46 protein-coding genes (2 of these 46 only partly in view) are annotated in these 56,944 nt (G+C 71.8%); 24 read left to right on the top strand and 22 right to left on the bottom strand.

Going from position 1 to position 56,944, the window contains the following annotated elements:
* Nucleotides 1–1,221 carry the 5' portion of an alkaline phosphatase D family protein gene (locus ACH35V_RS34565; protein ID WP_395979069.1) on the bottom strand. 372 nt of this gene lie to the left of the window's left edge, so 1,221 of the gene's 1,593 nt are visible here — the first part of the coding sequence; it begins with the start codon at nucleotides 1,219–1,221; the stop codon falls past the left edge of the window.
* Between the two features lie 216 nt (nucleotides 1,222–1,437).
* Here ACH35V_RS34565 and ACH35V_RS34560 point away from each other — a divergent pair, with 216 nt between their 5' ends.
* The 3 genes from ACH35V_RS34560 to ACH35V_RS34550 all read left to right on the top strand — a co-directional run bounded on the left by ACH35V_RS34560 (nucleotide 1,438) and on the right by ACH35V_RS34550 (nucleotide 5,088).
* Nucleotides 1,438–2,424 (top strand): LysR family transcriptional regulator, encoded by a 987-nt coding sequence (locus ACH35V_RS34560; protein ID WP_395979068.1) that lies wholly within the window; start codon nucleotides 1,438–1,440, stop codon nucleotides 2,422–2,424.
* Between the two features lie 77 nt (nucleotides 2,425–2,501).
* On the top strand, nucleotides 2,502–3,710 hold the full coding sequence (locus tag ACH35V_RS34555) for a S8 family peptidase (RefSeq protein WP_395979067.1): 1,209 nt from the start codon (nucleotides 2,502–2,504) through the stop codon (nucleotides 3,708–3,710).
* Between the two features lie 118 nt (nucleotides 3,711–3,828).
* Nucleotides 3,829–5,088, top strand: a complete 1,260-nt coding sequence (locus tag ACH35V_RS34550; protein ID WP_395979066.1) for a trypsin-like serine peptidase — start codon at nucleotides 3,829–3,831, stop codon at nucleotides 5,086–5,088.
* Nucleotides 5,089–5,123: 35 nt separating this feature from the next.
* Here the strand turns inward: ACH35V_RS34550 and ACH35V_RS34545 are convergent, their stop codons facing one another.
* The 8 genes from ACH35V_RS34545 to ACH35V_RS34510 form a co-directional block, all read right to left on the bottom strand.
* Complete coding sequence (locus ACH35V_RS34545; protein ID WP_395979065.1) at nucleotides 5,124–8,018, bottom strand: family 20 glycosylhydrolase; 2,895 nt, start codon at nucleotides 8,016–8,018, stop codon at nucleotides 5,124–5,126.
* A 95-nt stretch (nucleotides 8,019–8,113) separates the two neighbouring features.
* Nucleotides 8,114–8,962, bottom strand: coding sequence for a hypothetical protein (locus ACH35V_RS34540; RefSeq protein WP_395979064.1), 849 nt, complete (start codon nucleotides 8,960–8,962; stop codon nucleotides 8,114–8,116).
* A 67-nt stretch (nucleotides 8,963–9,029) separates the two neighbouring features.
* Nucleotides 9,030–11,936 (bottom strand): AAA family ATPase, encoded by a 2,907-nt coding sequence (locus ACH35V_RS34535; RefSeq protein ID WP_395979063.1) that lies wholly within the window; start codon nucleotides 11,934–11,936, stop codon nucleotides 9,030–9,032.
* Nucleotides 11,937–12,153: 217 nt separating this feature from the next.
* Nucleotides 12,154–12,780, bottom strand: coding sequence for a hypothetical protein (locus tag ACH35V_RS34530; RefSeq protein ID WP_395979062.1), 627 nt, complete (start codon nucleotides 12,778–12,780; stop codon nucleotides 12,154–12,156).
* Between the two features lie 165 nt (nucleotides 12,781–12,945).
* The gene (locus ACH35V_RS34525; RefSeq protein WP_395979061.1) at nucleotides 12,946–13,893 is read right to left on the bottom strand and encodes a SpoIID/LytB domain-containing protein; all 948 of its coding nucleotides are present in this window, start codon (nucleotides 13,891–13,893) and stop codon (nucleotides 12,946–12,948) included.
* A gap of 35 nt (nucleotides 13,894–13,928) precedes the next feature.
* Complete coding sequence (locus tag ACH35V_RS34520; protein ID WP_395979060.1) at nucleotides 13,929–14,816, bottom strand: peptidase inhibitor family I36 protein; 888 nt, start codon at nucleotides 14,814–14,816, stop codon at nucleotides 13,929–13,931.
* Between the two features lie 61 nt (nucleotides 14,817–14,877).
* Nucleotides 14,878–15,726, bottom strand: a complete 849-nt coding sequence (locus ACH35V_RS34515; RefSeq protein WP_395979059.1) for a peptidoglycan-binding protein — start codon at nucleotides 15,724–15,726, stop codon at nucleotides 14,878–14,880.
* Between the two features lie 249 nt (nucleotides 15,727–15,975).
* On the bottom strand, nucleotides 15,976–16,890 hold the full coding sequence (locus ACH35V_RS34510) for an NBR1-Ig-like domain-containing protein (RefSeq protein ID WP_395979058.1): 915 nt from the start codon (nucleotides 16,888–16,890) through the stop codon (nucleotides 15,976–15,978).
* A gap of 335 nt (nucleotides 16,891–17,225) precedes the next feature.
* Here ACH35V_RS34510 and ACH35V_RS34505 point away from each other — a divergent pair, with 335 nt between their 5' ends.
* Entirely contained in the window at nucleotides 17,226–18,455 is a 1,230-nt protein-coding gene (locus tag ACH35V_RS34505) for a cytochrome P450 (protein ID WP_395979057.1), read from the top strand.
* Between the two features lie 36 nt (nucleotides 18,456–18,491).
* On the opposite strand, the gene ACH35V_RS34500 is transcribed toward ACH35V_RS34505, so the two are convergent.
* Nucleotides 18,492–19,466, bottom strand: a complete 975-nt coding sequence (locus tag ACH35V_RS34500) for a hypothetical protein (RefSeq protein WP_395979056.1) — start codon at nucleotides 19,464–19,466, stop codon at nucleotides 18,492–18,494.
* Between the two features lie 218 nt (nucleotides 19,467–19,684).
* Between ACH35V_RS34500 and ACH35V_RS34495 the strand changes: the two genes are divergently transcribed.
* On the top strand, nucleotides 19,685–22,843 hold the full coding sequence (locus tag ACH35V_RS34495; protein WP_395979055.1) for an ATP-binding protein: 3,159 nt from the start codon (nucleotides 19,685–19,687) through the stop codon (nucleotides 22,841–22,843).
* Nucleotides 22,844–22,867: 24 nt separating this feature from the next.
* On the opposite strand, the gene ACH35V_RS34490 is transcribed toward ACH35V_RS34495, so the two are convergent.
* From ACH35V_RS34490 to ACH35V_RS34465, 6 genes are all read right to left on the bottom strand, one after another.
* On the bottom strand, nucleotides 22,868–23,716 hold the full coding sequence (locus tag ACH35V_RS34490) for an ABC transporter permease (RefSeq protein WP_395979054.1): 849 nt from the start codon (nucleotides 23,714–23,716) through the stop codon (nucleotides 22,868–22,870).
* Nucleotides 23,713–24,711 (bottom strand): ATP-binding cassette domain-containing protein, encoded by a 999-nt coding sequence (locus ACH35V_RS34485; protein ID WP_395979053.1) that lies wholly within the window; start codon nucleotides 24,709–24,711, stop codon nucleotides 23,713–23,715. Before ACH35V_RS34485 ends, ACH35V_RS34490 begins: the two co-directional genes overlap by 4 nt.
* A 22-nt stretch (nucleotides 24,712–24,733) precedes the next feature.
* Nucleotides 24,734–25,312 (bottom strand): NADPH-dependent FMN reductase, encoded by a 579-nt coding sequence (locus tag ACH35V_RS34480; protein WP_395979052.1) that lies wholly within the window; start codon nucleotides 25,310–25,312, stop codon nucleotides 24,734–24,736.
* A 266-nt stretch (nucleotides 25,313–25,578) separates the two neighbouring features.
* A complete protein-coding gene (locus ACH35V_RS34475; RefSeq protein ID WP_395979051.1) occupies nucleotides 25,579–26,727 on the bottom strand; it encodes an alkaline phosphatase PhoX in 1,149 nt (382 codons plus the stop codon).
* Between the two features lie 247 nt (nucleotides 26,728–26,974).
* A complete protein-coding gene (locus ACH35V_RS34470; RefSeq protein ID WP_395979050.1) occupies nucleotides 26,975–27,598 on the bottom strand; it encodes an NAD(P)H-dependent oxidoreductase in 624 nt (207 codons plus the stop codon).
* On the bottom strand, nucleotides 27,595–28,656 hold the full coding sequence (locus ACH35V_RS34465) for an LLM class flavin-dependent oxidoreductase (RefSeq protein ID WP_395979049.1): 1,062 nt from the start codon (nucleotides 28,654–28,656) through the stop codon (nucleotides 27,595–27,597). The genes ACH35V_RS34470 and ACH35V_RS34465 overlap by 4 nt, the downstream gene beginning before the upstream one ends.
* A gap of 161 nt (nucleotides 28,657–28,817) precedes the next feature.
* Here ACH35V_RS34465 and ACH35V_RS34460 point away from each other — a divergent pair, with 161 nt between their 5' ends.
* A complete protein-coding gene (locus ACH35V_RS34460; protein WP_395979048.1) occupies nucleotides 28,818–29,306 on the top strand; it encodes a MarR family winged helix-turn-helix transcriptional regulator in 489 nt (162 codons plus the stop codon).
* Between the two features lie 9 nt (nucleotides 29,307–29,315).
* Here the strand turns inward: ACH35V_RS34460 and ACH35V_RS34455 are convergent, their stop codons facing one another.
* Entirely contained in the window at nucleotides 29,316–30,083 is a 768-nt protein-coding gene (locus ACH35V_RS34455) for an aldo/keto reductase (RefSeq protein ID WP_395979047.1), read from the bottom strand.
* A gap of 233 nt (nucleotides 30,084–30,316) precedes the next feature.
* Between ACH35V_RS34455 and ACH35V_RS34450 the strand changes: the two genes are divergently transcribed.
* On the top strand, nucleotides 30,317–30,889 hold the full coding sequence (locus ACH35V_RS34450) for a TetR/AcrR family transcriptional regulator (protein WP_395979046.1): 573 nt from the start codon (nucleotides 30,317–30,319) through the stop codon (nucleotides 30,887–30,889).
* Nucleotides 30,890–30,991: 102 nt separating this feature from the next.
* On the opposite strand, the gene ACH35V_RS34445 is transcribed toward ACH35V_RS34450, so the two are convergent.
* A complete protein-coding gene (locus ACH35V_RS34445; RefSeq protein WP_395979045.1) occupies nucleotides 30,992–32,416 on the bottom strand; it encodes an MFS transporter in 1,425 nt (474 codons plus the stop codon).
* 534 nt (nucleotides 32,417–32,950) lie between these two features.
* On the opposite strand from ACH35V_RS34445, the gene ACH35V_RS34440 reads away from it, so the two are divergent.
* Nucleotides 32,951–33,781: an LLM class F420-dependent oxidoreductase gene (locus tag ACH35V_RS34440; RefSeq protein ID WP_395979044.1), complete on the top strand. Its 831-nt coding sequence runs from the start codon at nucleotides 32,951–32,953 to the stop codon at nucleotides 33,779–33,781.
* Between the two features lie 152 nt (nucleotides 33,782–33,933).
* Here the strand turns inward: ACH35V_RS34440 and ACH35V_RS34435 are convergent, their stop codons facing one another.
* On the bottom strand, nucleotides 33,934–35,367 hold the full coding sequence (locus ACH35V_RS34435; protein WP_395979043.1) for an amidase: 1,434 nt from the start codon (nucleotides 35,365–35,367) through the stop codon (nucleotides 33,934–33,936).
* 426 nt (nucleotides 35,368–35,793) lie between these two features.
* Here ACH35V_RS34435 and ACH35V_RS34430 point away from each other — a divergent pair, with 426 nt between their 5' ends.
* The 9 genes from ACH35V_RS34430 to ACH35V_RS34390 are packed head-to-tail and all read left to right on the top strand — an operon-like array spanning nucleotide 35,794 to nucleotide 44,143.
* The gene (locus tag ACH35V_RS34430; RefSeq protein WP_395979042.1) at nucleotides 35,794–36,939 is read left to right on the top strand and encodes an acyl-CoA dehydrogenase family protein; all 1,146 of its coding nucleotides are present in this window, start codon (nucleotides 35,794–35,796) and stop codon (nucleotides 36,937–36,939) included.
* Between the two features lie 15 nt (nucleotides 36,940–36,954).
* Complete coding sequence (locus ACH35V_RS34425; protein WP_395979041.1) at nucleotides 36,955–38,526, top strand: AMP-binding protein; 1,572 nt, start codon at nucleotides 36,955–36,957, stop codon at nucleotides 38,524–38,526.
* Nucleotides 38,523–39,035, top strand: a complete 513-nt coding sequence (locus ACH35V_RS34420; RefSeq protein ID WP_395979040.1) for a MaoC family dehydratase N-terminal domain-containing protein — start codon at nucleotides 38,523–38,525, stop codon at nucleotides 39,033–39,035. Before ACH35V_RS34425 ends, ACH35V_RS34420 begins: the two co-directional genes overlap by 4 nt.
* Nucleotides 39,032–39,472, top strand: a complete 441-nt coding sequence (locus tag ACH35V_RS34415) for a MaoC family dehydratase N-terminal domain-containing protein (RefSeq protein WP_395979039.1) — start codon at nucleotides 39,032–39,034, stop codon at nucleotides 39,470–39,472. Before ACH35V_RS34420 ends, ACH35V_RS34415 begins: the two co-directional genes overlap by 4 nt.
* Nucleotides 39,469–40,467: a thiamine pyrophosphate-dependent dehydrogenase E1 component subunit alpha gene (locus tag ACH35V_RS34410; protein ID WP_395979038.1), complete on the top strand. Its 999-nt coding sequence runs from the start codon at nucleotides 39,469–39,471 to the stop codon at nucleotides 40,465–40,467. Before ACH35V_RS34415 ends, ACH35V_RS34410 begins: the two co-directional genes overlap by 4 nt.
* Entirely contained in the window at nucleotides 40,464–41,453 is a 990-nt protein-coding gene (locus ACH35V_RS34405; protein WP_395979037.1) for an alpha-ketoacid dehydrogenase subunit beta, read from the top strand. Before ACH35V_RS34410 ends, ACH35V_RS34405 begins: the two co-directional genes overlap by 4 nt.
* Nucleotides 41,450–41,704, top strand: a complete 255-nt coding sequence (locus tag ACH35V_RS34400) for a biotin/lipoyl-containing protein (protein WP_395979036.1) — start codon at nucleotides 41,450–41,452, stop codon at nucleotides 41,702–41,704. Before ACH35V_RS34405 ends, ACH35V_RS34400 begins: the two co-directional genes overlap by 4 nt.
* Nucleotides 41,701–43,101, top strand: coding sequence for an MmgE/PrpD family protein (locus ACH35V_RS34395; protein WP_395979035.1), 1,401 nt, complete (start codon nucleotides 41,701–41,703; stop codon nucleotides 43,099–43,101). Before ACH35V_RS34400 ends, ACH35V_RS34395 begins: the two co-directional genes overlap by 4 nt.
* A gap of 7 nt (nucleotides 43,102–43,108) precedes the next feature.
* A complete protein-coding gene (locus ACH35V_RS34390) occupies nucleotides 43,109–44,143 on the top strand; it encodes a zinc-binding dehydrogenase (protein WP_395979034.1) in 1,035 nt (344 codons plus the stop codon).
* A 30-nt stretch (nucleotides 44,144–44,173) separates the two neighbouring features.
* Here ACH35V_RS34390 and ACH35V_RS34385 read toward each other — a convergent pair whose 3' ends face one another.
* Nucleotides 44,174–44,596, bottom strand: coding sequence for a DUF3592 domain-containing protein (locus ACH35V_RS34385; protein WP_395979033.1), 423 nt, complete (start codon nucleotides 44,594–44,596; stop codon nucleotides 44,174–44,176).
* Nucleotides 44,597–44,608: 12 nt separating this feature from the next.
* Nucleotides 44,609–46,174, bottom strand: a complete 1,566-nt coding sequence (locus ACH35V_RS34380; protein ID WP_395979032.1) for a carboxylesterase/lipase family protein — start codon at nucleotides 46,172–46,174, stop codon at nucleotides 44,609–44,611.
* Between the two features lie 171 nt (nucleotides 46,175–46,345).
* Between ACH35V_RS34380 and ACH35V_RS34375 the strand changes: the two genes are divergently transcribed.
* The 6 genes from ACH35V_RS34375 (at nucleotide 46,346) to ACH35V_RS34350 (ending at nucleotide 53,727) form a co-directional block, all read left to right on the top strand.
* On the top strand, nucleotides 46,346–47,515 hold the full coding sequence (locus tag ACH35V_RS34375; protein ID WP_395979031.1) for a sensor histidine kinase: 1,170 nt from the start codon (nucleotides 46,346–46,348) through the stop codon (nucleotides 47,513–47,515).
* Nucleotides 47,512–48,192 carry a response regulator gene (locus ACH35V_RS34370; RefSeq protein WP_395979030.1) on the top strand — a complete coding sequence of 227 codons (681 nt, stop codon included), beginning with the start codon at nucleotides 47,512–47,514 and terminating at the stop codon, nucleotides 48,190–48,192. The genes ACH35V_RS34375 and ACH35V_RS34370 overlap by 4 nt, the downstream gene beginning before the upstream one ends.
* 125 nt (nucleotides 48,193–48,317) lie before the next feature.
* Complete coding sequence (locus tag ACH35V_RS34365) at nucleotides 48,318–49,256, top strand: ATP-binding cassette domain-containing protein (RefSeq protein WP_395979029.1); 939 nt, start codon at nucleotides 48,318–48,320, stop codon at nucleotides 49,254–49,256.
* Complete coding sequence (locus ACH35V_RS34360) at nucleotides 49,253–50,098, top strand: hypothetical protein (RefSeq protein WP_395979028.1); 846 nt, start codon at nucleotides 49,253–49,255, stop codon at nucleotides 50,096–50,098. The genes ACH35V_RS34365 and ACH35V_RS34360 overlap by 4 nt, the downstream gene beginning before the upstream one ends.
* A 157-nt stretch (nucleotides 50,099–50,255) precedes the next feature.
* The gene (locus ACH35V_RS34355) at nucleotides 50,256–52,877 is read left to right on the top strand and encodes a M14 family zinc carboxypeptidase (protein WP_395979027.1); all 2,622 of its coding nucleotides are present in this window, start codon (nucleotides 50,256–50,258) and stop codon (nucleotides 52,875–52,877) included.
* Between the two features lie 190 nt (nucleotides 52,878–53,067).
* Nucleotides 53,068–53,727, top strand: a complete 660-nt coding sequence (locus tag ACH35V_RS34350; RefSeq protein ID WP_395979026.1) for a three-helix bundle dimerization domain-containing protein — start codon at nucleotides 53,068–53,070, stop codon at nucleotides 53,725–53,727.
* 17 nt (nucleotides 53,728–53,744) lie between these two features.
* Here the strand turns inward: ACH35V_RS34350 and ACH35V_RS34345 are convergent, their stop codons facing one another.
* Nucleotides 53,745–54,506, bottom strand: a complete 762-nt coding sequence (locus tag ACH35V_RS34345) for a phosphotransferase (protein ID WP_395979025.1) — start codon at nucleotides 54,504–54,506, stop codon at nucleotides 53,745–53,747.
* A 203-nt stretch (nucleotides 54,507–54,709) separates the two neighbouring features.
* On the opposite strand from ACH35V_RS34345, the gene lanKC reads away from it, so the two are divergent.
* On the top strand, nucleotides 54,710–56,944 hold the 5' portion of the coding sequence (lanKC, locus tag ACH35V_RS34340) for a class III lanthionine synthetase LanKC (RefSeq protein ID WP_395979024.1). The gene runs 351 nt beyond the window's last position; 2,235 of the gene's 2,586 nt are visible here — the first part of the coding sequence; its start codon is at nucleotides 54,710–54,712; its stop codon lies off the right edge, out of view.

The raw sequence follows: 56,944 nt of genomic DNA, 5'->3' as shown, positions 1-56,944 counted from the left end.
CACCCCGTCGAAGAGCCGCCGGCGGGACGCGGCGTAGGCGTCCCAGAGGTCGGTGGAGAACCGCTCCGCCGGGCCGGCCGTGTGGTCGAGCTCCATTGCCACGACCTGGTTGCCGAGCGCCTTCCACCGCTGGCGGGAGGCGGTCAAACCGCTGAGCAGCCACTTCTCCTGTTCGGGGCCGAGGATCGTCCGGTCCGGGTCCCAGCGGCGGTCGTCGGCGACCGGCGGGTGTGGGCGCCGGAAGCGGCGGGTGTCGAGCATGTTCAGCTGGAGCATGTCGCCGAAGGTGAGGCGGCGGAAGATCTGCATCTCCGGGCCCCGCGGCCTCGACGAGCGCCGGAACGGGAGGTTCTCGTAGTAGGCCCGGTACGCCGCGGCCCGCCGCTGCCGGAAGACGGCCGGGTCCTGGTCGGGTTCGGTGTCCGGCTGGGAATGGTCGCCGCCCCAGTTGTTCTCCACCTCGTGGTCGTCGGGCGCGGTCGCCCACGGGGCCGACGCGTGGGCGGCCTGGAGCGCCGGGTCGCTCTTGTACTGGCCGTACCGGACCCGGTAGTCGGCGAGGGAGAAGATCTCCGCGTCCGGGAGGTGGCCGCGGCCGATCGGGTTCGTCCCCCGCTCCTCGTAGATGTAGTCGCCGAGATGTAGGACGAGGTCGAGGTCCTCGGCCGCAAGGTGGTCGTAGGCGGTGAAGTGGCCCTGGTAGTAGTTCTGGCAGCTGACGAAGGCGAAGGACAGCGCGGAGAGCTTCGCGCCCGGGGACGGCGCCGTCCGGGTCCGGCCCACCGGGCTGATCTGCCTGCCGGCGCGGAAGCGGTAGAAGTAGACCCGGTCGGGCGCGAGGCCCTTCACCTCGGCGTGCACCGAGTGGCCCCAGTCCGGCGAGGCGACCGCGGTCCCCCTCCGGACGCCGTGGCGGAAGCGGGGGTCCTTCGCGACCTCCCAGGTGACCTCGAACTCGGCGGGCGGCATGCCGCCGAGCCCGTCGGAAGCGACCGGGTCCGGCGCGAGCCGGGTCCACAGGACGACGCCGTTCGGCAGCGGTTCACCGGACGCGACGCCCAGGGTGAAAACGTCCGAAGGGAGCGGTTCGGTTGGACGGCGCCCGGCGGCGCCGGCGGGCGTCCAGAGACCGCTGGAAAGCGCACCGGCGGTGCCGAGGGCGAGGGTCGCCCCGCCCGCGAGGAAACCGCGACGACCGAGCGGGGGTTGTGCCGAAGCCATGTGATATCTCCGTTGAAGGCGACAAAGGCACCCCCATCCAGTCAGCGGCAGCTGATCAGCAGCGGACCGGCCGGTGACCGGCCACGTCCGGTGAGATGAAGATCGCCACCACCATTCCGGCCGCCGCCTCCCGCGGCAATTAGCCGGACGCGCGTGGCGCGTTTGCGGGATTGTGCGTTATCTGCCGGTGATAGACGGTGCTTAACGTGTCCGGTCATGGAGCTGGAGTTGCGTCACTTCAGGCTGGTCCGCGCGGTCGCGCGCGAAGGCAGCATCACGAAGGCCGCCGCGGCTCTCGGGCTTCCGCAGCCGGCCGTCGCGGCGCAGCTGCGCCGGATCGAACGCACGCTGGGCGGGTCCCTGTTCGAGCGTGACCGGCGGGGCAGCAGGCCGACGGCGCTGGGCGAGCTGGTGCTGGCCCGCGCGCAGGTGCTGCTGTCCACCGCGTCTGGGCTGCGGGAGGACGTGAAGCTCGCCAACGCCCGTGCCGGACGAGGCGTGCCGGGCCGGCTGCGCCTGGGCGGCGCCACCGGGCGAGTCATCGGCGGCCTGGTGCACCAGCTCGCCACCGAATATCCGGACCTCCAGGTCACCACGCACGTCTCCTGGTCGATCGAGGAACTGGCGCGGCTGACCGTCGAGGGCCGGATCGACTTCAGCGTGGTCGGGGTGTGCGGTGACCAGCGGCCGCCCGCCGTCCCCGGCATGATCTGGTGCCCGCTGTCCCGCGAGCCGGTGTGGATACTGCTGGCCGCCGGGCATCCGCTCGCCGGCCGCGACGCGGTCGGCCTCGCCGAGCTCGCCGCCGAGCGCTGGGCCGGGCCGCCCGGCGACGGCTGCCTCGCCGACTGCCTGGTCGCGGCGTGCAGCCGTGCCGGGTTCGCGCCGCTGAGCATCATCGAGACGGACGTGGTGAGCCTGATCGACCTGGTCGAGGCCGGCGACGTGGTGGTGGTCTCCCAGCCGCTCGTCCGGGACGTCCCCGGCGTCGTGCCGGTGGCGCTGGAGGGCAATCCGCTGAGCTGGCGCACGCTGGTCGGCTGGGACGCGCACGGCCCCGCGGCGGACTTCGCCGAGCGCGTGGTCGCGCTGGCACGGGCCGCCTACCTGGAGCTGGTGGCCGGACGGCCGAGGTACGAGCGGTTCCTCGCCGAGAACCCGAGCTTCGGCGCGGCGCCCCCGGACGCCGGTGTTATGCACTGAATGACATGTACCCGGCCGATGCCGGGCCGTGGTTCGATCCATCCCGCGCTCCCCCCACGCCTGCCGATGGAGAGACCATGCAGCTCAGCTTCCGCGCGTGCGCCACAGGGTTGGCGTTGACCGCGGTCATCGTCGGAATCGTCCGGCCCCCCGCCTCCGCCGCGTCCGCCACGGGCGCGGTTCTCGGCGCCGGAGGGCCCGCGGCGGTCGCCGGTTCGTACATCGTCGCGCTGCGGGGGCAGGCGGCGGCCGCCCCGGCCGAGCACGCGCGGACGCTCGCGGCGCGGTACGGCGGCAGCGTCACGCACGTCTACCGGCACGCCCTCAGCGGCTTCTCGGCGAAGCTCACGGACCGGGCCGCCCGCCGCCTCGCCGCCGATCCCGGGGTGCGCTACGTGGAGCAGGACCGGACGGTCCGCATCGCCCAGGCCGCCCCGGCGTCCTGGGGGCTGGACCGGATCGACCAGCGGGCGCTGCCGCTCGACGCGTCCTACAACCCGGCGTCCCGCGGCAAGGGCGTCACGATGTACATCCTCGACACGGGAATCCGCTTCGGTCACCAGGACTTCGGCGGCCGCGCGGTGTCCGGGCCGGACAAGGTCGACGACGACAGCGACTCGACGGACTGCAACGGGCACGGCACGTTCGTCGCGGGCGTGGCGGGCGGGAACGCCCACGGCGTGGCGAACGCCGCGTCGCTGGTCGGCGTCCGGGTGCTCAACTGCTACGGTTCGGGCCGCTGGGCGAAGGTGGTGGAGGCCGTCGACTGGATGATCGCCGACCACGAGACCGGTGAGCCCGCCGTGGCGAACATGAGCCTCGCCAGCGGGAAGGTGCAGTCCGCCAACGACGCCGTGGCCGCGGCCGTGAACGACGGCATCGTGATGGCCGTCGCCGCCGGCAACAACAACGGCCAGGACGCGTGCCGGATGTCGCCCGCGAGCACCCCCGAAGCGATCAGCGTCGGCGCCACCACCCGCAAGGACGCGCGGTCACCGTTCTCCAACGTCGGGCCCTGCCTCGATCTCTTCGCGCCGGGCAGCGCGATCGTCTCCGCGTGGCACACCGCCGACGACGCCAGGACCGGCGGCAGCGGCACCTCGTACGCCTCGCCGCACGTGGCGGGCGCCGCCGCGCTGGTGCTGTCCGGGCGCCCGGAGTCCACGCCCCAGGAGGTGCGGGACGAGATCGTGAACGCCGCGACGCAGGGTGTGATCACCGACGCCGGCGCGGGCTCGCCGAACCGCCTCCTGTACGTGGCGCCCGCGCCGCAGCCGGGTTCCTAAGCGCGCCACTCCGGCACTTATCTGCTCGCCCCCCGCCTCTCTGCTCGCCCCCCGCCTCTCCGCTCGTCGCCACCGATCCGGTCGTCGCCACCGATCCGCCCCCCGCCAAGGAGCGTCCATGTCCCGTATCCGCCGATGCCTCCCCGCTGCGCTGGCCATGCTGTGCGTGGTCGCCTGCGTCCTGCCCGGGCCCGTCCGGGAGGCGACCGCCGCGTCCCCCGGCCGGACCGCGTCCCCCGGCCGGACGTCGCCGCATCAGGTCGGCCGCGAGCAGGCGCTCGACCGGACGCTTCGCTACGGCACGACCGGACGCACCTGGCGAACCGTGATCCGCTCGGACGGCGCACCGTACATCAAGGTGCACTTCGCTTCATTGCGGCTGGTCCCCGGCGACTACGTCACCGTCGCGGACCCGGCAGGCCGGGAGGTGCACGCCTACCACGGCGACCCGACCCGCGCCGGACGTCGCTCCCCCGGTGACGCCGGATTCACGCGTCACGGCACGCCGGGGTTCGCGGCGATGTCGGTCGACAGCGACACGGCCGTCGTCACGCTGCACGCCGCCGCGCCCCGTCCCGGCGCGGCGGCACTGTCCCGGCAGGGGTTCGGGGTGCGGATCGACCGGTACTTCCGGGGAATGACGCAGCCGGAACTCGCCGACGCCGGGCTTCTGAGCGTGTGCGGCAGCACCGACGCGCGCCGGGACGCGGTCTGCTACCGAGACTCCCATCCGGTCCCCTACCAGCGGTCCCGCGCGGTGGCCCGAGCCCGGATCAACGGCATGTTCGTCTGCACCGCGTGGCGGGTCGGCGACACCAACCGGGTGCTGACCAACAACCACTGCATCGCGAGCGCCGCCGACCTGGCGGCGAGCGAGTTCACCTTCGGCTGGGCGTGCGCGACCTGCGGCGGCAAGGACCCGGCCACCGGCGTGAAGGTCGGCGGAGGGGAATTCCTCAAGACGAGCCCGCGCGCGGGCGGCATGGACTACACGCTGGTGACCGTGAAGGACTTCGACCGTGTCGAGCGGTTCGGCACGCTCTACCTCGACCCGCGGGAGCCTGAACTCGGCGAGCGGATCTACATCGCCGGGCACGGCACGGCCCTGCCCAACCGGCTGTCGATCTACCAGGAGGCCCAGGGCGGCGCGGTGTGCCAGGTCGACGAGCCGACCGTCAGGGGCGACGACATGGGCTACAACTGCGACACCACGCCCGGCAGCTCCGGATCACCGGTCCTCGCCGCCGGGTCCGACCGGGTGATCGTGCTGCACCACAGCGGCGGCTGCCCGGACTATCCGAACTCCGGCACCCGGATCTCCCTGGTGTACGACGAGATCCGCGACCTCGTCGACAACCAGCCGCCCGCCCAGCGGTAGACCCGGGTGCCGGTCGCCTCATCCCACGGAGACCCTCATCCCACGGAGACGTCGAAGACGTGCAGTGCCGGGGCGCCTCGCACTGCGGACTTGGACACCGCCGGAACCGTCAGGGCGGTCACGGTCTTGCCGGGGTCGATCGGGATCCGCTGGTAGAAGAGCTGGGTGCGCCGATCGGTGCGTCCCGTGGCGGCATTGTTCCGGTAGTCCATGGCGGCCAGAACTGTCGAGCCGGGCGGCGGGGCGCTGCTCCAATCGGGTGTGGAAAGCCGCACCTTCGTGGACGTTCCGTCGGAATACCAGACGGTCCAGTCGCCCGTCGCCGGTCCATAGGACGCTGCGGAAAGCACGCCTATGGTGTCGCCGGTTCCGTTCAGCGTGATGCTCTGGCCGTTCGCGACCAGGTTGTTCGCCGTCGCGACGGGCACGTCCGGCCAACGCACGGTGACCTTGCCGACGGGGAATGCTGTTCCCGGAGCCACCCCCGCCTGAGCGAGCGCCCCGGCCGAATAGGACGACCCGGCCCCGTCGAAACCGTCGCCCAAGCCCGGCGGGTTCACATTTTCGTCGGTGGTGACACTGACGTTGTTGAATGCGTCGGACAGCTTGCCGTACGGCACCGTGACCACGAGGTCGGCCCCGGTCAGGCGCACCGATTCTCCTAGCGAGCGTGCCGTTACCGACAATGGCACCGTCGCGTTCCCCGGCTCATTGACACCGCTCACGCTCAGCGCAGCCGTGGCTTGGCCGCCGGCGGGCACACGCAGTGTTCCCGATTCCGGTTTCACAGTTACTCCGGCAGGGGGCGACGCCGTCCATTTCACGTCCGTCGCCTTGGCCGAGGCGTTGGTGACGGTCAGCGTGCTGGACGCGGTCGCGCCCGGCTGCTGCAGGACGATCGCAGGATCCACCGAAGCGCCGAACTGCGCCGGGACCAGCGCACCCCGCGCGTACGCCTGGACCTCGCGCAGCGAGTAGCCGAACTGGGTGCCGCGCTCGGTCATCGCGACCCGCAGGTACCGGCCGCGGCCGGAGACGGGCAGGACGTCGAGCCCGCCGTCGCCCGCGGCCGTCGAGTGGAGCGTCCGCCAGGAGCGCAGGTCGTCGGACGCGTCGACCGAGAACCCGCTCGCGAACGCGGTCTCCCATTTCAGGGCCACGGTGCCGAGATCGACCGGACGGCCCAGATCGATGACGACGGACTGCGGTCCGGTCTTCGGGCCGCACCAGCGGGTTCGCTCGTCGCCGTCCACCAGCATCGCCTCGTGGCAGTCGGGCCGCTCCCGCGCCGACGACCAGGCGAGCGCGCCCTGCGCCAGGTTCTGGGTGGATCCGTCCAGCAGCTTCCACTGCGGTTCCTTGCCCACGGCGAAGGCCCTGGCCGCCAGGGCGTCCCAGCCTCCGGTGAGCGGCGACTCCCACAGTTTCTGGCTCATCGCCCGCAGCGGCATGTCGAGTCGTCCGGCCTCCTGCTCTTCGGTCGCCGCGGACGGGCTGTCGTTCCACACGTGCAACTGGCCGCCCAGGACGCCCTTGGCATGCGGCTGCGTGGTGTTCGGGCCGATCCAGTCGTGGTACCGGGTCATGTCCCAGGTGTCGAAGATCTTCCGCGGGTCCAGGTTGTTCCAGGTCGGGGTCGCGCCCGGGACGTCGTAGAGGACGTCGCGGTTCGCGTTGACGATCCGGAATCCCTGGTCGAGGAATTCCTGCGCGAGCACGCCGCCGTGCTGGCTGGACCAGTACTCCAGGACGATGTTCCGGTTGGCCCGCACCTTGGCGCCGCCCTGGCCGCCGTCGTTCCAGATCCGCATGGTCTTGCCGTGCGAGGTGATGATCGAGTCGAGGAAGTTGGTGAAGTCCAGCACCGCGTCCTGGGAGTTGGCGTCCGGGCCGTATTTCTCCTGGGCCCATTTGGTCAGCACCGGGTATCTGGTCCAGTCGCTGGTGTACTCGTCGCCGCCGGTGTGGAAATAGCGGCCGGGGAACAGCGGGACCAGCTCGTCCAGGATCTCCTTGGCGAAGGTGCGGGCCGCCGGATCAGTGGGGTCAAGGTTGTTGGCGTTCCGGTTGCCGTCGGCGTCCACGATCTGCAGTTCCGGGTGAGTGCGCAGCGCGTACTGCATGTGCCCGGGCATGTCGATTTCCGGGATCACCTCGATGTGGTACTTCTTCGCGTACGCCAGCAGGTCGCGCACTTCCCGCTTGGTCCAGTGCTCCGGCGAGACCACCTCGGGGTGGGAGTCGCTCTGGATGCGGAATCCCGCGTTGTCGGCGATGTGCCAGCGGAACTGGTTGTACTTCAGATAGCTCAGTTCCCGGATCTCCCGCCTGGCCCAGGCCGGGGTGAAGTATTTGCGGCCGTTGTCGACCATGAGGCTTCGCTCGGCATAGCCCGGCCAGTCGTCCGCGACGCCGCCCGGGATGCGGTCTCCCTGCCGCAGCATCTGCAGGACGCTCCGGGTCCCGGAGAACACCCCGGCGCTGGTCGGACCGGAGATGGTGACGTCGCCGTCCACCGCGATCCGGCTGGTCTCGGGGCCGCGCCCGCTAAGGGAACGGTCCAATGTCATCCGCAGGACGCCGGGGCCCTCCCCGGGGCGCGGCGGCGTCACCCGCACGACGACCTCGCGCCCGCTCAGAGACTCCAGGTCTTCGGCGAAGGTCCGCGCGTCATCCGCGAGCTGGCCCGCATGGCGCGGATCCACCTGCACCTGGACGGCGCCGCGCTTGAGCACGAAGTCGCGACCGCCGGGACGCCACTCCTGCAGCGCCGGAACCGTGACGGGCGCCGCGGACGGACCCGACGGCGTGGGCGGAGTCGGCGGCGTCGGCTCGGCCTGATCGGCGGCGACGCTCGGCGCGGCGAGGAGCAGACCGGAAGCGCCGAACGCCAGCACGGCGAGCGTCGTCCGCGAGAAATGACTGAACACGACCGATCCCCGCCAAAAAATAGGCACAACCGGGCAGACAGCCGGAAATGTAACCGAGGCAAAGGATCTTGGCAATAGGCTCGCGCGGGCCCGGTTCAGGGTTCCGTCAGCTGGTACGCGCGCAGGTTGGACAGCAGCATGTGGCAGTCCTGCAGCGATCCGGACGAGTCTCCGAGCGAGCGGTAGACGCCCCACTTCGGACGGACGCGATCGGCGAGAAAGGTGTCCACGCCGGTCTTCCCGGCGTCGATGACGGTCTCCCCGCCGTTCTGAATCACCCAGCGCACCGAGCCGGACGACCCGTCGCCGATCGCCAGCTGGAAGTCGACGTCGATCCACCGGTCCTGGAGCGGCTCCAGCTCGGTGCGTCCGACGAGGATGTTCGGCTCGAACACCTTGAGCTCGATCGTCTGCGCGCCGCCGTACCGGCGCAGCGACTGGACGATGATCGGCAAGGTCCCGGTGCCCGGCTGCTTCATCTGCATGACGTGGGTGAAGGTGCTCGTCGCCTTCAGCGAGCCCGGAATGTACATCGAGTACGTCACCCGCCAGGTCTCCCCGGACTTCCATTCCAGGTGGGGCCCGCCGGCTGGGTCCCGCATACCGGTGACCTCCTGGCGCTGCCGGTCGGTGCTGGTGTCGCGGTCGGCCATGTGCATGTCGAACCGGTACGCGTCACCGTCCACGCGGATGTGCGGCTGCCCGGCCGGATGGGAGTCGGCCCGGTCGTCCTCGATGGTCTCGAAGGCGCGCAGGCCGTCGACGGCGGGTGACGGCGACCAGCGCAGTTGCCAGGACGCGGCCGCCGCGCGAGCGGCGCCGCCGGGCAACGCCGCGCCGGGCAACGCTGAGCCGGGCAACGCTGCGGCCGCGATCCCGCCGGCGGCGGCCCCGAGGACCGCGCGGCGCGACGGGCCGCCCGGGGTGCGGGGGTGGGAGCTCATCGGTCACCTCTCGTAGATGGGGCATCATGGCGGGCGCCGGTGCTCGCGTGGTCTGCCGCTCGTGGCGTCACATCCAGGTGACCTGGGCGCGCGACCTCACGTTGAGCTTGCGCAGCACCTTCGCGACGTGCTGCTCGACGGTCCGCGTGGACAGGACCAGCGCGTCGGCGATCTGCCGGTTGGTGTGGCCGAGCGCCACCAGCCGCGCCACCTCGCACTCCCGGGGCGAGAGCTGGTCGCCGTACCCGCGGCGGCCTCGGCGCGTGGGCAGGACGACGCCGTGCCCGCGCAGCACCCGGCGGCAGCGCGCCGCGTCCCTGGACGCGCCGAGCGCCTCGAACTCCTCCACGAGCACGGCCAGTTCCCGGGTGCCGCCGCCCGTCGCCATCCGGCATCGGGCCGCCGCTTCCGCGGCGAGCGCGGCGTGGTACGGCTGCGGCAGGGCCGCGTAGGCCGCATGTGCTGCGGTGAACGCATCGACCGCGTCCGCGACGCGTCCGCGTCCCATGGCGAGGATGCCCTGGCAGGCCGGGAACGCGGCGGCGGCCATCGGGGCGTCCCGGCCCGCGATGCCCTCGGCGAACTCCTCGGTCACCTGATCGGCCTCCTCCGGGCATCCGCCGCGGGCCAGCGCGAGGACGGCCATCGGCACGAGGTCGCCGGCCCACACCCAGATGCCCTTGGCGCGTATCCGGGCGATGCCCCGCCGCGCCTCGGCCACGCCCTCGTCGAACTCGCCGCGCGTGGCGTGCAGCCGCGCCATCGCACCGGAAGCGGTGGCCAGGACCGTCGCGGGCGCGTTCGCGGGGTCGGCGAGCCCTGCCGCGTCAAGCTCGTTGGCGGCGGTGCGCCAGTTGCCGAGCGCGGAGGCCAGCAGGCCGAGGACGAGGTGGGCGTCCGCCGCGATGCAGGACACGCCCTGGACGATCTCCAGCGTCTGCCGCGCCCGCTCGGCGAGGCCGTCCCAGCGCCCGGCGTACCAGTCGAGGCGCAGCGCCGTGCCCTCCATCATGCCCTCGACGAACGCGGCGCCGCATTCGGCGGCGAGCCGCCCGCCCTCGGCGCGGTACCGCCGCGCTCGCGCGTAGTGCCCGAGCCAGGCGGCGGCGTCGGCGAAGTTCCCGCAGGCGCGGGCGGTCTGGCGGCGGTCGGCGTCGCCGCCCGCGCCGCCGATGAGCGCCTCGGCACGTTCCCACACGGCGGGATCGCCCGCGAACATCAGCAGCGCCAGATGATTGCCGCGCACCGCCGTCCGGACGGCGGGATCGGGCTCCACGGCCACCAGTTCCTCGGCGCGCTCGATCCATCGCTGGTAGACGCGGAACGGATGGTCGTCCCAGCTCGGCATCGCCAGCGCCGCCATGCCCCGGGCCGCGAGCGCCGGACGCTCCCGCAGTTCCCCGACGGCGGTCTCGGTGCTGGTCCGGCCCGCCTCGTAGTCGCCCATCTGGTTGTACAGCAGCAGCCCCAGGTTCAGCCTGATCTCCCCGCGCAGGCCGTCCGGGATGTGCTCGTCCCGGACGACGGTTCTCAGCAGCTCGACGGCGCGGCGGTTGGTGAGCCCGAGCACGGCGTCCCGGCTGAACTCGACCGCGATCCTGGCGCATTCCTCCCGTCCGAGACGGGAGTCGGACAGCAATTCCTCAAGGATCTCCACGGCGACCGCCAGATCGCCCATCTCGCGCGCGGAGGCCGCCGCGGCCTCCGCGTAGTGCTGCCACTCCGCGACCATCCCCGCCTCTCGCGCGTGATAGGCGAGCTGGACGAGCGGCCGCGGCTCCTCGTCCGCCAGCGCCCGGACCGCCTGCCGGTGCAACCGGCACCGGTCCGGGCCGGGAAGCGCGGAGTAGACGGCCTGCTGGGCCAGCGCGTGCCGGAACCCGTAGCTGTTCTTGCCGAACTCGTACAGCACGCCGGCGAGCAGCGCCTCCCGGATGGCGCACGAGCAGTCCACAGCCGACGGGCGTCCTGCTCGCACGTCGCTCATGACCGCTCCGATCAGCGCCTCGCCCGCCGGGAGGCGAAGCACCGAGGCGGCCCGCACGGCGTCGGCCGCCGCGGGCGAGAGCAGTTTCATCCGGTCGGCGATGGCCTCCTGGAGCGGCGTGGGCACCTCCAGCCCGTCGAGGACGCCGGCGTCGCCGCTCGTCTCGTCCCGCGCTGAAGCGGGCAGGGCCCGGACGACCTCCTCCACCACGAACGGAATGCCCGCGCTGCGCCGGTGCAATTCCTCAGCGAGATCCATCGCCACTTCGGGAGCGCCCGCACCCTCGGCGGCACCCGTGACCGCGGCACCCGTGACCGCGGCGAACAACCCGCGGACGCCCTGCACGTCGAGCGGACGAAGCGGAAGGAGCAGGGCGGTCGTGCCGGGAGGGTGCCGGAAGGCGCGTCCGAGAGGCAGCCGGTCACCCGACAGATCCTCCGGGCGGTAGCTGAGCACCGCGGACAACCCGGCGGGCGGATCGTCCACCAGGAACCGCAGTAAGTCCCGGGTGCCGTCGTCGGCCCAGTGCAGGTCCTCCACGACCATCACGGTCTCGCCCAGCGCGTCGAGCAGCGCATGGACGGCCCGGAACACCCGGTGCTCGCGGGCCCGCACATCGTGCAGCGGCTCGAGCGCGGGCGGCAGCCGGTCGGCCAGCTCGGGCAGATAGGGGCGCAGCGCACCGCAGACCGGGCTGAGCCCGGCGGCCCGGTCCAAGTCCAAGGGCAGGTGACGCAGCAGTTCGAAGACGGGCCCGTACGGGAACGGCTCGCGCAGCGGATGGCACCGGCCGAGCAGGATCACGCGGTCCCGGAGCGACGGATGGCGGAGGGCCTCGTGGATCAGGCGGGTCTTGCCGATCCCGGCCTCGCCCTCCACGAGCGCGACGGCCGGGGGGCGAGCCACGGTTTCGAGCAGGGAGTTCAGCTCGCCCGTACGGCCGATCAGAACGGGCGCGGCCGGGGTGCGAGGGAGCGGGGGGTTCATGGACGACTCCGGCGGTCAGTCCGCGGCAGCCACTGTGGCGGGGGGATCAGCAGCCGGTCACCGCGGTGACACAGAAGTTAAGTCTTGTTCCGGTCCACGACAACCCCACAATTCGAAATAAACGGCGTGTGCCCTCGTCAGCGAGTTGACGAGAACACACGCCGTGGGGAGGTGGGGCGCTCGACGCGAACGCCGCCTCTCGAATGTGCGGTAAGGGTCAGTCGATCGGGAGCAGCGTCTTCTTCCCCTGGATACCACCGCACAAGGACGGGGCCATGACCTCGGAGGGACTGCCCCAGCCGGCGCACTGGTAGCTGCTGTGCCCGTACCAGTCGTGGCCGAACTCGTGCGCGGCGAGCAGAGCGCCGTCCCTGACGCCACCCATGTACAGCGCTATGCGCTGGCCCTGGCCCCAGTTGCAGCCGACGATCCTCCCGCCTCCGCCGCAGTCGCTGATGTAGGTGTTACGGCACTCCACCGGGGTCCCGCCACCCTGGGTGAACCCCTTCCACGCGGCGGCGCCCTTGGCGATCGTCGCCGCGTACGCCTGGCACGAGGCCTGGAGGTAGTAGCTGCGGCGGCTCGGGACGTCCCAGCCGCCCGGCGGGGGTTCCATGAGCTTGGAGCCGGCCGCTTCGAGCTCCTCCGCGGTGATGCCGTGCGCCTCGGTGGTCTGCGCCTTGGCGCCGTGTGCCTTGGCGGCGTGCTTCTCGGTGGTCTTACGCGCCCCGGCGTCGCCGCGGTCGCTCGGGGTGAGATCGGCGAACGCGGGGGCGCCGGTCGCTACCACGACGGCGGCCGTCAGCGCGGCCAGTCCGGATGTCCTCAGCCGTGTGCTCGGCATGAGCCTCTCCTCCATGGGGGTGGCGGGGGGTTACCTCCCGGCGGCTGGCAGCCGCCGGGAACCACACGGTCGACGTGGTGAGAAGGAGAAGCAATCCCGGAATCGAAAGATGGGTCTACGTATTTAATGGCCGCCCTGGTCGGGGCGCACAGTTCCGTCTCCCTGTCAGGATTGGAGGGCGATCGACCTGTAGTAGTGCTTCAGGATCCTGGAGTACGTCCAGCCGTCACCGGCCCTGTCGCGAGAGCCGTACTGCGACATCCAGTCACCGTCGACCCATCCGCCGCACGCCGTCGTGGTGGCGCAGTAGTGGGCTTCGAGGATCTTCCCCCCGCGGGTCATGCGGGTGCCCCACGTCGCGTCCACCGCCGCGCTCGTCGGCGCCTTCGCGGAGCCGGGCCTGTACACCTGGCTCGACGTGGTGTCGTAGACGTCGAAGCACTCGCCCCACGACGTCTTGCGCGTCGAGTGCAGCGCCCAGTACCAGCCGAAGTTCTTGACGGCCATCGCCCCGGCCCGGAGCGACTCCTTCGGCCAGGTCGACACCCACTCGTTGGGCAGGACGTTCTTGACGTAGGTCTTGAACGACACCCGGTCCACCTGCCCGAGGGACACCCAGTACACGAGGATCGTCGTGGGCAGTTTGGTGTGCGTGCCGTCGGTCTTGCATTCGGTCGGCCCGGAACCCAGGAACTTGTGCGAGGCGTTCTGGTTCTTCAGGGTCGAGTTCAGATTGCCCTTGGCACCCGTCTTGAAGTCCTGGTACGCGCCGCCGTAGTTGCTGTTGAAGTACACCCGGACGGTCTTGCCACTGCGATTCCAGACCGAGGCAGCGGCGTTCTTGACGCACTTACCTTTGCCGTTGCCCGCGCCCTTGAAGTCGTAACACGAGGGCTGCCCGGTGCCGTAGTCGGAGACCGAGCCAGTGAAGTCCGAGATCGAACCCTTGTTGCCGCTGTTGAAGTAGTAGCAGAACTCGCCGCCGTCGCACTTGCCGTCGCGGGCAGCCGCCGAAGCGGGCGACGCGATGGCCGCCAACGCCGTCGCGCCGAGCACCGCCGCGACGGCCGTCGCGGCGAGCCGCGAGACCAGCCGTGCAGTTCGTGTTGACACGGTCGTCCTTCTCTCGTGGTGGAAGCGGCGCCGCGCTATCGGACGCTGTAGCCCTGCGAGCGCCAGAACGAGGTCGGGTTCGGGTTGTCCAGGTGCGGGTCGTTGACGCTCTTGGCCGCGTGCGTCTGCCGTCCGAGGCGCATCTCGACGTGGGTGTGCGCGGCCGAGCTGGACGACACCCCGCGCCACGACTCGTCCGCGATGATCTGGCCGCGGCTGACCGACTGGCCCACGCTCAGGGACGACCGCGGCGCCGAGTGCAGGTAGATCACCGTCTTGTTCGCGGCGGAGTTGTAGATCGAGATGGTGGAGAGCCCCGACCCGCCGGTGTGGCCGCGCGCGATGTAGATGACCTTGCCGCTCACCAGGGCGCGGACGTCCGAGCCGACGCCGCGGGCGATGTCGATGCCCTCATGCCGGCCGGGGGTGGACGTGTAGCCGTCGAAGCCGCAGGTGATCCGGCCGCCGCTGGCCTTGTACAGGCCGTAGGACATGTTCGTCCGGGACGACGGCGAGAACTGGTGCGAGGCGTTCTGGTTCTTCAGGGTCGAGTTCAGGTTGCCCTTGGCGCCCGCCTTGAAGTCCTGGTACGCGCCGCCGTAGTTGCTGTTGAAGTACACCCGGACGGTCTTGCCACTGCGATTCCAGACCGACGCGGCGGCGTTCTTGACGCACTTGCCTTTGCCGTTGCCCGCGCCCTTGAAGTCGTAGCACGAGGGCTGCTTGGTGCCGTAGTCGGAGACCGAACCGGTGAAGTCCGAGATCGAACCCTTGTTGCCGCTGTTGAAGTAGTAGCAGAACTCGCCGTTGTCGCATTTGCCGTCGCGGGCCGCCGCCGAAGCGGGCGACGCGAGGGCGAGCACCGTGCCGCCGATCGCCGCCGCGGCGGTCGCCGTGGTGAGGACCTTGTCGAGCGTTCCCATGCCGTTCTCCTCTTCTCTGACTTTTCTCAGCGGGGCCTGGATTTCCGGATTTCTGGATCGGTCAGCGGCGCTGGTACTCCTCCCAGGTGCGGATGGCCACCTTCGGGCCGTCGTCCGGGCCGCGGTCGGCGAGCCCGTTCCGGCCGAGGTAGTAGTCACCGGTCTGGTGCTGGGCCGGGGCGGAGAGGTCGGTGTCGCTGATGGCGGCGGCGTGGATGTGCCACGGCCAGTCGCCCTGCCGCGGGCTGCGCACCCACGCCGCGAAGCCGACGCGGCGCAGCGCGCGGGCGGCCGCTTCGCGGGCGGACGCGTCCATCCCCTTCACCGAGATGTCCACGACGCCGCCGCCGTCGTGGGTGCCCGCGGACGTGGGGTCGCCGCCGGGGTTGTAGGAGCCCTGCTCCAGCACGAGGTCGCGGCCGAGCAGCCGCTCCGCCTCGGTCAGCATGCTCCGCGTCCGGGTGTTGACGACGAGACCGCCGCCCGCGGACACCCGGCTCCCCGGCGCGATGACGTGAGTGACCGTGAACCGGCCGGCTCCGAGCTTGGCGAGCGACGTCCTGCCCGGCATGCCGTTGGCGTCCAGGCCGGTGTAGCCGAGCGACTTCTGGTACCTCGCGTAGGCGGTGATCGTTTTGGTGCCGCAGGACCCGTCCACCCACTTCTCGTCGAGCAGCTTCCGGTCGCGCAGCGCCTTCTCGACGAGGAGCACGCTCGCCTTGGCGCCCGGGGTCGGCGTGCCCTCCGGCCGCCGCGGGTCGATCTGGGCGGCCTTGACGAGGGCCTCCATGTTCACGCTCGGCAGGGCCCGGACGCCGGCCGCCTGTGCCGCCGGCGTCCCGGACGAAGCGGTCAGCGAAGCGAGCAGGGCGGCCGCCACGAGGGCAGCGGCGCATGCGGGCAGCTTCATCGGATCTCCTGGTTCTCGTGGTTGCGAGCGCCGGGCGCCGGGCGGACGGCCACGGCGGAGCCGGCCGTCACGGATCGCCCACATGTCGGCGGGAAAGGTCGGCGCTGTCGGCGGGGATTGCTTGCGGGCAATGACCACATTGCCGAGGGCCGGACGTGTCAGGTACCCCTTGTGACAGGTTCTGACATGCTCTTACACGGCGGGGCTACTACCTGACGGCCTCTGACGGATCTGACGGCTGCAGGGCGTCTACCGGGCGACGTTCACCACGAAGTAGACGGGACGCGCGCCGGGCAGGAGCTGTTTCCCCGCGCCGTCGACCATCTTCCAGCCCACCCAGCACGACCCGGGAGTGGCGGGCGCGGTGACGCGAACACTCACCCGAACATGGGCGCCCGGTTCGGTGTCGGGAATCGGGACCTTTCCTGGAGTGGAACAGGTGCCGTTGTCGGCGGGCAGCGTCGCGCGGGCCAGAAAACGTCCGTGCCATGGCACGGAGCCCGCGTTGGCGAGTTCCCAGGTCTTGACGAATTGCTGCCCGGTCTTCACCACCGTGCCGTCGGGAATCGTCACGTCGGCGACGAAGACGCTCCTGTCGCCGGTGACCACCGGGGCGCCCGCCACCGCCGGCCGGGCGACCTCGGCGCCGCCCTCGTCCTCCGGCCGGTCGCCGTCGCGGGCCAGCATGGACACGCCGAAGGCCACGCCGCCCAGCGTCCCGCAGCCCACGACGATCGCGACGACGCGGCGACGACGCCTCGGCCTGGGGACGGGCACGGGAACCAATTCGGTCACCGTTGCCGGCTCGACCTCGCCGTCTCCTCCGGGGACCAGGGCGAGCGAGGCGGGGGCGCCGTGCTCGCCTTGCTCGCCTTGCTCGCCTTGCTCGCCGCCGTCCGAGCCGAGCGCGGCGCACCAGAGCTGCCGCCACTCCTCGACGTCACCGCCGCACGCTTCGACGAACGCCTGCGTCGTCGTCCAGCTCGGGAACCGCGTTCCCTTCGCCGCCTCATGCAGGGTCGCGTGGCTGACCGACCGCGACTTGGCCGCCATGACCCGGAACGAGGGGTTCCCCGCCTCGACGCGTAACCGCCGAAGACGCTCGGCGAAACGGTCGCGCCCTTCCTGGCCTCCGGCGGACGACAGCACACCAGACTCACTCATGGTCCACCCACCAACCCGTCGTCAGCGGCCGGCCGGAATGGCCGCCGGCTCCGCGGCGGCCCCCGTCTTCACTCGCATACTGACACAATGCGCTCCCGCGAGCACTCGCCGCCACGTCGGCGATCGCGGCCGAAACCCGCCGGACCGGCGGCGCCGCCAATGCGAACCCGATCGAATCGGCACAACCTCGGACCAACCTCGCAGAAATGGGCGCTCCATTTCACATACGGACGAACTTGATAGGTAACGTGAATACATGATTCAAGTGGAACCCAGGGTGACCAAAGGTGCGGGCCCAATGAACTCTTTTCAACCAGCGCCGCGAGGAGGGCCCGGTGGAGTCTGCGCAGCCGTGGGTGTTCAACCGGCTTGAGCCGCCCTTCCTGGACGACCCGTACCCGCTGTACGCACGCGCCCGCCGCGAGGCGCCGGTGTTCCACAGCCCGGAGTTCGGGCTCTGGTTCGTCACCCGCTACGACGACGCGTGGGCGGTGCTGAAGGACTCGGCGCGCTTCTCGTCGCGCTTCCTGATGCGCACGCCCGCCGACGCGCCGCCGGCCGTCCGCGAGGTGTTGCGGGAGGCGTACCCCGAGCTGCCGATGCTGGTCAACGACGACCCGCCGAGCCACACGCGGACGCGCGGCCTGGTCGATCACGCGTTCGCGCCACGGCTGGCGGCGGCGCTGGAACCGAGCGTCCGGGCGATCGTGACGCGGCTGGTGGACGGCTTCGCCCCCGGCGGCGGCGCCGACCTGATCGCCGAGCTTGCCTATCCGGTCCCGATCGAGATCATCTGCACCCTGATCGGCCTTCCCGTCGAGGCGCGTGGCCGGCTCAAACGCTGGACCGACGACCTGGTGGAGCTCGGGGCGCCCGGCACCGGCGGCGAGCGGCAGCTGGAATGCGCGCGCAGCTCGGTCGCCTTCCAGCACTACCTGGAAGAGCGGATAGAGGCGCGGCGGAGCGAGCCGCGGGACGACCTGCTCACCGCGCTGATCGACGCGCGCGTCGACGGCGAGCGGCCGCTGGACACCGCCGAGCTCGTCAACCTGCTGATCGTCCTGATCTTCGGGGGCCACGAGACCACGACCAACCTGATCGGCAACCTCCTCGTGCTGCTGCTCGCGCGCCCGGAGATGCTGCGGGCCGTCCGGGACGACCCGTCCCTGACCGACGCCGTGGTCACCGAGGGCCTGCGGATGGACACCCCGGTGCAAGGCACGTTCCGCACGGCGACCGAGGAGGTCGCGCTCGGCGGGACGCGCATTCCGGCGGGTGCGAAGGTGATGGTGCTGTTCGGTTCGGCAAACCGCGACGACGCCGTCTTCGCCGACCCCGACCGGTTCGACCCGGGCCGGGGCAACAACAACCGGCACCTCGGTTTCGGCCGCGGCATCCACGCGTGTCTCGGCGCGTCGCTCGCCCGCCTGGAGACCCGGATCGTCCTCGACACCATCGCCGAGCGGCTGCCCGACCTGAAGCTGGACGCCGTCCGGCCCCCGACGTATTTCCCCAGCCTGATGCACCGCGGCCCGCAGGCGCTGAACGTGGTGTGGCGGACCTGACGTCCGCCGTCCCGGTCAGGCCCAGGGGGCGTCCAGTCAGGCCCAGGGGGCCATGGGGTACCAGATGACGTCCCTGCGGGCCAGGATCCGGACGTCCCAGTACATGATCAGGAAGACGCCGGCGATGAGGAACGCGCCCGCCACGATCGCGGTCGCGCGGCTGGGGCGCGCGGCGAGCCACCCTTGCAGGCGCCGGCCGCCGAGCAGGGCCACCGCGAGGAAGAGCAGCGTCATCACCGCGATGTTGCCGAGCGACTGGAGGCTGAAGGCGGCGGCCCCGTACAGGACGTTGCCGGACTCGGCGGCGTCGCGGAACATCTGCCGGAACAGCGCGAACGGGCGTCCGATGAGGAACGCGCCGATCACCGCGCCCATCAGCAGCATCGGCGCGTTCGGGTGGCGGGCGGCGAGCCGGGCGAGCGGGTCGGGGGCCAGGTTCAGCGCGGCCAGCCCCTGCCAGAGCATGAGCGCGCCGATGATCCCGTACACGATCATCGCCTGCACCAGCCGCGGCGACCAGGTGCCGGGCCCGGACGTCTGGAACTGGGGCATGCTCGTGCCGACCAGGGCGACGACCACCCCGTAGGTGGCGGAGACGGCGAGCATCCCGGCGGCGAGCCAGGCGAGCGGCCTGAGCATCGCGCGCACCCGGCCGGCCGCGCCCACCGGGCCGCCCGCCGCGCCGCGCCGCCCGACCAGCGGCGCCAGCGCGCCGAACGCGGCCGCGTTGCAGGCGGTGAACGTGCCCGCCAGCCCGGACACGAAGGCGAACGCGATGCCGGCCCCGATGCCCGAGATCCGCGTCCCGGCGTCCTCCTCCAGGAGCGTGCCGACCACGTTGTCGCCGATCGTCCGGTCGACGAACTCCGCCGACCAGATCACCGTGAGGGCGAACCCGATCAGCGCGCCGACCGCGATGACCAGCCACCGGCGGCGCGGGACGTCGCCGCTGACGAACAAAGACGAGCGCGCGGGCTCCGCGCGCTCCGGTTTCCGAACGATCTGCGTCACCAGGAACTCCTCGGCCGTTGCTGCGGCCGGAGCCGCAACGGCTCCGTCCCGGCGAGCGTGACACCCCGCGTCTTGCCGCACATCTCACGGATTGCGCTCCCGGCGGGCGGCGGCATCCGAGGCGGCATCCGAGGCGGCGCCGGCGACGATGGCGAGCGGACGGCGCGACCGGATACTTTTTATGGCAAGTGCCGTCCACGAAAGCCGACCGCCCCAAAATGACGCCAGTGCTGATCGGGAGGGACCACCCCGCCGGTGTCCTGCGTGCCGAGATGGGCCGGGCCGCCGGCAGCCACGGCGGGCTGGTCCTGATCGCGGGCGAGGCCGGGATCGGCAAGACCACGCTGGTGACCGAGGCCGTGGAGGACGCCAGGCGGCAGGGCGCGCTCGTGCTCAGCGGATCGTGCTGGGACTCGGGCAGCGCCCCCGGCTACTGGCCCTGGGTCCAGGTGATCCGGGCGCTGCGCCGGACCTCCGCGCCGGAGGAGTGGGCGGAGGTGGAGCACGCGACGGCCGGCGGGCTGTCGGTGCTGCTGGGCGAGTCCGGCACCGGCGACCCCGCCGAAGGGTTCCAGCTGTTCGACGCGGTGACGACGGCGCTGGTGTCGGTGTCGCAGTGCCGCCCGGTGGTGGTCGTCCTCGACGACCTGCACTGGGCGGACCCGGCGTCCCTCAAGCTGCTGGAGTTCGCCGCGCAGCACACGTGGTTCGAGCGGCTGCTGCTCGTCGGAACGTACCGGGACGTCGAGGTCGAATGGGCCGAGCATCCGCTGCGGGAGCGGATGCTGACGCTGGTGGCGAAGGCGACCACCGTGACGCTGACCGGCCTCGACCGGGACGCGGTCGGCGCGCTGATGGCCCGGACCGCCGGACGAGAGCCCGACGAGAACCTCGTGGACGATGTGCACCGGCGGACGGGCGGCAACCCGTTCTTCGTCGAGCAGACGGCCAGGCTGTGGCGCAGCGGCGGCTCGGTCACGGCGATCGCGCCCGGCGTCCGGGAGGCGCTGCGGCGGCGGCTCTCGCTGCTGCCCGCGGCGGTGGCCCGGCTGCTCACCGACGCGGCGGTGCTCGGACGCGAGTTCCACCGGCAGGTGCTCGCGGCCTGCGCGGCGGCGCCGGTGGCGAGCGTCGACCGGCTGCTCGACCAGGCGTCCTCGGCCCGGCTGGTGACCTCGCTCGGCGGCGGCCGGTTCGCGTTCGCGCACGACCTCGTCCGCGAGACGCTGTACGAGTCGCTCGACGAGGACGCGGCGCGGCGGCGGCACGCGGCGGCGGTCCTGGCCGTCGACGCGGCCCCGGCGCTGCGCGACAAGATGCTGGTGACGGAGCTGGCCCGGCACGCGCACCTGTCCGGCGGCGAGCTGGAGCCCGCGCGTGCGGTGGAGCTCCTGGAGGCCGCGGCCCGCGACGCCGGCGACCGGCTCGCGTTCGAGGAGGCCGCCGGCCACTACCGCCGGGCGCTGGAGCGCGCCGGCCGGGACTCGATCGCGGGCCTGCGGGTGGCGATGAACCTGGGCAGCCAGCTGCGGTCCCTGGGCGACCACGACGGCAGCCGGCGGATCTTCGACGAGACGATCGCGACCGCCCGCGCGTCCGGCAGTCCCGACATGCTCGCCCGGGTGGCGCTCGGCCTCTACCTCTACGACGAGGAGGCCGAGCGGGCCGCACTCCAGGTGGACCTTCTCCACGAGGCGCGCGACCTGCTGGACCGCACGGGCGGGGCGCCCGCCGGCGGGCCGCTGGCCGACCCGGAGTCGACCGACCATCTCGCGAAGGAGCTGGCCGTCCATCTGAGCGAGGCGGCTCGGCGGGCCGGGGACGACGACGAGCTGTCGTTCAGCCTGTGGGCCCGGTACAGCCTGATCTGGGGGCCCGGCTCCGCCGTCGAGCGCGAGGCGCTCACCAGGACGATGACCGAGGTCGGGCGCCGGACCGGCGACCAGATGATGGAGTACTTCGCCGGGTCGCTGCACTGGGTGGCGCTGCTGGAGCAGGGCGACCCGCGCTTCCTCGACCAGTACCACGCCTTCGTCGCCCAGGCGGAGCGCAGCGGGCGGCCGCGGTTCAGCCTCGCGTCGATCGCCGACCAGAGCATCATCTCGGGCTTCCTCGGCCGGTTCGGCGCGGCCGACGAGCTGCTCGACCAGGCGGACGCCTTCGGCGCCCGGATCCCGAACGAGTGGTCGATGATCTTCAAGCATGTGCGGTGGGCGCTGCGGCTGCTGGAGGGCCGGTTCGACGATTCGGACGAGCTGCACCGGGCCCTCCACGACGTCGCCCACCCATACGCGCGGCTGCTCGAAGCCCTCACGGCGGTTCAGCGCGGCGACGTGCAGGCGGCGCTCGCGCACGTCCAGCAGTTCGAGGGTGTGGCCGAGCCGTATCCGCCCACCTTCCTGCCGATGTGGCTGCGGCTGCAGGCGCAGGTGGCGGCGGACCTGCGGGACCCCGGGCTTTGCGCGAAGGCGCGCGCGGACCTCGCGCCCTACGCGGGGCTGTGGGCGGTGTCGATGTGCGGCTGCGACATCGGCGGGCCGATGAGCCACTGGTCGGCGCTGGTCGACCTGGCCGATGAGCGCTGGGACGACGCGATCGCGGGCTTCACCGAGGCGCACCGGTCCGCCGACCTGCTCCAGTCGCGTCCGTGGTCGGCCGAGGCCAGGTCGCGGCTGGCCGAGGCGCTGCTGGGCCGCGGCGGGCCGGGCGACGCGGAGGCCGCGGCCGGGCTGCTGGACGAGGCGGGCCGGGTCGCCGCCGAGATCGGGATGCGGCACGTGTCCCGGCGCGTCCGGGACCTGCGGCCCGAGCCCGCCGCCCCGGTGGAGCCGGGGAGCGTGTTCCGCTTCGACGGGCAGGTCTGGACGCTCGCCTTCGCCGGACGGACCGTCCACATGCCCGACGGCAAGGGCCTGCACGACCTGCGCACGCTGCTGGGACGTCCCGGCGTGGACGTGCCAGCCGTGCGGCTGCTGAGCCCGGACGGCGGCGAAGTCGCGGTCGCGGCCGGGCGGATGGGCGGCGACGCCGTCCTGGACGAGGAGGCCAAGGCGCAGTACAAGCGGCGCCTGGCCGTCCTGGACGAGGAGATCGACCAGGCCGCGTCGTTGGGCGACGACCGGCGGGCCGCCGAGTACGACCGGGAACGGGCCGCGCTATTGGACGAGCTGCGCGCCGCCGCCGGCCTGGCCGGACGCACCCGCCGCCTCGGCGACCAGGCCGAACGGGCCCGCAAGACCGTCACCGCCCGCATCAAGGACACCCTGCGCAAGCTCGACCAGCGGCACCCCGAGCTCGCCGGGCATCTGCGGGACGCGGTCTCCACCGGCTCGTCCTGCTCCTACCGGCCGGAACGCGAGACCGCCTGGCGCCTATGAGCGCCAGGCGATCCCGCCGTACCGCTACTTGCGGTTGTAGAGCCGCATCGTGACCGTCCCGAAGACCGCGATGAGCACGATCCCCGAGATCAGCACCCAGGTCAGCTCACCGGCGGCGGGGTCGCCCGCCATCAGGCCGCGGACGGCGTCCACGACCCGCGTCACCGGGTTGACCTCGACGAACGCCTGCAGCCAGCCGGGCATGGTGTTCGGGTTGACGAAGACGTTGCTGAGGAAGGTCAGCGGGAACAGCACGAACATGCTGACCGACATCACCGCCTTCTCGCCGCGCATCAGCAGGCCGACCATCGTCCAGACCCAGGAGAAGGCGAACGAGAACGCGACCAGCACCGCGATCCCGGCGACCACGCCGAGCGGGCCGCCGTCCGGGCGGAAGCCCAGGATCAGGCCGAGGACGAGGATCACGATCGACGCCATCGTGTACCGAAACATGTCGCCGAGCAGGTAGCCGACCATCGGCGACGGCCGCCAGATCGGCAGGCTGCGGAACCGGTCGAACACGCCCTTCTCGATGTCGATGTTGATCGCGATGCCGGTGTACATGGTGGTCATCACGACGCTCATCACCATGATCCCCGGCAGCAGGAACTGCAGGTACTCCTTGGTCGAGCCCGCCAGCGCCCCGCCGAACAGGTAGGTGAACATCAGCACCATCATCACCGGGAAGATGGTGACGTCGAACAGCTGCTCGGGCACGTGCTTGATCTTCAGCATCGCCCGCCAGCCGAAGGTGATCGACGCCGACAGGGCGCTCGGTCTTCCGGGGCGGTCGCCCCGTGCCAGCACGGTGCCGAGGGTCTCCGCTGACGGGACGTACGGCGTGGCCGTCGTCTCGTGTGTCGCGGTGCTCATGCCGCCACCTCCTTGTCCTTGGCGTCGTCGTCCGCGTGGTGACCGGTCAGGGTCAGGAAAACCTCGTCCAGGCTGGGCTGGCCGAGGGAGAAGTCGTCCACGGTGATCCCTGCGCGGGACAGCTCGGACAGCGCGCGGGACGCCTGCTCCGCCGCGCCGAGCTTGGTCTCGTCGCCGGAGATGCGGGCGGTGAGCGCCACCGGGTCGGCCTCGAGCTGGACGGACGCGCCGAGCTCCCGTGCCAGCACCTCCTCCGCCTGCGGGCGCTGCGCCGCGTCCCGCAGCCGCACGTGCACCGCGCCGGAACCGATCGACGCCTTCAGCTCCCCCGGCGTCCCCTCGGCGATCACCTTGCCGTGGTCGACGACCGCGATGCGGGCGGCGAGCTGGTCGGCCTCGTCGAGGTACTGCGTGGTCAGCAGCACCGTGGTGCCGTGCGCCACCACCAGGCGGACGATCTCCCAGACCTGGTTCCGGCTGCGCGGGTCGAGGCCGGTGGTGGGCTCGTCGAGGAACAGCAGGTCGGGGGTGTTCAGGATGCTGGCCGCGATGTCGATGCGCCGCCGCATCCCGCCCGAGTAGTTCTTGACCTGCTTGTCGGCGGCGTCCGTCAGCCCGAAGGCCTCCAGCAGCTGCGCCGCCCGGTCCCGCGCGGACGGCTTGCGGTGGCCCAGCAGCCGGCCGAGCAGGACCAGGTTCTCGGTTCCGGTGAGGTCCTCGTCCACCGACGCGTACTGCCCGGTCAGGCTCACCTTGCCGCGGACGGCGTCGGCCTCCTTCTTGACGTCGTGGCCGAACACCCGGGCCTGCCCGCCGTCCGGCCGCAGCAGGGTGGCCAGCACGCGCACGGCCGTGGTCTTCCCTGCGCCGTTCGGGCCGAGCACCCCGTACACCGTGCCGGTGGGCACCTGGAGGTCGAGGCCGTCGAGGGCCCGTGTCTTCCCGAAGGTCTTGACCAGCCCTTCGGTCTCGATCGCCAAATCTCGCTGACTCATGATCTGTCCTTCCGTATGTGGTTCAGGAGACGTAGGGGCGCACTGCGCGGGCGTCCCGCAACGCCAGGCCCCACCAGGTGAGCTGGTCGAGCATCGACTTGACGCTCTGCGCCGGCAGCTCCGCCGCGCAGGGCCGGCCGCAGTCGTCGACGCTTCCGTCCAGCAGGTCGAAGCTCACCCGGCAGGGCATGGTCACGCTGTGCAGACCCGTGAAGACCGTGCGGAGCTGCTCCACCGCGTACAGCCCGGTGGAGCCCATCCCGTACGACACGAAGCCGACCGGTTTGGCCTGCCACTCGTCGTAGGCGTAGTCGATCGCCTCCTTCAACGCGGCCGGGAAGCTGCGGTTGTACTCGGGGGTGACCACCACGAAGGCGTCCGCCCCGCCGACCCGGGCGGTGAACTCGGCGACGCCCGGGGTGGCCGCCTTCGGGTACCGGTCCGGGAACCGCGCGTCCAGCAGGTCGATGACGGCCACGTCGAGGTCGGCGCGCTGCCGCGCCTGCTCCGCGAACCAGCAGCCGATCCGGTCGCCCACCCGTCCCTCGCGGGTGCTGCCGACGATGACCGCCACCCGCAGGGGCGCCGCATCATGGATCATCGGATGCCTCCCATAGGTCTCGGGTGTTCACCCCGAAGGCGCCAGAACCCGCGCGACCCCCGCTAGATCCGATCTAGCACACGACTATGACATTCGCGCGATGGCGCGAGATAGAGGCCGACCGGCGGCGGAGCGCATTGCCCCCGTCCTGCCGAATCGCCGCCGGAGGGGATGCCGCCGGACATGCAAAGGGCGTCCAGCGCCTGGGGGGCAGGCGCTGGACGCCGGTGGGGCCGGCCTGGCGCGGGGCCGGCCGGGGTCGGACGTCAGGTGCGGAACGGGCCGGTGACCTCGTAGGTGATGCCGGACCCGGAGGTGCCGCGCTGGGACGAGAAGTACAGCCGGTTCCCGGCGGGGGTGAACGCCGGGCCCGCGATCTCCGACGAGCTCTGCCCGTTGATCCGCAGGAACACCGAGATCTTGTCGTCCGGGGTGATCAGGCAGATCTCCATGTTGCCGCCGTCCTCGGCGACGTACAGGTCGCCGGCGGTGGAGCCGGTGATGTTGTCGACGCCGGTGAGCGGGGCCGGACCCGGGCTGACGAGGCTGTCGTCGTAGGCGAGCTCGAACGTGCTGGTGGCCAGGTTGAACTGCCACACCCGGTTGTCGCCCTTGGTGGTGATCCAGACGGTGTCGCCCGCGTAGTGGCAGCCCTCTCCCCCGTTGAAGACCTTCATGCCGGAGACCTGGTCGCGGGTCGGGGTCGGCGAGCCGTCGGGGTCGGGGACATTCGCCCAGGAGAACGAGCCGGACGTCCCGGACCCGCCGGTCAGGACCTGGAGGGTGCCCGAGGACAGGTTCCCCCAGGTGGCCGGGATGAAGCGGTAGAAGCCGCCGTCGCTCGCGTCCTCGGTGAGGTAGATGACCTTGCGGACCGGGTCGGCGGCGGCGGCCTCGTGGTTCCAGCGCCCCATCGCGTCGCGGCGGGTGGCGGGGGCGCCCCACGGGTCGCACTCCCACACGTAGCCGGTGCTGACCTCTTCGCACGACAGCCAGGTGTTCCAGGGCGTGGCGCCGCCCGCACAGTTGCGGTTGGTGCCCGACAGGATCCGGTACGCCGAGGTGACGTTGCCGGTGGAGCCGAAGCGGAGCGCGGAGGCGCCGCCCGAGCCCGACACCTCGGAGTTGGACACGTAGATCCAGCCGGTGCCGTCGGCGAAGACGGCCCCGCCGTCGGGCGCGCTGTGCCAGGTGTAGGACGTGCCGGGCACCGTCTGGCCGGACCGGGCGACGATCCGGCTGGTGAACCCGGCCGGGAGCTGGATGCCGTTGGCGTCGGCGGCCTGCAGGGCCCCGTACGGGCCGGGGCCGAGCTGGGCGGGGGCGGCGAGGGCGGCGTTCTGCCAGAGGGTTCCGGAGAACGCGACGGCTCCCGTCCCGAGGACCGACGTGCGCAGGAAGGTACGACGTTTCATCCGAGATGTCTCCTGACGACTGGGGGTGAGACGATCCGTTGCCGCGGCATCACCGAAGGTAAGGAGACATGGCAAAATCCGCGCCCGTCCGGGGTGAACACCGGCCAGCATGAAAATGGCCAATTTCCACCCGGACATTGTTCGATCAATTAGTCTTCGTCGCCGATCATCGACACCATGAAAATGGTCCAGAAATCGAGGCCGCCGCGACCTCGATTTCTGGACATCCGCGCATTGAGCGGCTCGATCAATTATTTGAATGGTGTCGGTATGCGCCGGCCCGCGCACCGGTCGCGCGGGCCCGCAGGAGGTCCGCCACGTCGGTGAGGCCCGTCTGGACGCGTCCGTACACGCGGGGGTTGAGCAGCGTCGCGCCGTCGAAGTCCCCCGCGTTCGCGAAGATCGCGACGGGCACGGTCAGCGCCTGGAAGAAGGCGAAGAGGGGCCGCATGGCGTGCTCCAGGACGAGCGCGTGGTGGTCGCCCCCGCCCGTCGCGGCGAGCAGGACGGGCTTGCCGGCCAGCGCGTACTGCTCGACGAGATCGAAGAAGTGCTTGAACATGCCGGGATAGGAACCGCGGAACACCGGCGCCGCCGCGATCAGGAGGTCGGCGTCCTCGGCGAGCCGGAGCGCGGCCTCGACCTCGGGCGTGACGCCGTCGCGCTCGATCGCGCCGGTGAACCCCGGCCCCAGGCCGTACACGTCGATCCGGGACGTCTCGATGGGGAGCATCTCTTTCAGCGTGTCGAGGACGACGTCCACGAGCCCCATCGTCTTGGACGGCCGGCTCGGGCTGCCGTTGACGACCACGACCCGCAACACCGCGCCGTCCCCGGCCGCAGCGGGTGTTTCCGCCTCGATGACGGTCATGCCGCCCTCCCCACGCGCATGGCGGTCTCGCGGCGCACGACCGGCGCCACCTCGGTGCCGAGCCGCTCGATCGCCTCAAGGTGCTCTTTCTGCGGCATCCCGCCGAAGCCCATCTGGATGACGGCGCGGTTCAGCCCGTACAGCTCGTGATAGGCGAGCAGCTTGTCGATGACCTCCTGCGAACTCCCCACCAGCAGACCCGCCCTCGGCGACGACTGCGCGTCGAAGGCCGCCCGGGGCAGAAGGAGTCCTTTGCCCCGCTGATGATTGTTGTCCGCCATGCCTTTCGCGAAGTACGGGTACATGACGTCTCTCGCCTGCCGGCTGGTTCGTCCGACGTAGCCGTGCGTGTTGATGCTGATCGGCAGCGCGCCCGCGTCATGCCCGGCCTCCGCGGCGGACTCCCGGTAGAGGTCGACGGTCTGCTCGTGGAAGGTCAGCGGGCCCAGCAGCAGGGCGAGCGCCATGGGCAGGCCGAGCCGTCCGGTGCTGATCGCGGACGCCGGCGACCCGCCGACGCCGACCCAGATCGGCAGCGCGGCGCCGTCGGCGCGGGGCGCGATGTCGGCGTCGGCCAGCGGCGCCCGGAACCGTCCCTGCCAGGTGAGCGGGTTCCGCTCGCGGATCCTGAGCAGGAGGTCGAGCTTCTCCCTGAACAGGTCGGCGTAGTCCTTGAGGTCGTGGCCGAAGAGCGGGAACGACTCGGTGTAGGAGCCGCGCCCGGCGATGATCTCGGCCCGGCCCGCCGACAGCAGGTCGATCGTCGCGAACTGCTCCCAGACGCGGACCGGGTCCTCCGAGCCGAGCACGGTGACCGCGCTGGTCAGCCGGATGCGCTCGGTCGCCTCGGCCGCGGCCGCCAGCAGGATGGACGGCGCCGATCCGACGAAGTCGGAGCGGTGGTGCTCGCCGACGCCGAACACGTCCAGCCCGACCTCGTCGGCGACCCTCGCCTGCTCGATCGTCTCGCGGACGCGCTGCCGCGGCGATGGCGCGGCGCCGGTGACGGGATCCTCCGTGATCTCGCCGAACGTCATGATGCCGATCTCGAATGCCATGTCCGGTCCTCTCGTCGGCGGCCCGGCGCGCGTGCCGCGCCCTGCCGCTTGGCTGCCGGCGGGTCCGGAGCGGTCCCGGCCGGTACGACGCGAACAACTTGCATGCGCAGACAAATATTCCGGGTTGGCCGCGGGGGGCGCCGTCCGGATACCGTGCCGACATGGCGACCGACCGGCTGCGGGACCTTGAGCAGGAGGCTTGGGGAGGGTTCCTGTACACCCACGAACGGCTCTGGCGCGCGCTGGAGGCGGGGCTCGCCCCGCTGAACGTGAGCATGGCCGAGTACAGCGTGCTGTCCCTGCTCTACGAGGCCGGCGCGCAGGGCATGCGCATGTCGGAGCTGGCCCAGCGCCGCCTGATGTCCAGCGGCGGGTTCACGCGCCTCGCCGACCGCCTGCAGAGCCGCGGCCTGATCGAACGGCGGCGGTCGGCCCTCGACGGCCGCGGCTTCGACGCGACCTTGACCGCCGAGGGCCGGGCCCTGATCCGCCGGGCCCGCCGGCGGCACCACGCCGACCTGCGCGAACTGTTCTTCGACCGGCTGGACGACGACCGCCTGCGCACCCTCGCCGAGACCTGGGCCGTCCTCGACCCCGACACCGGCCCTGGCGACACGGCCCGCGAAACGCGAAAGACGTCCTCTCCCTAGAGGTCGTCCCTAGGTGAGGGCGTCGATCGCGGCGACGTCTTCCCCGGTGAGCTCGAAGCCCTCCAGGTCGAAGTTGGAGGCGATGCGCTCCCGGCGCGACGACCTGGGGAGGATCACGATGTCGTGTTCCAGATGCCAGCGGAGGACGACCTGGGCGGGCGTGACCCCGTGCCGCTGGGCGATCTCGGTCAGGACCGGATCGCTCAGATCGGTGTTCTTCAGGCCGCTGTAGCCCTCGACGACGATCCCCCGGCGACGATGCTCGTCCAGCCGGGCCGGATCGTGCCGGACCGGGCTCCACGAGATCTGATTCACCGCCGGCTGCTCCCCGGTGGCCTCGGTCAGCTGGTCGATCTGCGCCGTGCTGTAGTTGCTGACCCCGACATTGCGAGCCAGTCCCGCACTCTTGGCGGACAAGAGCTCCTTCCACGTCGGGACGAGCTCTTCCGATCCGGTCGGCCAATGGACCAGCCAGAGATCCACGTAGCCGGTGTCGAGTTGCCGAAGGCTCGTCTCCAAGGCGCGACGGGCGTGCCGCGCGTCCCGCGGGTGCAGCTTCGTGGTGACGAAGACCTGCTCACGGTCCACGCCGCTGTCCTTCACGGCCCTGCCGACGTCCTCCTCGTTCTTGTACAACGTCGCGGTGTCGACATGCCGATAACCGATCTCGAGCGCCGCGCGCACCGACTCGTACGCCGTCCCGCTCCGCAGCTCCCACGTCCCGAATCCGATCAACGGCAGCGCGGTCCCACCCGGAAGATTCACAGTCTGAGTCATGCACCACATTCTGCCCCAACGCCCGCCGCGGGAACGGGCGGGGCCGCATTTATTCTGCTCTCGCGGGAGACCGATCAGCGCGACTCCACTATTGGCTTGGACGGGCTCCCACGGCCGGCGGACGGTCCGGTAAGTCAATTATGAACATCCTGGTATACTTCGTGATCCAGCGATCGGGCGGGAGAACGCGGATGGCGGAAGCTGAGTCGGCGCGGCGGTCGAGGCGCCGGCAGATGTCGAAGGACGAACGGCGCGCGGAGATCATCCGGGTCGCCGCCGACCTCTTCGAGAAATTGGGGTACGCCCGCGCCTCCATGGACGACATCGCCGCCGCGGTCGGAATCGGAAAGCCCACTCTGTATCACTACTTCCGCAGTAAGTCGGAACTGCTGTGGTACATGCACGAGGAGCTGATCGACGGCCTCATCGATTCGCACGGCGCGCGGGTCGAGCAGGGATTGGAGCCGGCCGAACTGCTGCGCGGCGTGATCCATGACTTTCTGGAGAACATCGCGACCAGGCGCGGCCAGTGCCGGGTCTTCTTCGAGAACCACCGCGAGCTTCCGGACGCCGATCTCGCCGTCGCCACCGAGAAACGCGCCCGGTACGAGGCGATGGTGCAGGACGTCGTCCGCGACGGCATCGCCGCCGGAACGTTCCGGAAGGTCGACGCCAAACTGTTCAGCCTCGCGATATTCGGCATGAGCAACTGGGCCTACCAGTGGTACCGCCCGGACGGGGAACTCACGCACGACGAGATCGCCGACGCGTTCTGGGACTACGCCTACCGCGGCCTGAGGCCCTGACGGCAGGGCCTGAGGCCCTGACGGCAGGGTCTGAGGCCCTGACGGCCGGGGTCGTCAGGGCCTCAGACCGGCAGGGCCTCAGACCGGCGGGCGGTCAGGCGGTCAGGCGGTGCTGACCGTGCCCGCCTCGTCCGGTCCCGGGCCGGCGCCCGCGCCGCCCGGCTCGTCCTCGCCTGGCGGCACCGGATCCTCGATGTCGTTCCGGTAGGTCTCGGGCAGCAGGAGCACCGAGACGACGGTGATGAGGCAGACGCCTGCCATGTAGGCCGCGATCGCCACCCATGAACCCGTCCAGGCGTAGAGGGACGTGGCGATGAGCGGTGCCAGCGCGCCGCCGATCACCGAGGCCACCTGGATGCTCAGCGACATCGCCGAGTAGCGGGTCGCGGTCGGGAACGTCTCGGCGAAGAAGGCGCCCTGCGGCGCGTACATCGTCGTGTGCAGCAGCCCCAGGCCGACGATGAACGCGAACGCGATGACGATGGGCGACTCGGTGTTGAGCAGCGGCCAGAAGGCGAACGCCCACACCCCGAGCATCAGCGAACCGGCCGTCAGCATCGTCTTGCGGCCGATGCGGTCCGACAGCGCTCCCGCGACGGGGAGCATGACGAGCTGGACCCCTGCGCCGAGCAGCACGCCCAGCAGGATCCTGCTCTTCGGCATGTCGAGGATGTCCTCGTTGGTCCCGTAGGCGACGGCGAAGGTCATGAACAGGTAGTAGGTGACGTTGATGCCGACGTACGCGCCGCCGATGAGCACGATCTTCCTCGGGTAGCGGCTCAGCGCCTCCAGGACGGGCGAGCGTCCCACGGGCGGCTTCGGCCGCTTGACCGTGTCGGCCTTCGCGGCGCGCTGCAGGCGCTTGAACGCCTGGGTCTCCTCGATCCGCATCTGGATGTAGATCGTCAGCCCGAGCAGGGCGACGCTGGCGAGGAACGGCAGCCGCCAGCCCCAGGCGTCGAAGGACTCCGACGTGGTGACCAGGTCCGCGACGAGGAAGGCGAGGTTGCCGACCAGGATCCCCGCGGGCCCGCCGGCGAGCGCGAAGCTGGAGAAGAACCCGCGGCGGTCGGACGGCGCGCTCTCCAGCGCCAGCAGGATCACCCCGCCGGTCTGGCCGCCGAGCGCGATCCCCTGGACGAGCCGCAGCAGCACCAGCAGGAGCGGGGCCGCCGGTCCGATGGCGTCGTAGGTGGGCAGCACGCCGATCAGCGTGGTGCCGAGGCCCATCGTCAGGAGCACCATGACGAGGGACCGCTTGCGGCCGTGTACGTCGCCGAGATGGCCGAAGATCACCGCGCCGAGCGGCCGGGCGACGAACCCGACGGCGAACGTCGAGAAGGACAGCAGGGCCCCGGCGAGCGGGCTGTGCCCGGGGAAGAACAGATCGGGGAAGACCAGCGCCGCGGCGGTCCCGTAGATGAAGAAGTCGTAGTTCTCGATGCTCGACGCCGCCAGCGCCGCGGCGGCGATCCTCAGCGTGCCCTTCTTGGGCGCTTCTTTCGCGGGTGTCGTTCCGGAGGCCATCCGCGTTTTCCTTTCAACGACGTGGCGGACCGCCCGCCGGCGGTCTCCCGGTCACTCGCCGCGCGTGGAAAGTGTTGTCGCCCAGGGTTGTCCGCCGCCGGGTCGACATTTTCCCGCCTCGGCTCAGGTGCGCGCTGATACCCCCGGGGCAGCGCCTTGAGAATCGGCCGCGACGTCATTGAAGGCGCCGATTCATATGTCAGCTCACGTCACTTCGGATGTGGCCGTCCGGTGCGGTCGCGGTGGTGCGGCCACCGCTTCGGACTCGCGGCCCGCGCCCGCCTTATGAGCGGAGCAGCCGGCCAATCCCCATCCTCCCGACCGACCGGTCGGGCGTACAAGTACGATTGCAGGTGAGAGGGGGCGTGTCAACCCTTGGGATCATGATCCATTACCATTGTGCCGTTGCCGCTCTGGGGCCCGTCCTTCTAGGATCCAGATGTCGATACGAGAAATTCAGCGATCTCCCTCCCGGCGAATCGCGCTCGGTTCCGCCGGAGAAATGGGCAGGACGATGAGAAGGCCGGTGACCCCGTGAAGTTCGGCATCTACACGCTATTGACGGCCGCGAGCGTCCGGCCGGACGTATTGGCCCGCGCGGCGGAGGAGCGCGGCTTCGACTCGCTGTTCATCGCCGAGCACTCGCACATTCCCGTCAGGCGCGAGACCCTCTGGCAGGGCCGCGCCGAGCTGCCCGACGCCTACTACCGCACGCTGGCCCCGTTCACGGCGCTCGCCGCGGCCTCGGTGGCGACGTCCACCCTCCTGCTCGGCACCGCCGTCGCGCTCCTCCCCCAGCGGGACCCGATCCACACCGCCAAGGAGGTCGCGACCCTCGACGTGCTCTCCGGCGGCCGCGCGCTCCTCGGCGTCGGCGTCGGCTGGAACCGCGAGGAGATGCGCAACCACGGCACCGACCCGCGCACCAGGGGCGCCCGGCTGGACGAGCAGCTCGCCGCGATCAAGGCGATCTGGACCGAGGACGAGGCCGAGTTCCACGGCGAGCACGTGGACTTCGACCCGATCCACCTCTGGCCGAAGCCCGTCCGGCGGCCGCATCCGCCGATCTACGTCGGGGGCGAGAGCCCGGCGGCGCTCGCCCGGGTCGTCCGGCACGGCGACGGCTGGCTGCCGCGCGCCGCGACCCCGCCAGCCGAGATCCGCCGGGTCGCCGGGCTGTTCGCCGAGCGCGGCCGTCCCGGCGTCCCGATCACGCTCTGCGGCCTGGACGCCGACCCCCGGGCGGTCACGGAACTCGCGGACGCGGGCGTGGAACGAATCGGCCTCGCCCTCCCCACCACGGCAGAAACCGAATCGCTCCACGCCCTGGACGCCCTCGCGGCCTTCGCCAACGACCTCCGCTAGCACGGCCCGCCCCTCCGGCCTCCGGGCGGCGCTCCGATTTCCGCCGGGCGCACCTGGTGGCCGGTGCCGGGGCGACCCGCCGCGACGTGACCGGCCGGCGCCCGCGCGGGCGCGCCGACAGGGCGGGCGGCGTGGCGTGCGGCGCCACAGGGTCAGGAGGTCGCGGCGGTGGTCCGGCGCTGGGACGGGGCCGGAGGGCGTCGGTCCGTCATGGGCAGTGCCCGCTCGACCGCGCGGGCCACCGCCAGGACCAGTGCCTCGGCATGGCGCGGGCCCACGATCTGGAGGCCGATCGGCAGGCCGGCGGCGGTGAATCCGATCGGGACGCTGATCGCGGGCTGGTGGGTCATGTTGAACGGGTAGGTGAACGGCGTCCATTCGGCCCAGTCGTTCAGGCCGCTGCCCGGCGGGACGTCGTGCCCGGCCTCGAAGGCGGGGATCGGGACCGTCGGGGTGATCAGCACGTCGTGGCGGGTGTGGAACTCGCCCATCCGGACGGCGAGCGCCAGCCGCTCCGCCTCCGCGGCCAGGTAGTCGCCCGCCGAGTAGGTGAGCCCGCGCTCGATCACGGCGCGCAGCCCGGGGTCGACGCCGTCGGCGCGGGCGTCGAAGACGTCCAGCCACTTCGAGGCGCCCGCGCACCACAGCACGTCGAACGCGGGAAGCGGGTCGGGGAAGCCCGGGTCGGCGGCTTCGACGCGCATGCCCGCGTCCTGGAGCGCCTGCGCGGCGGACGCGGCGGCGGCGGCGATCTCGGGGTCGACGCGGACGTACCCGAGGTCGGCGGAGAAGGCGGCGGACACCCCGCGGACGTCCCGGTCGGCGGCCTGGCCGTAGGGGCCGTCGTGGAGGCCGAGGTCGTAGGGGTCGCGGTGGTCGGGCGACGCGAGGACGTCGAGGAGGCGCGCGACGTCGTCCACCGTGCGGGCGATCGGTCCGGCGTGCGCCAGGACGGCGAGCGAGCTGAGCGGGTACTGCGGGACGCGGCCGTGCGTGGGCTTGAAGCCGACGACGCCGCAGAACGCGGCGGGGATGCGGATCGAGCCGCCGCCGTCGGTGCCGACCGACAGGGGCCCCATGCCGGTGGCGACCGCGACCGCGCTGCCTCCGCTGGAGCCGCCCGGCGTGCGGGACGTGTCCCACGGGTTGCGCGTGATCCCGGTGAGCGGGTTGTCGCAGACGCCCTTCCACCCCATCTCCGGGGTGGTGGTCTTGCCGAGCAGGACGAGCCCGCCCTCCCGGAGGCGGGCGGCCACCGGGCTGTCGACGTCCCACGCCTGGGCGGGGTCGATGCGCCGCGAGCCGCGGAGCGTCGGCCAGCCGCGGGTGAGGAACAGGTCCTTGATCGACATCGGCACGCCGTCGAGGGGGCCGAGCGGGGTCTGGTCGCGCCAGCGCTTCTCGGCGGCGCGGGCCGTCTCCAGCGCCTGCTCGGGGTCGACCAGGGCGAAGGCGTTGACGTCGGCGTCGCGCTCCCGGATCGCGTCGAGGGCCGCGGTCGCCGCCTCCACCGGAGAGAGCGTCCCGGCGGCGTAGGCATTGACGAGTTCGCCTGCGGTCGGCACATTGTTCAGATCGTCGGCCATCCGTCCTCCTGGGAATTCGAGTGACGATGTCTATTCCGCCGCTGACGGCGGTGAAATACGCCGGGGACGAGTCCGCGGCGGACGACGATCAGGTTGATCTGGTGATGTTCATGCAGGTCACAGGCCGGTCCGGCTCTATCGACCGACCGGTCGGGCGACTCCAGTTAACCTCGTCCTCGCGAGGCCGTCAACCCCCGGATTTCCGGGATTGACATTTCGCCGGAGACCGTAGTTCCATCCGAATCAGGCGGGTGCGGGAACCCATTCGGCGCCGCGCCGGCATAACACCGAGCCTGAATTGCGAGGAGCGGTTCGCGTCCGCCTGAACGCAGGGCCGGGGGCTCCCGGGCGGGCGTTGACATCGGCCCGGGGGCATGGAAAAGTCGAAGCCGACCGACTAGTCGGTCGAATGGAAGGTGACGGCGTATGGACTTCAGCATCCCGGCCGAGCTCAGCATGTTCGTCGACTCGGTGCGCCGGTTCCGCGAGCGGGAACTGATGCCGCTGGAGCCGCGCTTCCTCACCGAGGGCAAGCTCTCCCCCGACGAGCGCCGCGAACTCCAGGAGAAGGCCAGGGAGCATGGGCTTTGGGCGTTGGACGTCCCGGAGGAGTACGGCGGCCAGGGCATGGGCACGCTCGCCGCCTGCCTGGTCGCCGAGGAGCTGTACAAGCATCCGGCGATGTTCGACTTCGGCGGCAGCCCCGAACCGGTCCTCTACGAGGGCGACGACGAGCAGAAGAAGCGGTACCTGTATCCGGTCATCGCGGGCGAGCGGCGCAGCTGCTACGCGTTCACCGAGCCGGGCACCGGCTCGGACTTCGCCCGCATCACCACGACGGCGGTGCGCAGCGGCGACGACTGGGTCATCAACGGCACGAAGATCTTCATCTCCGAGGTGGACCGCGCCGACTTCTGCATCCTGTTCGCCAGCACCGACCCGGGCGCCGGAAGCCGCGGCATCACCTGCTTCCTGGTGGACATGGGCACGCCCGGCTTCGACGCGTCCCGGCCGATCCCCACCATGGGGGACGACTGGGAGCCGTACGAGCTGTCGTTCACCGACTGCGTCGTCCCGGACTCGGCCAGGCTCGGCCCGGTCGGCGGCGGCTGGGCGCTGGCGAACGAGCAGCTGACGCACGGCCGCCTCAAGATCGCCGCCTACCAGCTCGGCATCGCGCAGCGGTGCATCGACATGGCCGTCGAGTGGGCGAAGCAGCGCGTGACCTGGGGCAAGCCCATCGCGACGCGGCAGGCGGTGCAGTGGATGCTGGCCGACTCCGCCGTCGAGCTGGACGCGGCCCGCTTCCTGGTCTACCGGGCCGCGTGGATGGCGGACGAGGGCGAGCCGATCCGCAACGAGGCGTTCATGGCCAAGCTCTACGCGACCGAGATGGCCCAGCGCGTCACCGACCGCTGCCTGCAGATCTTCGGCGGCCTCGGCTACAGCAAGGAGCTGCCGATCCAGAGCTTCTACCGGCAGGTGCGCGTGTGGCGGATCGGGCACGGCTCGTCCGAGATCCACCGCTGGATGATCGCGCGTAACCTGCTCGGCCTGTCGTCACGGGACTGAGCGCCGGGAGCCGTCGTGGACCTGATCGGGAACCGCACCCTCGCCGACCTGCTGATCGAGCGGGCCGGCCGGCATCCGGACCGCGCCTGCCTCGTCGTGGAGGACCGGTCGGGCGCCGTCGCGGAATACACCTACCTGGAGACGCTGGACGCCGTCCGGCGGACGGCCGGCGGGTTCGCCGCCCTGGGGATCGGACGCGGCGACGCGGTCGTGATCCAGCTGCGCAACTGCGCGGAGTTCGTGTTCGCGTGGTTCGGGCTGGCGTGGCTCGGGGCCGTCATGGTGCCGTCCAACGTGGCGAATTCGGCGGCCGAGCTGACCTATCTGATCGAGCGTTCCGAGGCCGTGGGCGTCCTCACCGAGCCCGATCATCTTCCGATGTTCGCCGAGGTGCTGGCGGGCGCGCCGAAGGTCGGGCACCGGATCGTCGCGCGGGGGGACGGCGAGGGCTTCGTCCCGTTCGCGGACGTGGCGTCCGGCCCGCCCGCCGACCCCGCCAAGGGCGTGGACGCCGAGGACGTCGTGGAGATGCTGTTCACCTCGGGCACCACCGCCCGGCCCAAGGCGGTCATGATCACGCACGCGAACTGCCTGTGGGGCGGCGAGCGCGTCTCGCGCGGGGCCGCGCTGCACGGCGGCGACCGGCTGCTGACCGCGCTGCCGCTCTTCCACATCAACGCGCAGGAGATCACCGTCCTGGCGGCGCTGACGGTGGGCGGCACGGCCGTCCTGCTGGAGGAGTACCACGCCAGCGGCTTCTGGACGCGGGTGCGGCACCACGGCGCGACCTCGGTGAGCCTCGTCGCCATGCAGGTCCGGACGATGCTGGCGCAGCCTCCCTCGCCGGACGACGCCGTCCACCGCGTCCACCGCGCCGTCTACGCCATCAACGTCACCGACCAGGAGAAGGACGAGTTCGAGCGCCGCTTCGCCGTCGAGCTGATCAACGGCTACGGGCTGTCGGAGGGCGGCACGGTCGTCACGATGTCGCCGGTGTTCGGGGACCGGCGGTGGCCGTCCATCGGGCTGCCCAACTTCGACCGCCGGATCCGGATCGTGGACGAGGACGGACGCGACGTCCCGGCGGGCGCGGTCGGGGAGATCCTCGTGTCCGGGGTGCCCGGCCGGACGCTGATGAAGGGCTACTTCAAGGACCCGGAGGCCACCGCCGCGACGGTCCGGGACGGCTGGCTGCACACCGGCGACCACGGCTACCTGGACGAGCAGGGCTACGTGTACTTCTTCGACCGGAAGAAGGACGTCATCAAGCGCGCGGGCGAGAACGTCTCCGCGAGCGAGGTGGAGTTCGCGCTGCTGGCGCATCCGTCGATCGCCGAGGCGGCGGTCGTCGCCGGGCACGACCCGGTGCGGGACGAGGAGGTCGTCGCGTTCGTCGTCCCCCGCTCGGCCGGTGAGGCGCCGTCCCGCCACGAGATCACCGAGCACTGCCGGACGCGTCTCGCGAGCTTCAAGGTGCCCACGCGCATTCATGTCGTCGCCGAGCTGCCGAAGACCTCGATCGGCAAGGTGGAGAAGAAGGTGCTGCGGCGGCGACTCTCCGAGCCGATCCCGGGAGGTGAGCGGTGAGCGCGCTGGACGAGGTGTGCGAGCGCGTGCGGAAGCAGGTCGGGACGGTCGTCCGCGACAGCCTCGGACGCGTCTCCGCGACGGAGTTCCAGCGGTTCGCGATCGCCGCGGGCGAGACCGACCCGGTGTACTTCGACGACGACGCGGCCCAGGCCGCCGGGCTTCCCGGCGCCGTCGCGCCGCCGCTGTTCCTCAGCAGCGTGCTCGGCTGGGGCGCGGGCCCGTCCGACGGCGAGCTGGGCGCGGACGGCACCGGCGACGAGACGGCCGGGCTGCCGCTGGCCGGGCTGCGGCTGATGGGCGCCGGCCAGGACCTCGACTTCCACAACCCGGTGCATGACGGCGTGCGCGTCGTCCGGGAGACGTCGGTCGAGGACGTGGCGCTCAAGGACGGCCGCTCCGGCCCGTTCCTGGTCATCACGAGGCTTCGCAGGTTCCTGGACGAGTCGGGCACTCCCCTGCTGACCTGCCGGGACAACCTCATCGCCCGTCCGGAGGCGAGCGAATGACTCCCCGGACCTTCGAGGACGTCGCGGTCGGCATGGCGCTCGATCCGGTGACGGTACGTCCGACCGCGACGCAGCTGTTCCGGTTCAGCGCGGCGACCTGGAACGCGCACCGCATCCACTACGACGCCCGGTACGCGGCGGCGGAGGGGTACCCGGACGTGCTCGTCCAGTCCCATCTGCACGGCTGCTTCCTGCTGCGGACCGCGCTCGGCTGGGCGGGCCCGGCGGCGCGGCTGCGCTCGTTCGGCTGGCGCAACCGCGGCATCGCCGTCCCCGGCGACACGCTGACCTGCACCGGCGTGGTCACCGTCTGCCGGGTGGACGAGTCAGGCGCAGGGATCGTCGAGTGCGCCCTGGAGGAACGCAAGGACGACGGGACGCTCTGCGCCCCTGGAACCGCCGTCCTGGAACTCCCGAGAAAGGACGTCCGAGCATGACCGTCCAGCAGGAGGACACCGATATCGCCGCCGCGCGGCGGCTGTATCGGACGATGGCGCGGATCCGGCAGTTCGAGGTCGCCGCGTCCCGGCTGATGGCGACGGGTCGGCTGCCCGGGACGCTGCACGTCTCGATCGGGCAGGAGGCGGTCGCGGCCGGGGTCTGCGACGTCCTGCGCCGCGACGACCACATCACGACCACGCACCGGGGCCACGGCCACTGCCTCGCCAAGGGCGGCGAGCCGAAGGCGATGATGGCGGAGCTGCTCGGCCGCGAGACCGGGTACTGCGGCGGCCGGTCGGGGTCGATGCACATCGCCGATCCGTCCGCCGGGATCCTCGGCGCGAACGCGATCGTCGGGGCGGGCATCCCGATCGCGCTCGGCGGCGCGTTCGCGGCGGCGCGGCAGGGCCGGAAGGGCGTCGCGGTGGCGTTCTTCGGTGAGGGCGCGGTCGCGCAGGGCGTCTTCCACGAGTCGCTGAACCTCGCCGCGCTGTGGAAGCTGCCCATCGTGTTCGTGTGCGAGAACAACCAGTACGTCGAGCTGACGCCGGTCTCCGTGCACCTGGCCGCGAAACACGTCGCGGACCATGCCGCCCCCTACGGCATCCCGGGCGCGCGGGTGGACGGCAACGACGTGATGGCCGTCCGGCGGGCGGCCGGGGAGGCGGTCGAGCGGGCGCGGGCGGGCGGCGGCCCGTCCCTGCTGGAGTGCCTGACCTACCGCTGGCACGGCCATTTCGAGGGAGATCCGCAGCGGTACCGCGACGCCGCGGAGGTCGCGGAGTGGAAGGCGGCGGATCCGCTGAAACGCCTGGCGGAGACCGTCTCCGGCGACCCGGCCGAAGCCGCCGAGTTCACGGCCATCGAGGACGGCGCCCGGCAGGAGATGGCGGACGCCGTCGCCGCCGCCGAGGCCGATCCCGTCGCATCGCCCGAGTCGATCACCGCGCACGTCTATCGCCGTCCGGTACGCGGAGGTGCCTTCGGATGAGCACGGTGAAGTACTGGCAGGCGGTCAATTCCGCGCTGCACGAGGAGCTGGAGCGGGACGACTCCGTCCACCTGTTCGGCGAGGACGTCGGCGTGCCCGGCGGGCCGTTCGCGGCGACGCGCGGGCTGCGGGACCGGTTCGGCGAGTGGCGGGTCCGCGACACCCCGATCAGCGAGTCGACGTTCACCGGCATGGCGGTCGGCGCGGCGATGGCGGGGCTGCGTCCGGTCGCGGAGGTCATGTACTTCGACTTCATCACCCTGGCCATGGACCAGCTCGTCAACCAGGCCGCCAAGATGTCGTACATGTCGGACGGCGCGTTCGCGGTGCCGCTGACGATCCGGACGCTCTGCGGCGGCCATCGCGGCTCGGGCCCGCAGCACTCGCAGAGCCTGGAGGGCTGGCTCGCCGCCGTCCCCGGGCTGAAGGTCGTCTGGGGCGGCACGCCCGCCGACGCGAAGGGGCTGCTCAAGGCCGCGATCCGGGACGACGACCCGGTGATCGTCATCGAGAGCCTGAGCCTGTGGACGCGGCGCGGCGAGGTCCCCGACGACCCCGATCACCTGGTCCCGATCGGCGCCGGGCTGATCCGCCGCCCAGGTGACGACGTGACGCTCGTGTGCTGGGGCGACACGATGCCGTCCGCCATGGAGGCCGCCGAGTCGCTCGCCACGCGCGGCGTCGGCGCGGAAGTGCTCGACTTGCGGACGCTGAGCCCCCTGGACGAGGCGCTGATCCTGCGGTCGCTGGCCAAGACGGGGCGGCTCGTCGTCGTCCAGGACGCGCAGGGCCCGTGCAGCGTCGGCTCGGAGGTCATCCGCCTGGCCGCAACGGACGGCTTCGCGTCCCTGCGCGCCCCGGCCGCCCAGGTGCGCCCGCCGTTCGCGCCGGTCCCGTTCGCCCCGGACCTGGAACGCGCCTACTACCCGGGGCCGGACGACGTCGTGTCGGCGGCCCTCGGCACGATCGAAGGGAAGCGTGCATGACGGACGTCGTGGTGCCGAAGTGGGGCGCGACCATGGACGAGGCGACGATCGTCCAATGGCGGAAGGGCGTCGGCGACCGGGTCGCCGAGGACGAGCCGATCGCCGAGATGGAGACCGACAAGGCGACCGCCGAGATCGTCAGCCCGGCCGCCGGGACGGTCGTCGAACTGCTCGTGGCCCAGGACGCCGACGTCGTCGTGGGCCAGGTCATCGCCAGGATCGACACCGCCGGAGAAGGAGCGGCGCCGTGAAGGGGACACTTGCCGAACGGATCGCGGAGTTCACCGCTGGCCTCGACCTGTCCGCCGTCCCGGCCGACGTCGTGGAGAAGGCGAAGGTCACGCTGCTGCACGACCTCGGCGTCGGCCTCGCCGGGCACCGTCTCGCCGGGACCGGCTTCGCGTTCGCCAAGGAGCACGGCGCCTGCGACCCGTCGCGCGGCGCGCGGCTCCCGGTCGACGGGACGCCCGTGACCGTCGAGTCGTGCGCGCTGGCGACCGGGGCGCTCATCCACGCGCGGACGCAGGACGACACCCAGGTCTCGGTGTCCGTCCACCTGGGATCCACGACGCTGCCCGCTCTGCTCGCCCTCGCGGACCGCGCCGACCTGCACGGACGCGACCTGCTGACCGCGATGATCGCCGGGTACGAGGCCGCGTCCGCCATCGCGGAGGGGCGGGCCGGGCCGTCCACCGCCCGCGGGTTCCGCGCGACCAGCGTCTACGGGCCGCTCGCGGCGGCGGCCGCGTCCGCCCGGCTGCTGGGCCTCGACGCCGGGCGGACGGTGTCCGCGCTGGGTCTCGCGGCGGCGTTCGGCGGCGGGACGAACCAGACGTGGCTCGCCGGCACCCAGGAGTGGCGCTACCAGGTCGGCGCCGCGAGCCGCAACGGCATGGTCGCGGCGCTGCTCGCCGCGCGCGGCGTCACCGGCGCGCCGGACGCGCTCGACGGAAACGCCGGGCACCTGCGGGCCTTCTCCGGAATCGAGGACGCGCCGGAGGCGGAGCGGCTCGGCGACGATTGGCGGATCCGCCGCGTCACCTACAAGCCGTACCCGGTCTGCGCGATCAACCAGGTCCCGGTCACCGTGCTGACCGGGCTGGCGCGCCGCCACGGCATCAAGGCGGACGACGTCGCGTCCGTCACCGCCGAGCTGTCGCCGGACGACGCCGCCTACCCCGGCATCGACGCCCAGGGCCCGTTCCGCGACGTGGGCGGCACCCTGATGAGCCTGCCGTACTGTCTGGCCGTGGCCCTCCGCGACGGCGGCATCGAGCTGGACGACCTGACCGGCTTCGGCGACCCCGCCCTGATGGACCTGACCCGCCGGATCACGGTGGCCGCCGCGGGCGACGTCCCGCAGGGCGGCTGCCGGATCACCGTGACCACCCGCGACGACGGGACGCGCACCGGCGAGTTCGCCCCCGACGAGACCACGTTCAACTGGGACCGGGACGAGACCGCCGCCCGGCTGCGCGCCATGGTCGCCGAGACGCCGCTGCCGCCCGCGCGGCTGGACGCGTTCATCGCGATCGTCCTCGACCTCGACCGCCGCCCGGTCCGCGACCTGGTCGGCGCCACCATCGCCGACCCCGCCGACCCCGCCGACCCCGCCGATCCCGCCGATCCCGCCGATCCGAAGGAGTGATCAACAGATGCGAGCCACCCTCATCTACGGCCGGGGCGACGTCCGCGTCGAGGACGTGCCCGACCCCGTCCTGGCGGCGCCGACGGACGCGATCGTCCGGGTGACCCGCGCCTGCGTCTGCGGCAGCGACCTGCACCGGTACCGCGGCATGGAGCCCGTGGCCGAGGGCCTCCGCATCGGCCACGAGTTCATGGGCGTCGTCGAGGACGCGGGCGCCGACGTCCGTTCGGTGAAGCGAGGCGACGTCGTGCTCGTCCCCTTCCTCTGGACGGACAACAGCTGCGACTTCTGCCGGGACGGCCTGCACGGCTCCTGCCGCAACGGCGGGCGCTGGGCGATGAACGGCCTGGACGGCGGGCAGGGCGAGGCGGCCCGCGTCCCGCAGGCGGACGGCACGCTGATCAAGCTGCCGGTCGGCGCCGACGACCCGGTGATCCCCTCGGTGATGGCGCTGTCGGACGTCCTTCCCACCGGCCACCACGCGGCCGTCACCGCCGCGGTCGGGAAGGGGTCGACCGTGGCCGTCATCGGGGACGGCGCGGTCGGGCTGAGCGCGGTGCTGTCGGCCGCGCGGCTGGGCGCCGAGCGGATCGTCCTGCTGGGCCGCCACCGCGCCCGCACCGACCTCGGCCGCCGGTTCGGCGCGACCGACGTGGTGCCGGAGCGGGGCGCGGAGGCCGTGGCCGCCGTCCGGGACCTGACCGGCGGCGACGGCGCGCCCCACGTGCTGGAATGCGTCGGAAACGCGGCGGCGTTCGAGACGGCGCTGGGCGTCGTCCGCGACGGCGGCACGATCAGCCGGGTGGGCGTCCCGCAGTACGCCGAGGCGCGGCTCGACTTCGACGTCTTCATGCGCAACATCACCATCACCGGCGGCGTCGCCCCCGCGCGCCGGTACATCCCGGAACTGCTGACCGAGGTGCTCGACGGCACGATCGCGCCGGGCGCGATGTTCGACCTGTCGGTGGGCCTGGACGACGTGCCCGCCGGGTTCCGGGCGATGAACGACCGCGAGGCGCTCAAGGTCCTCGTCCGTCCCTGACCGCTCGGAGCCGGCGGTGGGCTGCGGCGGTCAGCTCGTGAGGAGCGTGCCGATCAGGCCCGCGACGGCGATTCCGACCAGGACGAGAGAAGCGCCGAAGAAGAACCTTTCCATCTCGCCGGTGTCGCGTCCCGCGACGTGGATCCTGGCCGGGTCGGACGGATCGGACGGGTCGTACAGCACGGTCACCGTCGTCCCGACCTCGGGTCCGAGCGACTTGGTGAAGTTGCCGGACTCGCCCCGGACCGGCCGCCCGTCCGCGTCCGCGAACTCCACGACGGGCGCATACCGGGTGGGCGCCGGGCCGGTGCCGCGCTCATGCTTGCGGTGCCCCACCACTTGCCCTTTCGCATTCGGCAGGCCGCGCAGTTTCGTGCGCGTCGCGCGCAGCCTGCCGTTCGCGAAGGCCGCGATTCCCAACGTGATGATCAGGCCGAGCACCGCCGGCGCCATGCGTCCCTCCGGTCAGGTGATGGCGCGCCAGAATCGGCAATTGTGTTCGGCGGCCAGGTCGATCGAGCGGGTTCGTTCGGCAGTGAATTGCAGGGTCGTGCCGTCCTTGTACGATGCCCAGCCGCTGCCCGGAGTTCCCGTCTTCGCGAACTGGGTCCAGTGTCCGATCAGCTTCGTCGAAAGCTCTTTCTGCGGGCCTGTGGTGGGCGGCGGCTGGAACGGGGTGGTGAAGAAGTAGGGCATGTCCACACCGTGTGCGGCGCCGTAGGGGAAGTCGCTGGGACGGCCGTCAGGCTCAGCGAATTCGTAGAGGTACACGGGTGCTCGCCGGGCCAGTGCGTCCGCGGCGGGCAGTTGAGCGCAGGCGCCGAGCATCCCGCCGTAGTCGGTGAGCAACGTCGCCAGGGCCAGACTCGGGGACGGGTATTCGTCGTGCGGATACTGGCCGAGAATCGCCTTGGCCTTCGCGGGGCCGAACATGTCCCGCAGGATCTGCGGATAGTCTTCGGCGGTGACGGGATTCCCGGTGCGGTCGTAGGTGGCGGCGACGGCGGGCCGCATCTCGTCCTTGGTGCCGCCGTGGAGCAGCGGGACGCGGGCCGCGACGCCGAGGCGCATCGCGTCCGGCGGCTGGAGCGGAAGTGCGGGCGTGCCCGCGACGGGCAGCCACGGCATCTCGGCGACCTCGCGGTGGACGGTGAACACCTTCTCCTGCCCGATGCCGGTGAGCCGCTCGAACGGTAGGCGGCGCAGGCACCGCGCCGCGTCCGCCGCGACGCCGCAGCCCAGGTCGCGCGCGGTGGACACGGCACGCCGCCGCGCCACCGGACGGGACAGCACGTCATTGCCGCACGGGCCGCTCTGCGCGATGACCTTGTGGAACAGGCCGCGTGCGCCGGGCGCGGCGAGCTGCGCGCACACGCTGTGCGCCCCGGCCGACTGGCCCCAGAGCGTCACGTTTCCGGGGTCTCCGCCGAACGCGGCGATGTTGCGCCGCACCCAGCGCAGCGCGGCCTGCTGGTCGGCGAACCCGAAGTTCCCGGCCTGGGGGTCCGGCAAGGACGGGTGATCGAGGAAGCCGAGCGCGCCGAGCCGGTAGTTCACCGTCACGGACACGACCTGCCCCTGCGCCGTGACCCTGGACGGGTCGTAGGTGGCGCCGGAGCCGTTGACGAACCCGCCGCCGTGCAGGAAGACCATCACGGGGAGCCGTCCGGCCGCCCCTGCCGCGACGGGAGTCTGCACGTTGAGGGACAGGCAGTCTTCGCTGCCGATGACCTGGCGCTCCCCCTCGTCCCCTCCCCCGAGCTGCGGGCAGACGGGTCCGGGACGGGTGGCGTCGCGAACCCCCTGCCAGGGCTCGGCCGGACGCGGCGCCCGCCAGCGCAGATCGTCCACGGGCGGGGCGGCGTACGGGACACCGAGGAAACTGCGGTGATCGGCGGCCACGGTGCCGCGCACGGCACCGTCCGCGGTCCGCACGACGGCGCCGTCCACCTTCGCGTCGGCGACGGCGAACACCGCGCCGGACGCCGCAACGGCGGCCAGCCCTGTGGCGACCACGAGCAGCCGCCGCATCGGCCTCGAACTCTGAATTCTGCTTCTCGGATTCATCGCTTCGAGCATGTCGGGCTCCGCGTTTCGGACGCGTCCGCCCTGCCGCGCCATCGCGCGTACGCGAGATCGCGTCCACGGCATACGCCGAGACGGTGACGCCCGCGTCCGATCCCGCCCGGTATCGTCGCGACGGTGATCGGTGCGGAGCGCCGCCGGCCCGGCTGGGCGGCCGAGGGCTGGGTGTGCCTCCCGTTCCTCGCAGCCGTGCTGATCGCGACCGGCCCCGCCGCGGAACTCCAGCCGGGCTCGGCCCGCTCCCCCGACGCCGCCGGCTACGCGATGGCGACGGCAGCGGCGCTGGTGCTCGCGCTGCGGCGCCGTCCGGGCGTCGTCCTGGCGGTCAACACGGCATTCGTCGCGACCTACCTGGCGGCCGGGTACCCGTTCGGCCCGGTGATGCTGACGGTGCCCATGGCCGTGTACGGGGTCGCCGACCGGTTTCCGCTGCCGCGCGCCGCGCTGATGGCCGCCGCCGACCTCGGGGTGCTGATCGTCAGCCTGTTCGCCAAGCGGGTCCGGGACGCGGCGAGCGTGCCCGAAGGATCGGGCTACTACCCGATGTCCAGGGACGCGGTCGTCTGGGGCGCGATCATCGCGGTCGCGCTGGCGGCCGGGGCGCTGTCCCGCGTCCGGCGGCAGGCCGCCGCCGGGGTGCACGCCGAGCAGGCCCGCCGCGTCGCCTCGGAGGAGCGGCTGCGGATGGCGCAGGACCTGCACGACTCGATCGGGCACGGGCTCGCGGCCATCGCGATGCAGGCGGGCGTGGCGCTGCACGTCCTCGACCGTGATCTTGAGGAGGCCAGGGAGTCGATGCAGGCGGTGCGGGCCACCAGCCGCGAGGCGCTGGAGAACCTGCGGGCCCAGCTCGACGGGCTCCGCGACGACGCGGCGGCCGCCGCCCGCGCCCCGGCCCCCGGCCTGGACGACCTCGACCGGCTGACCGAGCGCGTCCGGGCGGGCGGGGTGACCGTCCACACCGACATCGCGCCGGACCTGACCGGCCTGCCCACCGCCGTCGACGCCGTCGCCTACCGCATCCTTCAGGAGTCGCTGACGAACGTCCTGCGGCACGCGGGCGCGGTGCCGGTGCGGATCCGGATCCGGCGGGACGGCGAAGCGCTGCTGCTCGACGTCACCAACCCCCGCGCCGCCGACCCGTCCGCCCCGCCCGGAAACGGCCTGGGCATCCGCGGCATCCGCGGGCAGGCCGAGACACTCGGCGGCACCCTCACCGCGGGCCCCCGCCCGGACGGCGGCTTCGGCGTCCAGGCCCGGCTCCCGCTGGACGGGGACCGCCGATGAGCGGCACGATCCGCGTCGTCGTCATCGACGACCAGGCGCTGATCCGGGTCGGCGTGCGCACGCTGCTGCGCGGTGAACCCGGCGCCGAGCTCGTCGGCGAGGCCGCCGACGGGCGCGCCGGCCTGGAGGTCATCCGCGCCCGCAGGCCGGACGTCGTGCTGATGGACATCCGGATGCCCGGCCTGGACGGCCTGGCCGCGCTGCGCGAGATCACCGCCGATCCCGCCCTCGCGGAGGTCAGGGTGGTCATGCTCACCACGTTCGGCCTGGACGAGTACGTGTTCGAGGCGCTGCGGCACGGCGCGAGCGGGTTCGTCCTCAAGGACGCCGAGCCCGCGGAACTGCTGCGCGCGATCCGGGTCGTCACCGAGGGCGGCTCGCTGCTGTCGCCGTCGATCACCCGCAGCGTCATCGCCCAGTTCGCCCGCCGCGGCCCCGGCATGTCGCCGCACCCCGGCATCAAGCACCTGACCGAACGGGAACGCGAGGTGGTCTCCTGGGTGACCACCGGAATGTCCAACGACGAGATCGCGGACCGGTTGACGATCAGCACCGAGACCGTCCGGACGCACGTCGGCCGGGCCCTGGCGAAACTCGGCGCCCGTGACCGCGCCCAGCTGGTGGTGTTCGCGATGCTGTCCGGCCTCGTCCCGCCGGTCCGCCCACCCGGCCTGTAGCTCGCGGCCGCCCCGCGCGAACGGACGGTGGACGGACGGTGGACGGACGTACGCGGCTCGGCGTACGCGCGGTGCCGCCCCCAGGAGGACGACCCGCCCCCGACCGTCCCGCGACGATCGGACGCATGAGCGAATCCACCGGGACCGCCGTCCAGCCGGATGCGGGAGTGGCCGTCCGCACCCACAGCCTGACGAAGCGCTACGGCGAGCACCTCGCCGTCGACGCGGTGGACCTCACGGTGCGGCGCGGCGAGGTGTACGGCTTCCTCGGCCCCAACGGGGCAGGGAAGACGACCACCCTGCGCATGATCGTCGGGCTGGTCCGGCCGAGCTCCGGCTCGGCCACCGTGCTCGGGCATCGCGCCGGGACACCACCGGCGAACCGCGGCGTCGGCGCGCTCATCGAGAGCCCGGGTTTCTACCCGTACCTCAACGGCCGCGACAACCTGCGCGTGCTCGCCCGCTACCGCCGCCTAGGCGAAGACGACGTAGGACGCGCCCTGGAACGAACCGACCTCACCGCCCGCGCCGGCGACCCGTTCAAGACCTACTCGCTCGGCATGAAGCAGCGGCTGGGCGTGGCCGCGGCGCTGCTCGGCGAGCCCAGCCTGCTGATCCTCGACGAGCCGACCAACGGCCTCGACCCCGCGGGCATGGACGACATGCGCCGCCTGCTCACCGACCTCGCCTCAGCGGGCCACACGGTGCTGCTATCCAGCCACATGCTGAGCGAGGTGCAGGAGATCTGCGACCGCGTCGGTGTGATCGACAAGGGGCGGCTGGTCGCGGAGTCGACCGTCCGCGAGCTGCGCGGGGCGGGGCGCCTGCGCGTCCGCGCCGACCCGATCGACACGGCGCTGTCAGTGACCGCGCGGCTCGCCGGCGACGCCGAGCCCACCGTCGAGGACGGCGCCCTCTACCTGCGCATCGACCCGGGCCGCGCGGCCGAGGTCACCCGGGCCCTGGTCACGGCGGGCGTCGACGTCCACGAGATCCGTCCGGTCGAACGCTCCCTGGAAGAGGTGTTCTTCGAGATGACGACAGGTAAGGAGGACCGACGATGACCGCCCTGACCGCCGGAACCCGCGCCGAACTACTCCGCCTGCGCCGGTGGCCGGCCGTGTGGACGCTGGCCGGCGCCTGGCTCCTGCTGAACGTCACCTTCAGCTACGTCTTCCCCTACCTCTCGTACCGCAACGGCGGCGGCTTCGCCAACGACGGCGCCGACCCGCGGAAGCTGCTCGCGGACGTCATGCCGGACGGCGTCCCGGTCGCCGTCGTCGCGGGCATGCCGATGTTCGGCGGCGCGATGGCGTTCGCCCTGGGCGCCCTCGCCGCGGGCAGCGGCTACGCCTGGGGCACCTGGAAGGCCGCGTTCACCCAGGGCCCCGCCCGCCTGACCGTCCTGGCCGGCACCCTCAACGCCCTCGCCGGCATCGCCGTCGCCGTGGTGCTCACGACCTTCGCCGTCGATCTGGGCCTGGCGTCCGCGCTCGCCGCCGCCGAAGGACGCGACCTCGCGTTCCCCGCCCTCGGCCACCTGGCCCGCGCGCTCGGCGGCGGCGTCCTGATCCTCGCCGTGTGGACGGCGGCGGGCCTCGCGGTCGGCACCCTGTCCCGCAACCCGGCCCTCGGCGTCGCCCTCGGCCTGGTGTGGACCCTCGCCGTGGAGAACCTGCTGCGCGCCGTCTCGTCCCTGCTGGACTGGCTGCGTCCGGTGACCGACGTCCTTCCCGGCACCGCCGCGGGCTCGACCGCCGCGTCCCTCGGCGCCGAACCCGTGTCATCGGGCGGCGCCCCCGGCGTGGTCGACAACCTCGCCGGCGCCCCCGCCACCGCCGTCCTGATCGCCTATTTCCTGGTCTTCGTCGCCATCACGGCCGCCCTGATCCGCCGCGACGTCTGACCCGCCGGGGCCTCGGCAGGGCGGGCCGGACGGCTGTTACCGGGCGTAACGGACGGGGTACGAGACGATCAAGACATTGACTGATCGTCGAAGGCCATTCACGCTGGTCACAACTGATCGATCAGTGTCCCGTCCCCCTCACTCATCAGGAGACCGGATGCTGTCGCGGGTCACATCCCGCGCGGCGGCCGCCCTGGTAGCCCTCGTCATGCTCGTCGGCGTGCCTCTGCACGCGGACGCGTTCGGCGCGGGCTCCTCGGTGAGCCGTAATGCGCAGGCCAGGAACATTCCAGCGCCCCAGAGCTACTTCGGGTTCGCCATGGGCACGACCGGCAGGCTCGCCGGGTTCGACAAGATCAAGCAGTACTTCCGGCTCGTCGCCGACAAGTCCGACCGGGTGACCTACCAGGTCGCGGACAAGACGACGATGGGCAACGACTATCCGGTCCTCTTCGTCAGCTCGCCGCGGAACCTGCGGAACCTTGACCAGATCGTCCGGGACAACCAGCGGCTCGCCGAGCCGCGCGGGATCTCCGAGCAGGAGGCCCGGCGGCTGTCCGAGCGGAGCAAGCCGGTGTACCTCCTTGAGGGAACCCTGCACTCCACCGAGGTCGGAAACACTCAGGCGCTGGTTGACATCGTGCACCGGTTCGCCACCGAGGACTCCGACTACACCGAGAACGTGCTGGACAACGCGGTGCTGATGGTGATCCCGTCCGGCAACCCGGACGGCCAGCACCTCGTGGTCGACCACTTCAACAAGACGGCCGGAACCGAGTACAACCGCGTCTACCCGGACCTGTACCACAAGTACGTCGGGCACGACGACAACCGCGACTGGTTCATGTTCACGCAGCGGGAGATCCGCACGCGGGTCCGGCTGGAGCAGACGTACCGTCCGGTCGTCGGGCACTACATGCACCAGGCCGGGACGACCGGGCCGCGGCTGTGGACGCCGCCCTACGACGAGCCGCTCGGCAGCGGGATCGACCCGATCACGCTGCAGTCGGCGACCTTGCAGGGGCAGGAGGCGGCGCGGGCGCTGACCGCCGAGGGCAAGAAGGGCGTCGGCAGCGACGACGCGTACGGCATCTTCTGGAACGCCGACGTCATGGGCTTCTCGACGTTCCTCGGCACGTCGCTGTTCCTCACGGAGATCGCCAGCGCGCGGGACCTCGCGTACCCGTACACCTCGTCGGACGGCAAGCCGCTCGGCTCGCAGAACCGATCGATGCGGATGCTCCAGCCGTACGACAAGAACACCTGGACGCTGGAGCAGATCGTCGCGTACGCGAAGACCGCCGCCTACGCGGGGATCGAGAACGTCGCGAAGAACCCCGAGTCGTGGCTGTTCAACAACCTCTACCAGACGACCCGCAACGGGGTGGCGCTGCCGGACGTCGAGCCGGGCACGCCGCACGCGTACGTGATCCCGGCCGGGCAGCGCGACCCGTTCGCGGTGCTGGAGATGATGCGGATCTTCGAGTTCGGACGGGTGGAGATCGAGCAGGCCAGGGCGCCGTTCACGGCGGGCGGGAAGACCTACGCGGCGGGCTCGTACGTGCTGCGCACCCGGCAGCCGCTCGGCCGCTGGATCGACCAGCTCCTCAAGATCGACAAGTATCCGGAGCAGGCGGCGCGCAAGTGCGGCAACTGCCCGCTGATCATGCCGTACAGCGAGACCACCGACAATCTCGGGCTGCTGCTCGGCGTTGACGTCGACCCCGTCGAGCAGGCGTTCACCGCGTCCCTGCAGCGGGTCAGCCGGGTGGTGCCGCAGCCGGTGCGGATGCCGGCGGCGCCGCGCGGCGCCTACCTGGTGGCGCCGGAGTCGTACGGCGTCGCGCACGTGCTCTCCCGCCTGCAGAAGGGCGCGGTGCCGACGTTCCGGTCGGCGAAGGAGTTCGAGGCAGCCGGACGGACGTTCGCGCCGGGCACGGTCGTCGTCCCGCCGACGGCGGCGGCGAGGCAGGTGCTGGAGGGCGTGTCGGCGGACACCGGCCTCCAGGTCTACGGCTCGGACGAGCTGCCCAAGGTGGACGGCTTCACGCTCAAGCCCGGCACCAAGGTCGGGCTGATCCGCGGCGCGAACAACATGCCAGGCGGCTGGATGACGTGGATGCTCGACACCTACGGCATCGACTACAAGGTCGTCTCCGCCGACGACTACGGCGACCTGGCCGCGAAGTACGACACGATCGTCCTGGCCGACGGCGTCTCCAGGAACACCATCGTCACCGGCCTCGACCCGGCGAAGAACCCGCCCGAGTTCAGGTGGGCGCGCGGCGTCGGCGAAGAGGGCTGGACGAAGCTGGCGGACTACGTGTCCGGCGGCGGCAACCTGGTCGCGATCGGCAGCGCGTCGGAGACCGCGCGGCAGCTCCTCAAGCTGCCGATCGACAACGCGGCCCCGACCGACCCGGCCAAGCTCAACGCGCCGGGCGCGCTGCTGCGCGCGACGTACGACCCCGAGGTCCCGGCGGCCTGGGGCATGCCGGAGTCCGGCGCGGTCTGGTTCAACCGGGACGCGGCGTACAGGCTCACCGGCGACGGTCAGGTGGCGTCGAAGTATCCGGACGGCGACCTGCTGGCCAGCGGATACGCCGCAGGGACGGAAACGCTGAACGGTCTGGCCAACGTCGCGACGTTCGAGGTCGGCAAGGGCCGCGCCACGGTCGCGGGCAGCGAGATCACCTTCCGGAGCTGGCCGCGGCAGACCTGGCCGATCGTGGTCAATTCGATCTATCAGGGCCCGGCTAAGCCGGGCCGGTCCGGCTAACCGGACAGAAGGGGCTGAATTCACCGATCGTGGCCGGTGGGACGGTTGTCCCACCGGCCGCGGCGGTCGGCGGAAATGGTGCCTTGATCACCATTCCCCGAGACCGGGAATGGTGGCATTGGCCACCATTCTGGTAACGATTCAGGCGGGGCGGGTAGTGATCATGCCGGTCGGGCTGGATGCTGTGAGCATGGGCGGGACCGACGGCCTGGGGACCTGTCTGGCCGAGAGCGTGGTGGAGCACCTGAACGGCTGGCCGGCGCTGAGATTGTGCCGTGCCGGCTGCGGCTTCGGCCGGGCATTCGCGTGCGGCGGCGACCAAATCCTTCATTTGCACGGACGGGATCAGGCGGAGCTGTATCTGACCTGGCCGTCCGTCCGGCGCCTGCACAAACCGCTCCGGGAGTGCGCCTCGGTGCGCACCCGTCCCGGCAGCGGCTGGGTGGGCGTCTGGCTGGGCGGCGACGACGACGTCGCGCTGCTGGTGTCCCTGGTCAGCGTCGCCATCAAGGCCAACCTGGCGACGCTCGACACCGTGCAGCCGCGGGTGGGCCCGTGCTCGCTCGGGTACTCCCACCTGGCCGAGCAGTTCATGCCGCAGCCGCCGCCGGGGCGCGGGGGCCTGGCGATGACGCCGTCCGGGAACCCGGTCGAGCGCGAGGAGCACGTCATGCGCGAGGTGACCGACCGCCTCGTCCGCAGGCTCGGCGGCAGCCACCCGCCCAAGCAGGTGAGCCAGGTCATCGACGCGGTCTACCGCCGGTTCGACGACCGGCCCGTCCGGGACTTCGTGCCCGTGCTGGTCGAGCGGTTCGCCCGCGAGAAGCTCACCCCCGACCCGCCCGCCTGACCTGCCGGGTTCCGTTTTCAGGCGCGCCAGAACGAGGGCGGGAGCGCCTGGACCTCGACGACGGCCTCGTCCAGCTCTTCGGCGAAACGCAGCAGCGACGTCTGGCCGCCCCGCGCCATCTGGCGGATGACGGCGGCCTGGCGGCGGGCCCGTCCGACGACGGCGTCGGCGAAATCGGTGCGGTCGCCGTCGTAGCCGTAGGCGTCCAGCAGGACGTGCAGGCGCCGCGACCGGTCCTCGAACGCGGTGAAACCCTGGAACTCGGCGACGCGCAGGGCGTGCAGCGGCACCCAGGTCAGCGCCAGGTGCGCCAGGTCGAACTCGCGCGGCGAGGGCGCGGCGGTGTCCCAGTCGACGAAGCCGACGAGACCTCCGTCGTTCCACACCGCGTTGTACGGCGAGGCGTCGTGGTGGCCGATGATCAGGCCGGGACGCCAGGCGCCGGCGAGCCACGTCGCGTCGTCCGGCGGGACGAACGTCGCCGTGACGTCGTGGAGCCGCCGCATCCACGCCGCGACCTGGCGGAGCGCCTCGTCTGAATGCGGCCACGCGGGCCAGGGGCGGCGTTCGCCGATGGTGTCGCCGTGCAGGAACGTCAGGACCTCGCGTCCCTGCGCGTCGAAACCCAGAACCCGGGGCGCGCCCTCGAAACCGGCGGCCTCCAGGTGGCGCAGCACCGCGTGCACGGTGGGCGTCCACGGGTTCGCCCGCCGGTGGACGGTGTCGCCGATGCGGACCCCGCCCACATGCCTGCCCCCGGGCAGCGGTTGCTCCTCCACCTCCGCGTTGTATCCCACGGGCCCCGGCCCGCGCACCAGGTTTTCCCGGCAGCACCCCGCGGCCAGACGGCCGTGCACTGTTCACGGATCTTCATTCACGGCCCGCCGGACATGTTTTAACGGCGTATCGGTGACTTCCATTACTTGTACGGCACCCCATTGAACTGAAATCTTTCTCTTCGAGCGAACGAGAGGAACGGGTCATGCGGAAGCAGTACGAGCTTTACTGCCTCACCGACCGGTATTTCTATGACGCCCCTCCGGTCACGCGTGACACCGATTACGAGATTTCCCACCGCGCCCTTCCCGAGGGCTGGGAACTGGTGTCGGGCGACGAGTGGACGGTCTACATCCCGCCCAACGACCGGACACCGCCGCAGGGCTGGAAAGTGCACGTGACAGGGTGTGCGGACAGCGCCGAAGAGGTGCTCCGGAACACCTGGAAGTACTGCGTCCCACGCGGTATCCAGTTCAAGCATCTGCGCGGCCCTGGAACGCTGCGGATGCGCAACGCGAAATACGCGCCGCGCGGTTCGAGCGGAAAGCTCGTCACCATTTACCCGGCGGACGAAGGGCAGCTCGAACGCATTCTCGCCGACCTCGGCCCGCTCCTTTCCGGGCTGCCGGGACCCTACATTCTCAGCGACCTGCGCATCGGGGACGGCCCGCTGCACGTGCGCTATGGCGGGTTCGCGGAGCGGCGATGTCTCGACGAGCGCGGCGAGCTCGTCGCGGCGATGGAGGACGGCGACGGCGAGCTGGTGCCCGACCGGCGCGGGCCCGTCTTCACCGTGCCCGGCTGGGTGCGGGTCCCGGACTGCCTGAAGTCCCACGTCGCCGCCCGGACCGCCACGACGACCCACGACCTCCCCTACCGCATCGAGAACGCGCTGCACTTCTCCAACGGCGGCGGGGTGTACGCGGCGGTCGACACGCGGACCGGCGAGAAGGTCGTGCTCAAGGAGGCGCGGCCGTACGCGGGGCTGGCCGCCGACGACGCCGACGCGGTCACCCGGCTGCGGCGGGAGCGCGACGTCCTGACGAAGCTCGCGGGGGTCGAGGGCGTGCCGATGGTGCACGACTACTTCACGCTCGGGGAGCACCACTTCCTCGTCCAGGAGTTCATCGAGGGCAGGGCGCTCAACACCTTCTTCGCCGAACGCCATCCGCTGCTGGACCCCGAGCCGGCGCACGACAAGATCGTGGAGTACACCGAATGGGCGCTGAAGGTGCACGCGGGGGTCGAGCGCGTCGTCGGGGAGATGCACCGCCGCGGCGTGGTCTTCAACGACCTGCACATGTTCAACGTGATGGTCCGTCCGGACGACTCGGTCGCGCTGATCGACTTCGAGACCGCCGCGCCGGCCGAGGAGAACGGGCGGCAGACCCTGGCCAGCCCGGCGTTCCTGGCGCCGCCGGACCGGCGCGGCGCCGAGGTGGACGTCTACAGCATGGCCTGCCTGCGGCTCGCCCTGTTCCTGCCGATGACCACGCTGTTCGTGCTGCACCGCGGCAAGGCCCGGCAGCTCGCCGACGTGATCAAGGAGTGGTTCCCGGTCGCCCCGGCCTTCGTGGACGAGGCGGTCGAGGAGATCACCCGCGGCGCCCGGACGGCGTCGCCCGCGAGGCCGGCCCCCGAATTCTCCCCGGACCCGCAGGGCTGGGTTCGGGTCCGGGGAGAGCTCAGCCGGGCCGTGCTGGCGTCCGCCACCCCGGACCGCGACGACCGGCTGTTCCCCGGCGACGTGGAGCAGTTCTTCGGCTCGACGCTCGGCCTCGCGCACGGCGCCGCCGGTGTGCTCTACGCGCTCGACGCGACGGGGCTCGGCCGATGGCCCGAGTACGAGAAATGGCTCGCCCGCCATGCCTGCGATCCGCCGCGCGGAACCGGGCTCGGGCTGTACGACGGCCTCCAGGGCGCCGCATATGTGCTCGCGGGGTTCGGGCACGTCCAATCCGCGCTGGACGTGGCGGAGATCTGCCTCGGCGAGACCTGGGAGAAGCTCGGCAACGACCTCTACGGCGGGCTGCCCGGGTACGCGCTGGTGCTGCATCACCTTGCGGACTTCACCGGCGAGGCCGAGCTGCGCGCGGCGGCGTGGCGGGCGGCGGAGATCGTCGACGACCGTCCGGGGCAGTCGCCGCCGCCGCGGCCCGGCCTGCTGCACGGCGCGTCGGGCGCGGCGCTGATGTTCGTCCGGTTGTACGAGCGGACCGGCGACCCGTTCCTGCTCGACCGCGCCGCCGAGGCGCTGCGCCGCGACCTGGCGGGCTGCGTCGAGGACGAGTACGGCCTGCAGGTCAAGGACGGCCACCGCGTCCTGCCCTACATCGACCACGGCAGCGTCGGCATCGGCCTGGCGATCGACGAGTACCTCGCGCACCGGTCGGACGAGGAGTTCGCCGAGGCGCGCGACGGCATCCGCTTGGCGGCGATG

Source organism: Actinomadura sp. 1N219, from assembly GCF_044326405.1.
Taxonomy (GTDB): Bacteria; Actinomycetota; Actinomycetes; order Streptosporangiales; family Streptosporangiaceae; genus Spirillospora.
The sequence above is the reverse complement of the archived record's forward strand: the minus strand, read 5'-3'. Positions and strand labels throughout refer to the sequence as shown.

What these genes read in the sequence shown, in the direction of transcription:
- ACH35V_RS34390 (WP_395979034.1), top strand. Translation starts at nt 43,109, where the DNA reads ATGCGAGCCACCCTCATCTACGGCCGGGGCGACGTCCGCGTCGAGGAC.
- ACH35V_RS34450 (WP_395979046.1), top strand. Translation starts at nt 30,317, where the DNA reads ATGTCGAAGGACGAACGGCGCGCGGAGATCATCCGGGTCGCCGCCGAC.
- ACH35V_RS34430 (WP_395979042.1), top strand. Translation starts at nt 35,794, where the DNA reads ATGGACTTCAGCATCCCGGCCGAGCTCAGCATGTTCGTCGACTCGGTG.
- ACH35V_RS34360 (WP_395979028.1), top strand. Translation starts at nt 49,253, where the DNA reads ATGACCGCCCTGACCGCCGGAACCCGCGCCGAACTACTCCGCCTGCGC.
- ACH35V_RS34400 (WP_395979036.1), top strand. Translation starts at nt 41,450, where the DNA reads ATGACGGACGTCGTGGTGCCGAAGTGGGGCGCGACCATGGACGAGGCG.
- ACH35V_RS34385 (WP_395979033.1), bottom strand. Translation starts at nt 44,596, where the DNA reads ATGGCGCCGGCGGTGCTCGGCCTGATCATCACGTTGGGAATCGCGGCC.
- ACH35V_RS34355 (WP_395979027.1), top strand. Translation starts at nt 50,256, where the DNA reads ATGCTGTCGCGGGTCACATCCCGCGCGGCGGCCGCCCTGGTAGCCCTC.
- ACH35V_RS34540 (WP_395979064.1), bottom strand. Translation starts at nt 8,962, where the DNA reads ATGAGCTCCCACCCCCGCACCCCGGGCGGCCCGTCGCGCCGCGCGGTC.
- ACH35V_RS34465 (WP_395979049.1), bottom strand. Translation starts at nt 28,656, where the DNA reads ATGGCATTCGAGATCGGCATCATGACGTTCGGCGAGATCACGGAGGAT.
- ACH35V_RS34490 (WP_395979054.1), bottom strand. Translation starts at nt 23,716, where the DNA reads ATGAGCACCGCGACACACGAGACGACGGCCACGCCGTACGTCCCGTCA.
- ACH35V_RS34470 (WP_395979050.1), bottom strand. Translation starts at nt 27,598, where the DNA reads ATGACCGTCATCGAGGCGGAAACACCCGCTGCGGCCGGGGACGGCGCG.
- ACH35V_RS34415 (WP_395979039.1), top strand. Translation starts at nt 39,032, where the DNA reads ATGACTCCCCGGACCTTCGAGGACGTCGCGGTCGGCATGGCGCTCGAT.
- ACH35V_RS34460 (WP_395979048.1), top strand. Translation starts at nt 28,818, where the DNA reads ATGGCGACCGACCGGCTGCGGGACCTTGAGCAGGAGGCTTGGGGAGGG.
- ACH35V_RS34520 (WP_395979060.1), bottom strand. Translation starts at nt 14,816, where the DNA reads ATGGGAACGCTCGACAAGGTCCTCACCACGGCGACCGCCGCGGCGGCG.
- ACH35V_RS34475 (WP_395979051.1), bottom strand. Translation starts at nt 26,727, where the DNA reads ATGAAACGTCGTACCTTCCTGCGCACGTCGGTCCTCGGGACGGGAGCC.
- ACH35V_RS34530 (WP_395979062.1), bottom strand. Translation starts at nt 12,780, where the DNA reads ATGCCGAGCACACGGCTGAGGACATCCGGACTGGCCGCGCTGACGGCC.
- ACH35V_RS34555 (WP_395979067.1), top strand. Translation starts at nt 2,502, where the DNA reads ATGCAGCTCAGCTTCCGCGCGTGCGCCACAGGGTTGGCGTTGACCGCG.
- ACH35V_RS34370 (WP_395979030.1), top strand. Translation starts at nt 47,512, where the DNA reads ATGAGCGGCACGATCCGCGTCGTCGTCATCGACGACCAGGCGCTGATC.
- ACH35V_RS34410 (WP_395979038.1), top strand. Translation starts at nt 39,469, where the DNA reads ATGACCGTCCAGCAGGAGGACACCGATATCGCCGCCGCGCGGCGGCTG.
- ACH35V_RS34455 (WP_395979047.1), bottom strand. Translation starts at nt 30,083, where the DNA reads ATGACTCAGACTGTGAATCTTCCGGGTGGGACCGCGCTGCCGTTGATC.
- ACH35V_RS34480 (WP_395979052.1), bottom strand. Translation starts at nt 25,312, where the DNA reads ATGATCCATGATGCGGCGCCCCTGCGGGTGGCGGTCATCGTCGGCAGC.
- ACH35V_RS34510 (WP_395979058.1), bottom strand. Translation starts at nt 16,890, where the DNA reads ATGAGTGAGTCTGGTGTGCTGTCGTCCGCCGGAGGCCAGGAAGGGCGC.
- ACH35V_RS34550 (WP_395979066.1), top strand. Translation starts at nt 3,829, where the DNA reads ATGTCCCGTATCCGCCGATGCCTCCCCGCTGCGCTGGCCATGCTGTGC.
- ACH35V_RS34405 (WP_395979037.1), top strand. Translation starts at nt 40,464, where the DNA reads ATGAGCACGGTGAAGTACTGGCAGGCGGTCAATTCCGCGCTGCACGAG.
- ACH35V_RS34365 (WP_395979029.1), top strand. Translation starts at nt 48,318, where the DNA reads ATGAGCGAATCCACCGGGACCGCCGTCCAGCCGGATGCGGGAGTGGCC.
- ACH35V_RS34350 (WP_395979026.1), top strand. Translation starts at nt 53,068, where the DNA reads ATGGGCGGGACCGACGGCCTGGGGACCTGTCTGGCCGAGAGCGTGGTG.
- ACH35V_RS34515 (WP_395979059.1), bottom strand. Translation starts at nt 15,726, where the DNA reads ATGAAGCTGCCCGCATGCGCCGCTGCCCTCGTGGCGGCCGCCCTGCTC.
- ACH35V_RS34445 (WP_395979045.1), bottom strand. Translation starts at nt 32,416, where the DNA reads ATGGCCTCCGGAACGACACCCGCGAAAGAAGCGCCCAAGAAGGGCACG.
- ACH35V_RS34495 (WP_395979055.1), top strand. Translation starts at nt 19,685, where the DNA reads ATGACGCCAGTGCTGATCGGGAGGGACCACCCCGCCGGTGTCCTGCGT.
- ACH35V_RS34535 (WP_395979063.1), bottom strand. Translation starts at nt 11,936, where the DNA reads ATGAACCCCCCGCTCCCTCGCACCCCGGCCGCGCCCGTTCTGATCGGC.
- ACH35V_RS34380 (WP_395979032.1), bottom strand. Translation starts at nt 46,174, where the DNA reads ATGCGGCGGCTGCTCGTGGTCGCCACAGGGCTGGCCGCCGTTGCGGCG.
- ACH35V_RS34485 (WP_395979053.1), bottom strand. Translation starts at nt 24,711, where the DNA reads ATGAGTCAGCGAGATTTGGCGATCGAGACCGAAGGGCTGGTCAAGACC.
- ACH35V_RS34435 (WP_395979043.1), bottom strand. Translation starts at nt 35,367, where the DNA reads ATGGCCGACGATCTGAACAATGTGCCGACCGCAGGCGAACTCGTCAAT.
- ACH35V_RS34560 (WP_395979068.1), top strand. Translation starts at nt 1,438, where the DNA reads ATGGAGCTGGAGTTGCGTCACTTCAGGCTGGTCCGCGCGGTCGCGCGC.